At 62.4% G+C, this 57,042-nt stretch carries 52 protein-coding genes and 2 pseudogenes (1 of these 54 only partly in view); 26 read left to right on the forward strand and 28 right to left on the reverse strand.

All coding sequences use genetic code 11. The features are described 5' to 3' along the window. Window positions 1-190: 190 nt before the first annotated feature. A complete protein-coding gene (locus tag LGN19_RS33715) occupies window positions 191-622 on the reverse strand; it encodes a transcriptional regulator (protein WP_043184776.1) in 432 nt (143 codons plus the stop codon). A 336-nt stretch (window positions 623-958) separates the two neighbouring features. Here LGN19_RS33715 and mnmE point away from each other — a divergent pair, with 336 nt between their 5' ends. The 3 genes from mnmE to LGN19_RS33730 all read left to right on the forward strand — a co-directional run bounded on the left by mnmE (window position 959) and on the right by LGN19_RS33730 (window position 4,190). Continuing rightward, window positions 959-2,353 (forward strand): tRNA uridine-5-carboxymethylaminomethyl(34) synthesis GTPase MnmE, encoded by a 1,395-nt coding sequence (gene mnmE / locus LGN19_RS33720; protein WP_226219589.1) that lies wholly within the window; start codon window positions 959-961, stop codon window positions 2,351-2,353. 171 nt (window positions 2,354-2,524) lie between these two features. Then, complete coding sequence (locus tag LGN19_RS33725; protein WP_226219591.1) at window positions 2,525-3,226, forward strand: hypothetical protein; 702 nt, start codon at window positions 2,525-2,527, stop codon at window positions 3,224-3,226. Window positions 3,227-3,413: 187 nt separating this feature from the next. Beyond that, a complete protein-coding gene (locus LGN19_RS33730; RefSeq protein WP_226219592.1) occupies window positions 3,414-4,190 on the forward strand; it encodes a hypothetical protein in 777 nt (258 codons plus the stop codon). Window positions 4,191-4,311: 121 nt separating this feature from the next. Here LGN19_RS33730 and LGN19_RS39685 read toward each other — a convergent pair whose 3' ends face one another. The 4 genes from LGN19_RS39685 to LGN19_RS33745 form a co-directional block, all read right to left on the reverse strand. Then, complete coding sequence (locus LGN19_RS39685; RefSeq protein WP_264173302.1) at window positions 4,312-4,440, reverse strand: hypothetical protein; 129 nt, start codon at window positions 4,438-4,440, stop codon at window positions 4,312-4,314. 150 nt (window positions 4,441-4,590) lie between these two features. Next, window positions 4,591-5,949 carry a sensor domain-containing diguanylate cyclase gene (locus LGN19_RS33735; protein WP_226219594.1) on the reverse strand — a complete coding sequence of 453 codons (1,359 nt, stop codon included), beginning with the start codon at window positions 5,947-5,949 and terminating at the stop codon, window positions 4,591-4,593. Window positions 5,950-6,058: 109 nt separating this feature from the next. Further along, entirely contained in the window at window positions 6,059-6,307 is a 249-nt protein-coding gene (locus LGN19_RS33740) for a DUF2795 domain-containing protein (protein ID WP_043184773.1), read from the reverse strand. A 168-nt stretch (window positions 6,308-6,475) separates the two neighbouring features. Next, a complete protein-coding gene (locus tag LGN19_RS33745) occupies window positions 6,476-6,646 on the reverse strand; it encodes a hypothetical protein (protein WP_014895655.1) in 171 nt (56 codons plus the stop codon). Between the two features lie 138 nt (window positions 6,647-6,784). On the opposite strand from LGN19_RS33745, the gene speG reads away from it, so the two are divergent. The 3 genes from speG (at window position 6,785) to LGN19_RS33760 (ending at window position 8,922) form a co-directional block, all read left to right on the forward strand. Continuing rightward, window positions 6,785-7,342, forward strand: coding sequence for a spermidine N1-acetyltransferase (speG, locus tag LGN19_RS33750; protein ID WP_226219596.1), 558 nt, complete (start codon window positions 6,785-6,787; stop codon window positions 7,340-7,342). Window positions 7,343-7,830: 488 nt separating this feature from the next. Then, window positions 7,831-8,178, forward strand: a complete 348-nt coding sequence (sap1, locus tag LGN19_RS33755; RefSeq protein WP_027788811.1) for a surface attachment protein Sap1 — start codon at window positions 7,831-7,833, stop codon at window positions 8,176-8,178. Between the two features lie 189 nt (window positions 8,179-8,367). After that, window positions 8,368-8,922: a YaeQ family protein gene (locus LGN19_RS33760; protein WP_174960767.1), complete on the forward strand. Its 555-nt coding sequence runs from the start codon at window positions 8,368-8,370 to the stop codon at window positions 8,920-8,922. Window positions 8,923-8,947: 25 nt separating this feature from the next. Here the strand turns inward: LGN19_RS33760 and LGN19_RS33765 are convergent, their stop codons facing one another. Then, window positions 8,948-9,361, reverse strand: coding sequence for a VOC family protein (locus tag LGN19_RS33765; protein WP_122946562.1), 414 nt, complete (start codon window positions 9,359-9,361; stop codon window positions 8,948-8,950). Between the two features lie 431 nt (window positions 9,362-9,792). On the opposite strand from LGN19_RS33765, the gene ada reads away from it, so the two are divergent. The 3 genes from ada (at window position 9,793) to gshA (ending at window position 14,028) form a co-directional block, all read left to right on the forward strand. Next, a complete protein-coding gene (ada, locus tag LGN19_RS33770) occupies window positions 9,793-10,884 on the forward strand; it encodes a bifunctional DNA-binding transcriptional regulator/O6-methylguanine-DNA methyltransferase Ada (RefSeq protein WP_226219598.1) in 1,092 nt (363 codons plus the stop codon). Then, the gene (locus tag LGN19_RS33775) at window positions 10,881-11,840 is read left to right on the forward strand and encodes a DNA-3-methyladenine glycosylase family protein (protein ID WP_174960771.1); all 960 of its coding nucleotides are present in this window, start codon (window positions 10,881-10,883) and stop codon (window positions 11,838-11,840) included. The genes ada and LGN19_RS33775 overlap by 4 nt, the downstream gene beginning before the upstream one ends. Window positions 11,841-12,414: 574 nt before the next feature. Continuing rightward, window positions 12,415-14,028: a glutamate--cysteine ligase gene (gshA, locus tag LGN19_RS33780; RefSeq protein WP_226219600.1), complete on the forward strand. Its 1,614-nt coding sequence runs from the start codon at window positions 12,415-12,417 to the stop codon at window positions 14,026-14,028. A gap of 108 nt (window positions 14,029-14,136) precedes the next feature. Here the strand turns inward: gshA and LGN19_RS33785 are convergent, their stop codons facing one another. Continuing rightward, window positions 14,137-14,448: a DUF4148 domain-containing protein gene (locus LGN19_RS33785; RefSeq protein WP_174960789.1), complete on the reverse strand. Its 312-nt coding sequence runs from the start codon at window positions 14,446-14,448 to the stop codon at window positions 14,137-14,139. 535 nt (window positions 14,449-14,983) lie between these two features. On the opposite strand from LGN19_RS33785, the gene LGN19_RS33790 reads away from it, so the two are divergent. Continuing rightward, entirely contained in the window at window positions 14,984-16,624 is a 1,641-nt protein-coding gene (locus tag LGN19_RS33790; protein WP_226219602.1) for an L-lactate permease, read from the forward strand. A gap of 95 nt (window positions 16,625-16,719) precedes the next feature. On the opposite strand, the gene LGN19_RS33795 is transcribed toward LGN19_RS33790, so the two are convergent. Then, on the reverse strand, window positions 16,720-17,637 hold the full coding sequence (locus tag LGN19_RS33795; protein WP_226219603.1) for a LysR family transcriptional regulator: 918 nt from the start codon (window positions 17,635-17,637) through the stop codon (window positions 16,720-16,722). 228 nt (window positions 17,638-17,865) lie between these two features. Between LGN19_RS33795 and LGN19_RS33800 the strand changes: the two genes are divergently transcribed. Both LGN19_RS33800 and LGN19_RS33805 read left to right on the forward strand, forming a co-directional pair. Next, a complete protein-coding gene (locus LGN19_RS33800) occupies window positions 17,866-20,040 on the forward strand; it encodes a phosphocholine-specific phospholipase C (RefSeq protein ID WP_226219605.1) in 2,175 nt (724 codons plus the stop codon). A 206-nt stretch (window positions 20,041-20,246) separates the two neighbouring features. Further along, window positions 20,247-20,975, forward strand: coding sequence for a phosphonate utilization associated transcriptional regulator (locus tag LGN19_RS33805; RefSeq protein WP_122946552.1), 729 nt, complete (start codon window positions 20,247-20,249; stop codon window positions 20,973-20,975). Between the two features lie 115 nt (window positions 20,976-21,090). Here LGN19_RS33805 and LGN19_RS33810 read toward each other — a convergent pair whose 3' ends face one another. The 5 genes from LGN19_RS33810 to LGN19_RS33830 form a co-directional block, all read right to left on the reverse strand. Then, window positions 21,091-22,479 (reverse strand): FAD-dependent oxidoreductase, encoded by a 1,389-nt coding sequence (locus LGN19_RS33810; protein ID WP_226219607.1) that lies wholly within the window; start codon window positions 22,477-22,479, stop codon window positions 21,091-21,093. A 104-nt stretch (window positions 22,480-22,583) separates the two neighbouring features. Beyond that, window positions 22,584-23,714 carry a 2-aminoethylphosphonate--pyruvate transaminase gene (locus LGN19_RS33815; RefSeq protein WP_226219609.1) on the reverse strand — a complete coding sequence of 377 codons (1,131 nt, stop codon included), beginning with the start codon at window positions 23,712-23,714 and terminating at the stop codon, window positions 22,584-22,586. 48 nt (window positions 23,715-23,762) lie between these two features. After that, complete coding sequence (locus tag LGN19_RS33820; protein ID WP_122946550.1) at window positions 23,763-25,490, reverse strand: putative 2-aminoethylphosphonate ABC transporter permease subunit; 1,728 nt, start codon at window positions 25,488-25,490, stop codon at window positions 23,763-23,765. Beyond that, on the reverse strand, window positions 25,487-26,578 hold the full coding sequence (locus LGN19_RS33825) for a putative 2-aminoethylphosphonate ABC transporter ATP-binding protein (protein WP_122946800.1): 1,092 nt from the start codon (window positions 26,576-26,578) through the stop codon (window positions 25,487-25,489). Before LGN19_RS33825 ends, LGN19_RS33820 begins: the two co-directional genes overlap by 4 nt. Before the next feature lie 97 nt (window positions 26,579-26,675). Continuing rightward, window positions 26,676-27,731, reverse strand: coding sequence for a putative 2-aminoethylphosphonate ABC transporter substrate-binding protein (locus tag LGN19_RS33830; protein ID WP_174962986.1), 1,056 nt, complete (start codon window positions 27,729-27,731; stop codon window positions 26,676-26,678). Between the two features lie 208 nt (window positions 27,732-27,939). Between LGN19_RS33830 and phnA the strand changes: the two genes are divergently transcribed. The 5 genes from phnA (at window position 27,940) to LGN19_RS33855 (ending at window position 33,074) form a co-directional block, all read left to right on the forward strand. After that, window positions 27,940-29,178: a phosphonoacetate hydrolase gene (gene phnA, locus LGN19_RS33835; protein ID WP_122946799.1), complete on the forward strand. Its 1,239-nt coding sequence runs from the start codon at window positions 27,940-27,942 to the stop codon at window positions 29,176-29,178. Window positions 29,179-29,207: 29 nt separating this feature from the next. Further along, window positions 29,208-30,662 carry a phosphonoacetaldehyde dehydrogenase gene (gene phnY / locus LGN19_RS33840; RefSeq protein WP_226219611.1) on the forward strand — a complete coding sequence of 485 codons (1,455 nt, stop codon included), beginning with the start codon at window positions 29,208-29,210 and terminating at the stop codon, window positions 30,660-30,662. 179 nt (window positions 30,663-30,841) lie between these two features. Then, complete coding sequence (locus tag LGN19_RS33845; protein WP_043185191.1) at window positions 30,842-31,624, forward strand: amino acid ABC transporter substrate-binding protein; 783 nt, start codon at window positions 30,842-30,844, stop codon at window positions 31,622-31,624. A 14-nt stretch (window positions 31,625-31,638) separates the two neighbouring features. After that, window positions 31,639-32,319 (forward strand): amino acid ABC transporter permease, encoded by a 681-nt coding sequence (locus tag LGN19_RS33850; protein ID WP_069249162.1) that lies wholly within the window; start codon window positions 31,639-31,641, stop codon window positions 32,317-32,319. Beyond that, the gene (locus LGN19_RS33855) at window positions 32,316-33,074 is read left to right on the forward strand and encodes an amino acid ABC transporter ATP-binding protein (protein ID WP_226219613.1); all 759 of its coding nucleotides are present in this window, start codon (window positions 32,316-32,318) and stop codon (window positions 33,072-33,074) included. Before LGN19_RS33850 ends, LGN19_RS33855 begins: the two co-directional genes overlap by 4 nt. Window positions 33,075-33,111: 37 nt before the next feature. On the opposite strand, the gene LGN19_RS33860 is transcribed toward LGN19_RS33855, so the two are convergent. Then, entirely contained in the window at window positions 33,112-33,927 is an 816-nt protein-coding gene (locus LGN19_RS33860; protein WP_226219615.1) for an alpha/beta fold hydrolase, read from the reverse strand. Window positions 33,928-34,008: 81 nt separating this feature from the next. Here LGN19_RS33860 and LGN19_RS33865 point away from each other — a divergent pair, with 81 nt between their 5' ends. After that, window positions 34,009-34,626 carry a CGNR zinc finger domain-containing protein gene (locus LGN19_RS33865; RefSeq protein WP_226219617.1) on the forward strand — a complete coding sequence of 206 codons (618 nt, stop codon included), beginning with the start codon at window positions 34,009-34,011 and terminating at the stop codon, window positions 34,624-34,626. A 54-nt stretch (window positions 34,627-34,680) separates the two neighbouring features. Here the strand turns inward: LGN19_RS33865 and LGN19_RS33870 are convergent, their stop codons facing one another. The 6 genes from LGN19_RS33870 to LGN19_RS33895 all read right to left on the reverse strand — a co-directional run bounded on the left by LGN19_RS33870 (window position 34,681) and on the right by LGN19_RS33895 (window position 40,381). Further along, window positions 34,681-35,730, reverse strand: coding sequence for a DUF3592 domain-containing protein (locus LGN19_RS33870; protein ID WP_226219619.1), 1,050 nt, complete (start codon window positions 35,728-35,730; stop codon window positions 34,681-34,683). Window positions 35,731-35,952: 222 nt separating this feature from the next. Next, a complete protein-coding gene (locus LGN19_RS33875) occupies window positions 35,953-36,534 on the reverse strand; it encodes a PIN domain-containing protein (RefSeq protein WP_226219621.1) in 582 nt (193 codons plus the stop codon). A gap of 1 nt (window position 36,535) precedes the next feature. Continuing rightward, the gene (locus LGN19_RS33880; protein WP_226219623.1) at window positions 36,536-37,006 is read right to left on the reverse strand and encodes a helix-turn-helix domain-containing protein; all 471 of its coding nucleotides are present in this window, start codon (window positions 37,004-37,006) and stop codon (window positions 36,536-36,538) included. 501 nt (window positions 37,007-37,507) lie between these two features. Continuing rightward, window positions 37,508-38,530 (reverse strand): RES family NAD+ phosphorylase, encoded by a 1,023-nt coding sequence (locus LGN19_RS33885; protein WP_226219625.1) that lies wholly within the window; start codon window positions 38,528-38,530, stop codon window positions 37,508-37,510. An 8-nt stretch (window positions 38,531-38,538) separates the two neighbouring features. Continuing rightward, window positions 38,539-39,480: a sce7725 family protein gene (locus LGN19_RS33890; RefSeq protein ID WP_226219627.1), complete on the reverse strand. Its 942-nt coding sequence runs from the start codon at window positions 39,478-39,480 to the stop codon at window positions 38,539-38,541. A gap of 7 nt (window positions 39,481-39,487) precedes the next feature. Further along, window positions 39,488-40,381: a sce7726 family protein gene (locus tag LGN19_RS33895; RefSeq protein WP_226219629.1), complete on the reverse strand. Its 894-nt coding sequence runs from the start codon at window positions 40,379-40,381 to the stop codon at window positions 39,488-39,490. A 965-nt stretch (window positions 40,382-41,346) separates the two neighbouring features. Between LGN19_RS33895 and LGN19_RS33900 the strand changes: the two genes are divergently transcribed. The 3 genes from LGN19_RS33900 to LGN19_RS33910 are packed head-to-tail and all read left to right on the forward strand — an operon-like array spanning window position 41,347 to window position 44,689. Continuing rightward, window positions 41,347-42,912 carry a recombinase family protein gene (locus tag LGN19_RS33900; RefSeq protein ID WP_226219689.1) on the forward strand — a complete coding sequence of 522 codons (1,566 nt, stop codon included), beginning with the start codon at window positions 41,347-41,349 and terminating at the stop codon, window positions 42,910-42,912. Further along, entirely contained in the window at window positions 42,909-43,811 is a 903-nt protein-coding gene (locus LGN19_RS33905) for a plasmid partitioning protein RepB C-terminal domain-containing protein (RefSeq protein ID WP_226219631.1), read from the forward strand. Before LGN19_RS33900 ends, LGN19_RS33905 begins: the two co-directional genes overlap by 4 nt. Beyond that, window positions 43,808-44,689 (forward strand): plasmid partitioning protein RepB C-terminal domain-containing protein, encoded by an 882-nt coding sequence (locus tag LGN19_RS33910; protein WP_226219633.1) that lies wholly within the window; start codon window positions 43,808-43,810, stop codon window positions 44,687-44,689. The genes LGN19_RS33905 and LGN19_RS33910 overlap by 4 nt, the downstream gene beginning before the upstream one ends. A gap of 167 nt (window positions 44,690-44,856) precedes the next feature. Here LGN19_RS33910 and LGN19_RS33915 read toward each other — a convergent pair whose 3' ends face one another. After that, a complete protein-coding gene (locus tag LGN19_RS33915) occupies window positions 44,857-46,122 on the reverse strand; it encodes a hypothetical protein (protein WP_226219635.1) in 1,266 nt (421 codons plus the stop codon). 575 nt (window positions 46,123-46,697) lie between these two features. Between LGN19_RS33915 and LGN19_RS33920 the strand changes: the two genes are divergently transcribed. From LGN19_RS33920 to LGN19_RS33935, 5 genes and pseudogenes are all read left to right on the forward strand, one after another. Further along, the gene (locus LGN19_RS33920; RefSeq protein WP_226219637.1) at window positions 46,698-47,303 is read left to right on the forward strand and encodes a helix-turn-helix domain-containing protein; all 606 of its coding nucleotides are present in this window, start codon (window positions 46,698-46,700) and stop codon (window positions 47,301-47,303) included. 85 nt (window positions 47,304-47,388) lie between these two features. After that, window positions 47,389-47,763: a conjugal transfer protein TraN gene (gene traN, locus LGN19_RS33925; protein ID WP_226219639.1), complete on the forward strand. Its 375-nt coding sequence runs from the start codon at window positions 47,389-47,391 to the stop codon at window positions 47,761-47,763. Between the two features lie 376 nt (window positions 47,764-48,139). Beyond that, window positions 48,140-48,262, forward strand: a complete 123-nt coding sequence (locus LGN19_RS39690; RefSeq protein ID WP_264173304.1) for a hypothetical protein — start codon at window positions 48,140-48,142, stop codon at window positions 48,260-48,262. Between the two features lie 215 nt (window positions 48,263-48,477). After that, window positions 48,478-48,690: pseudogene (locus LGN19_RS33930) on the forward strand (Presumed portal vertex protein); the annotation flags it as partial. Between the two features lie 501 nt (window positions 48,691-49,191). Beyond that, window positions 49,192-49,932, forward strand: a complete 741-nt coding sequence (locus LGN19_RS33935; RefSeq protein ID WP_226219641.1) for a DUF5677 domain-containing protein — start codon at window positions 49,192-49,194, stop codon at window positions 49,930-49,932. A gap of 425 nt (window positions 49,933-50,357) precedes the next feature. Here LGN19_RS33935 and LGN19_RS33940 read toward each other — a convergent pair whose 3' ends face one another. The 7 genes and pseudogenes from LGN19_RS33940 to LGN19_RS33970 all read right to left on the reverse strand — a co-directional run. After that, a complete protein-coding gene (locus LGN19_RS33940) occupies window positions 50,358-51,926 on the reverse strand; it encodes an HNH endonuclease family protein (RefSeq protein WP_226219643.1) in 1,569 nt (522 codons plus the stop codon). 171 nt (window positions 51,927-52,097) lie between these two features. After that, window positions 52,098-53,342: a type II restriction endonuclease gene (locus LGN19_RS33945; RefSeq protein WP_226219645.1), complete on the reverse strand. Its 1,245-nt coding sequence runs from the start codon at window positions 53,340-53,342 to the stop codon at window positions 52,098-52,100. Further along, a complete protein-coding gene (locus tag LGN19_RS33950; protein WP_226219646.1) occupies window positions 53,339-53,785 on the reverse strand; it encodes a very short patch repair endonuclease in 447 nt (148 codons plus the stop codon). The genes LGN19_RS33945 and LGN19_RS33950 overlap by 4 nt, the downstream gene beginning before the upstream one ends. After that, window positions 53,785-55,053, reverse strand: coding sequence for a DNA (cytosine-5-)-methyltransferase (dcm, locus tag LGN19_RS33955; protein WP_226219648.1), 1,269 nt, complete (start codon window positions 55,051-55,053; stop codon window positions 53,785-53,787). The genes LGN19_RS33950 and dcm overlap by 1 nt, the downstream gene beginning before the upstream one ends. Window positions 55,054-55,177: 124 nt before the next feature. Further along, window positions 55,178-55,513, reverse strand: a pseudogene (locus tag LGN19_RS33960) (type IIL restriction-modification enzyme MmeI); the annotation flags it as partial. A 478-nt stretch (window positions 55,514-55,991) separates the two neighbouring features. Then, entirely contained in the window at window positions 55,992-56,189 is a 198-nt protein-coding gene (locus tag LGN19_RS33965) for a hypothetical protein (RefSeq protein ID WP_226219650.1), read from the reverse strand. Between the two features lie 607 nt (window positions 56,190-56,796). After that, window positions 56,797-57,042, reverse strand: partial view of a hypothetical protein gene (locus tag LGN19_RS33970; RefSeq protein WP_226219652.1) — the 3' portion only. 414 nt of this gene lie beyond the right edge of the window; the window shows 246 of its 660 coding nt (coding positions 415-660); its start codon lies beyond the right edge, outside the window; its stop codon occupies window positions 56,797-56,799.

Genomic DNA, 57,042 nt, shown 5'->3' on the forward strand with positions numbered 1-57,042 from the left:
ACTTGCACCACCACCGACAGCTTAAAAGCCAGGCTGTAGTCCCGCTGCGTCCGCTTGATCCCTTGCTCCATCTGGCACCTCCTCGCCTCGGCGAAAAAGTGTCAACCTATTTCAGGATGGGTCATGCACGCAAAAAAAGCCGCATGGTTCACCCATGCGGCTTTTTGCTTTTGGCGGATCCGGTGCGGGGTCAGCCCTTCTTCGCTTCGCCCGAGTCGCCGTAGAACTGCTCGACCAGTTCCTGCACGAGATAGCGATGATGCGGCGACAACGCTTCGATCTTCGACGCGAGTTCGATCGTCTCGGGTGTCGGCGGATAGCGCTCGTCGCGCGGCAGCGGTTGCGGCGTCGGGTGTTCGATCACGCTCGGCGACGGGCCGTAGTGCAGCCAGTGGAGTTCGACGCGCAGCCATTCTGCGAGCGTGGCGAGTTTGTCCGACGTCGGAATCGTGCGGCCCGTCAGCCATTTATGCGCGGTTTGCGGCGACACGGGCTGCGCTCCGCGGTGGCGCAGATTGAATCGGTTCGCCAGCTCAGTCGCACCGGTGACCTTCTCCGGGCTGCGCCGCAGGGCGAATTTCAGGCGTTCCGAGAACGCGGCTTTTTCTTCGGATGTCGGCATGGGGGAGATTGTGCAATTCCGCCGCCGCGTTTCAGACAACCATTCGGGATAAACGTATCTCGTTCAGACGAATCCCGGTCTTGATCAGAATGGGGTACGAAATTGAGGGCCGCAGCGTTGGGCCGCTCCAGCCGGCATACTCGTCCGAAACGGTGGCGGTGACATCACGTCGGGCTGATACTTGCCTTATCCCCATCGGGATAAATTCGGGCGTGTCCGAATCCCGCGCGGCGGCCGGTGGCGTGCTTGCCGGCACGCTACAATGCCGGCGTTCCGATGCCCAAACTGTTGCGCGGGCGCACCATATTCACTGATCACCCGATTCATCCGATTCCCATGCTCGCTACCGATTCCGATCCGATCGTCGCCATTGCCACTGCTGCCGGCCGGGGTGGCATCGGGGTCGTCCGCGTGTCGTTCGGGCGCGGCGGCGAGGCGGCCGCGTTGCCGCTGATCGACGCGTTGTGCGGGCAGAAGCTCGCGCCGCGCCACGCGAGCTACGTGCCGTTCCTCGACGAGCACGGCGCGCCGCTCGACCGCGGGATCGCGCTGTACTTCCCGGCGCCGCATTCGTACACCGGCGAGCACGTGCTCGAGCTGCAGGGGCACGGCGGGCCGATCGTGATGCAACTGCTGCTGCAGCGCTGCCTCGATGCGGGGCGCGGTTTCGGGCTGCGGCTCGCGGAGCCGGGCGAATTCACGCGGCGCGCGTTCCTGAACGACAAGCTCGATCTCGCGCAGGCCGAGGCCGTGGCCGATTTGATCGAGGCGAGCACCGAAGCCGCCGCGCGTTCGGCGGGGCGTTCGCTCGACGGCGCGTTCTCGCGGCAGATCCATGCGCTCGTCGAAGACGTGATCACGCTGCGGATGCTGGTCGAGGCGACGCTCGATTTTCCGGAAGAAGAGATCGATTTCCTGGAAGCGGCCGACGCGCGCGGCAAGCTTGCGAAGATTCGCGCGCAGCTCGCGCACGTGCTGGGCGACGCGCGGCAGGGGGCGTTGCTGCGTGAAGGGCTGTCGGTCGTGCTTGCGGGGCAGCCGAACGTCGGCAAGTCGTCGCTGCTGAATGCGCTGGCCGGCGCCGAGCTGGCGATCGTGACGCCGATTGCGGGCACGACGCGCGACAAGGTTGCGCAGACGATCCAGGTTGAAGGGATTCCGCTGCACATCATCGATACGGCCGGGTTGCGCGAGACCGAGGACGAGGTCGAGCGGATCGGTATCGCGCGTACGTGGAACGAGATCGAGCGCGCGGATGTCGTGCTGCATCTGCTGGATTCGCGCAACGGGATGACGGCGGACGACGAGACGATCGCGGCGCGCTTTCCGGGCGGTGTGCCGGTGGTGCGCGTGCTGAACAAGACGGATCTGACCGGCGTGGCGGCATGCGTTGAGCATCCGGCGGCGGAAGGCGATCTGACCGAGGTGCATCTGTCCGCGAAGCGCGGCGACGGGATCGACATGCTGCGTGCGGAACTGCTGCGGATCGCGGGGTGGCAGGCCGGGGCGGAAGGGGTGTATCTCGCGCGCGAGCGGCATCTGATCGCGCTGCGGGCCGCGCAGGAGCATCTGGCGCAGGCGGCGGATCATGCGGAGCAGCGCGCGCAGTCGCTCGATCTGTTTGCCGAGGAACTGCGGCTCGCGCAGGAGCAGCTTAATTCGATTACCGGGGAATTCACTTCGGATGATCTGCTGGGGGTGATTTTCAGCAGGTTCTGTATCGGGAAGTAATGCCGGCGCATTTGAAGTTCGACGCATCCTGCATGGCTCGTCATTCGTCTTTAATCGAAACACCCGATCACGATCGCTCTCCCGTTCGCCTCACCCGGCCTGCCGTAAAATCGTCCGGCCGGGCAATCTCGACATAACAAATCCCGGCGTCAAAACAAAGAGAGGGCATGTATGGGATTCGGATTCGGAAAGCGCCGCGAGTCATCCGGCAACTCGACCGTCGACCTGACGAAAAACCAGCACTCGCGAGCGAATGACCGCATCGCGCTGGATCTTGCGTTACGCCGGGCTTTGGCGGTCCTCGAGTGTTGCGCATCACACGGCGCTTATATCGAGCTCAACGATGCCAAAGTCGGGTGGGACTATCTGAAGGAAAAAGGCCTGATTTCGATCGATCTGGATGCCGAGTGGAACGAATCGGAACGCATCCTGCTGGCCTATTACAACGCAGGCATTCTCATCGCATCGGATAAGGAGCGCGCCCGGCACCTGGTGGACGTGATCGAGGTGCAACTCCGGGCCGCACGTGGCGAGGTGGTGGGCGTCGTGGATGCCGTTTCCGCGCTCAATCTCGCGCGGCTCAAATATCCTTCGAAGAGCTGGATCGGCGATGGCATCTTCGCTGCCGTGTTCGGCGTGATGGGCGGCGCGATCATCGGTACCGTGGCTGGCAGGTTCGCAGACGATACGACGGCCGTGACCAATGTCGTCTTCGTTCTCGTGACCCTCGGTTCGATTCTCTTCGCGCGCTACAGCCACCAGAAGAGCATTGTCGCGGCCGACGCGAAAATCGCGGCGGCTCAAGCCGAGGTCGATCGCCTCGTCGTCCGGAATCTGTCTCCTTCGGCGGAAGTCTCGTCCGTCGCCGCCTGACAGTCTTGCCAGATGGTTCGTCGTCGCACCGGATGCTACATTGCGTCGGGCCGAACGAGCTGACCCCCCGACGCGGTCCGGCTTGTCTGACGAGCGCATCCGCGCCGCGCGATCGCCATCGGGCAACGTGCGGTGCCGAGCGTCGTAGCAAGCTGACCGATCCTGCTTTCTCGCACGACAGCCAACCATGTCCCTGTCCCGCCGTCACTTCCTTGCCACCCTTCCCGTGCTCCCGGTGCTGGCCGCCCGCGCGGCATCGGGTGCGCCCACCGCGTCGCAATCGATCGACCGCAACGCGATCATCCGCGCCGTCTTCGCCGACGGCGCTGCACGTCCCGACCTGGCCGCGCGCCACGTCGAGCTGATGAACCGGCTTCGCGTGATGTGGGTGCCGGTCGAATCCGGTGCGCCCGGTATCGATCAGTCGCAGCCGCTGATCGGCGACGGGCCGCCGATCGCGCTGGCCAAGGCGGCACTCAAAACCGACGACGATGCGCTCGCCATTCGCACGCTGGCCGAACTCGGTCGGCTCGTGCCGCAGTTCGTGGCGGGGGCCGGCACGCTTGCGCCGGGGCAATACACGATCCCGCCAGCGCTGCGCAAACTGTTCGCGTTCAAGGAAAGCGGCGTCGACGCGTCGGGCCGTTTCCAGTTTCGCGCCGCGCATCTCGCCGTGCTGAGGGGCGCCAACTGGAGGACGGTCGATTCGGATGCGATCGAGGACGTGCTGGGTGAAGGGGATTTCTGGCCGATGCCCTACATCGACGGCAAGCGGCCGTATGGCGACCGTACCTACTATCAGTTCGACATGGCTGAACTGCTGGGCGAGCCATACAAGCGGGATGGGCGAGGCAATCTGATCGCGGAAGCGAAAAAGGATGCGCGGCTCGAGCGCCTTCACTACGAAACGCTCGCTGCGCTGCAGGTATTTCTGACGCATGCCAAGCTGACCCGCCCGGCCTGATCATGGTGCGGTTCGGCGCGTCGGCCTGCATCGGGGGGCACGGCCGTCGATGCAGGCAAATCGCCCGCTCGCAACGACGCTTCAGCCATCCGCCTGCCGAAGCGTGCCGCACTTCACGACATCAATCCCAGTCCCGATGATGATGGTGGTAGTAGCCGCCACCACCGTAGTAGCCACCGCCATCCGGCACAACGATACAGCCGCTCAGCAACACAGCGACGCTGGCAATCAGCAAAAGGGTTTTCTTCATGGCGCTCACCTGCTCGGGTTCAATATGAAACCCAGCATAGCGAGCACCCGCAACACCGGCTGTAAGCGATCGTTTCCCTGTTCTGCAATCCGTAACGGCGGATTATTTCGGTCACAATGACCGTAACAAATCCCCAAACAGCAGACGTTTTCAGGCGGTGACGACCCTGTTTCGCCCCGTATCCTTCGCGCGATACAGCGCGGCATCGGCGGCTTCGATCAACGCATCGGGTGTCGAGAGATCGTCGGCCGACACGGTCGCGCAGCCGACACTCACGCTCACGCGCCCGGCCGGTGACGCCGGCATCGCAAGATCGAGCCGCAGCACCGCTTCACGCGCTTCCTCGGCAACCACCCGCGCGCCGCGCGCCCCCGTGTTCGGCAGCACGATCGCGAACTCCTCGCCACCGTAACGCGCGACGATGTCTGCGGGCCGCCGCACCGCGCCGGCCAGCGCATTCGCGACCGCGATCAGGCATGCGTCGCCCTTCACGTGACCGAACGCGTCGTTGTACGCCTTGAAGCGATCGACGTCGACCATCAGCAGCGACAGCGGTTCGCCTTGCCGTCGCGCCTGCAGGAACAGCGTGTGGAAATGATCGTTGAAGTGCATGCGGTTGAACGCGCCCGTCAGCCCGTCGCGCGCGGACGAGCGGATCAGCGTCGCGTGCGCCTCGAACAGCCGCTGGTACAGCATCGTCACTTCCCACGCGAGTACGCACACGAGCACGCCCGGCGAGAACATGCTGAATACGCGCGCGAGATACCAGCCGACCGTGAAGCGATTGGTGCTCATCAGGTTCAGCGTCGTGTCGGTGAGGCACGCGAGCACCGCGATCGCAAGCCACAGGTCGAGTGTCGTGCGCAGCCGGCCGGTGGCCAGCACGGCAACGAGCGCCAGCGCATTGAGCAGCCACACGACCAGCGCGACGCCGTTGACGGGCAGCACGGCCGCGTCGCCTGGTGGATGAAACGCGGGTGGCAGCGACACGTTCAGCGTGACCAGGCACAGCAGCCCGGCGACGGCAGCCGGCCCGCCGATCAGGGCGAGCGTCCACCGGCGTGTCTGTTGCGCGCCGATCGGTGAGCGCGTCAGCCGCTCGCGCGCGAGCAGCGCGACCATCACAAAACCCGGGAAGCCGGCGTGCCAGAAGATCCACATCCACGCGGCGCTTTGCGGTTGCGCGCCTAGCAGCCCGTGCGGCGCGAATACGCCGGGAAAGGTGAGCAGTTGCAGCGCGACGGCGAGCGCGGTGAACGCGTAGGCGCCGCCGAGTGCGCCGAGCACCGGCTGGCGCGTCACGGTGAACTGCGCGCCGAGAAAGGACGCCGCGATGCTCGCGGTGGTGAACACGGTGAGCGCACACATCGGCATGAACGGCTCGATGGCCGGCAGCGCAACGTTCGCGTGCGGCGCGGCGATCCCGAGCGCGAGCACGATGACGAGCGCCGCCAGTGCGCCGAACCAGAGCTGACGGCGTGTCGTGTGCTGGATCAGGATGCCTTCCATGGAGTTCCCCGGGCACGTAGGCGGACACGCCCGGTCTTGCGCCGGGCGACAGGCAGCCGGCCGCTGCGCGACCGGTGCGGCCTGATGCTATCGCGTTATGGGTGCGGGCTCAAACCCCGAGGCCGGGGCCGAAGTTGCCGGCGACCCAGTGCGTGACGGCGTTGACGTCCGCGTAGTCCTGTTCGGGCAGGCCGTCGAGCATCGACAGCACTTCATTGCTGGCACCGGCGTCGCGCGCGGCATCGACGATCGCATCCTTGTTGGCCGGGTAGCGGACAGCCGCCAGCACGTCGGCGATCTGCAGGTCGATCGTTTCGTTGGGAATGTCGTGCGGAGGCTGGGCGGGCTGGTCGTTCACGGCGGCGTCTCGCGGGGTGAGCGGGTTGAGTGGCTTGCGTGGTATTCGGATCGAGGCGGAATTCGGGTGCTTGATGGGACACCTCATGGGGCACGTCACGGGGTGCATCACGCGTTCACATTCCAGGGCGGCCAGGCCGGCATACCCCGCGAATGGACGGCGATCGACTCAATGCTCGCGTCGCACGCGGCGCCACGGATGCTTCCAGTCGATGTGCGGTGCGTTTTCGTCGCGCGGATGCTGGCGCCGATGTTCCTGCCAAAGTTCGTCGGAAAACAGCGCCGCTACGATCACGAGCGGCAGCACGAGGAAAATTCCGAGTATGACTTGCTCGATCACGATAGCCTCCTTGCGGTGGCAGGAACCCTTGCTCCCATTCTAGGCTCTGAACTTCGCCCGCGTTCAATTTCTTACAGTGCGGAACAGGCCCGGATGCGGCCTTGCCGGACGGGCGCCGGCATCAAAAAGGACATGAACATGCAACTCCAGAACGATACCAACACGCTCGCGCTGCGGCCGCTGGAGCGCCAGGACCTGCGCTTCGTCCACGAGCTGAACAACGACGCAAAGATCATGCGCTACTGGTTCGAGGAGCCGTACGAAACCTTCTCGGAACTGTCACAACTGTACGACCGCCACGTGCACGACCAGCGCGAGCGCCGTTTCGTCGCGGTTGACGCACAAGGTGAACTGGTCGGCCTCGTCGAGCTGATCGAGCTCGACTACATCCATCGCCGCGGCGAGTTCCAGATCATCATCGCGCCGCAATGCCAGGGGCGCGGCTATGCGGGCCAGGCGACGCGTCTCGCGATCGAGTACGCATTCAAGGTGCTGAACATGCGCAAGCTGTACCTGATCGTCGATACGTCGAATGCGGCGGCGATTCACGTGTACGAGAAATGCGGATTCCAGCACGAGGCCGAATTGAAGGAAGAATTTTTCGGAAACGGCGCGTATCACAACGCTTATCGCATGTGCATTTTTCAGCGCGATTATTTCGAGCGTCAGCAACCCGGCCTGAATACAGCAGGGTAAACACGCTGGCGAAAGGCGCTTGTGGCGGGGCTTCCGCGGGCGCTGAAACCATGCGGAGAAGTACGGATAAATACGGATTCGCTTATACCTGGCATTTTTCTTGTATCAGGTAAATGCGATTCCGCGTTGCGGTAAAGTCGAATCGTTTCGGATGACTTTATGTGCGGCGCATCAAAATGATCCGGATAGCGAAATGGATTATCCAAACCGTTCAATCGCCGCGCTGTAACTTTCCTGAAAGTCTTGCTGCGCAACGCTTTCCGCCCGGCGTCGCGGGCCTGCCCGTCGGGCGGCACGCGTCGTCACGGCTGCGCGCGGCGCGAAAGACGGGCTGCGCACGGGGTGCGACAATCCGCCGCTATTGCGATCGCACAACAAATGTGCTTGCTATCGCTTGCCGGTCTTCTAAAGTGAAAAACGCGGGTTCACGATCACCTTTAAACACATAGCTAACCCAAGCCTGGTGCCCGCAAGCCTGGAGACAGAACATGATGAAGCGTACCGGTATCCTTTTTGCCCTCGTCGGCGCATTTTGCGCGGTGTCGATTGCCCAGGCGGGCGGCGATTCGGCCGTCAAGCCGACGCAGGAAATCCAGTTGACGAAGAACGCATGGGGCTGCCTGTCGAAAGACAATCTGGACTCCGTACTGAGTCACGAGCGTGACGGCAAGTCGCAGGCGAAGCAGCAATACTTCGACGACTACCGTTGCCTGTCGGTGCCGGAAGGCCAGCGTTTCCGCGTGGTGTCGGTCGATCAGGGCGACGTGCAGTTCGTCAGCGCCGACAACAGCGACCAGCAGGGGCTCTGGACCGATTCGCGCTTCGTCAAGCAATAACCGTCCCATCACCGCGCCGTCGCACGACGCGCGAGCGCGCCGGCCCGATCGGCCGGCGGCGCGAACCGAACACGGCCCGGCCCATGCCGGGCCGTTGCGCTGTGGGTGGCACATGACACGCGCCGGACGCCGCGCATTCGGTATCATCACGGCCCGACCGAACCGAATGCCCGCCCGGGCCGCATCCGCATGGCGCTGAAATCCACGATCTACAAAGCCGAACTGCAAATCGCCGACATGGATCGGCATTACTACGCCGATCACGCGCTGACGGTGGCGCGCCATCCGTCGGAAACCGACGACCGGATGATGGTGCGCATCGTCGCGTTCGCGCTGTTCGCGCACGAGCGGCTCGAATTCTGCAAGGGGCTGTCGGACGTCGACGAGCCCGATCTGTGGCAGAAGGACCTGACGGGCGCGATCGACGTCTGGATCGAAGCCGGCCAGCCGGACGAACGGCGCATCTCCAAGGCGGCCGGCCGCGCCGGGCAGGTCACGGTGATCGCATACGGCGGCAAGACGTCGGATATCTGGTGGCAGGGCGTGCGCAGCAAGGTCGAACGGCTGCGCAACGTGCAGGTGCTGTCGCTGGATGACGGTGTCGCAGCCGCGCTCGGGAAACTCGCGGAGCGCACGATGCGCCTGCAATGTACGGTGCAGGACGGCGCCGCGTGGATCTCGAGCGCCGACCACGATCCGGTCGCGGTCGAGTGGACGGTGCTGAAGGCGCGCGCGGACGCGTGACGGCCCGCGCGCCGGCTGGCCGCGTTCAGCCGATCGCGGCCGGCGGCCCCTTGAATTCCAGCATGTTGCCTTCCGGGTCGAACAGGTAGATCGACGGCCCGTAGCCGCCGGCGCCGTAGCGTTCAGCGGGGGCGCCCGGCCGTGCGCCATGCGCGGCGAAATGGGCGGTCAAGGCTTCCGGATCGAACGGCTCGACGCGCAGGCACACGTGATCGAGATTGCGTCCCGTGCCGGGCGGGCCGCTGTCGGCGCGGTCGATCGGGCCGCCGACCGACAGCAGGTCGATCAGCGCGTCGCCCGCGCGCAATTGCACAAGGCCCAGATCGGGCTGTTCCTTCTCCACATGGCAGCCGACGGCGTCGCAGTAAAAGCGCGTCATCGCGGCCATGTCGGTCACGCGCAGCACGATGTGATCGATTGCGCGGATAGTCGGTTTCATGGGCAGGCACTCCTTCGCGGTCCACGAGCATCGAGTGTAGACGTATCGCGCCTGCGCCGCCGGCCGGAACGCGGCACAATCGACGGACGAAAAAAAGCCCGTTCACGCGGAGCGGAACGGGCTTAATCCATATCAGGAGGAGACATGGAGGAGACAGTTCCAACTATACACACGGCGATGGTGCGACGCAATATTTCGAATGCAAAAAATCGTCAGGACGGCGATTTGTCGCATCCGCAGTGCAGCAAAATGGTGACGGTACGATGACGAAAACCGCGCTGAAACAGCCGGCGCGCGCGTTTTGTCGGATTTATCTTTAATCGATCCGCCCCCGGTTCTCCGGGGCGAATCACAGAGCAAGATTCAGGGCGCGACGGCGTGTGCCGATGTCTAGAGTAGGTCCCATCTACACTAGAGAGTGCGAGGTTCAGATGAAAACCGCCTATCCGACCGATGATGCCCGCTGGGGCGCCGTCACCGAGCGCGATCCGCATGCGGACGGCGCGTTCTTCTACGCCGTGAGCACGACCGGCGTGTTCTGCCGCCCAACTTGCGCGTCGCGGCTGCCGCGCCGTGAAAATGTGTCCTTCTTCGTCGATACGGCCGCCGCGCGTGCGGCCGGCTTCCGGCCCTGCAAGCGCTGCCAGCCGGAAGGGTTGCCGCGCGAGCTCGAGATCGTCAATCGCGCGTGCGCGGTGCTCGACGCGCACGCGGAACGGCTCACGCTGCAGCAGCTGAGCGATGCCGTGCACGTGAGCCCGTTTCACCTTCAACGGCTCTTCAAGCGCGTGGTCGGCGTGTCGCCGCGGCAGTACCAGGCCGCGCAGCGCGGCGCCGCGCTGAGGCAGGCGCTGCAAAGCGGGCAGCCGGTCACGCAGGCGGCCGTCGACGCAGGCTTCAACTCGCCGTCGCGGCTTTATGCGTCGGTGCCGCGCGAGCTCGGGATGGCGCCGTCGGCGTTCCGCCGCCAGGGCGCGGGCCTGCGGATCGACTATGCGACCGCATCGACGTCGCTCGGCACGGTGCTCGTCGCCGCGACCGAACAGGGCATCTGCCGGATCGCGTTCGGCGACGAACCGGTAGCGCTCGCCGGCGAGCTGAAAGACGCGTTCGCGCGCGCCGAGCTGGTCGAAGCGCCCGCCCGGCTCGCCCCGTTCATTGCGCAGATCCGCGCGTACCTGGACGGCACGCGGCATGCCTTCGACCTGCCGCTCGACATCGCGCCGACCGCATTCCAGCAGCGCGTGTGGGAAGCGCTGACGCATATTCCGTACGGCGAAACGCGCAGCTACTCGGAGATCGCCGAGGCGCTGGGTTCGCCGCGCGCGGTGCGGGCGGTCGCGTCCGCGTGCGCGTCGAACCCGGTCGCGCTCGCGATCCCGTGCCACCGCGTCGTCCAGAAGGGCGGCGCGCTTTCCGGGTATCGTTGGGGCGTGCGCCGCAAGGCGACGTTGCTGGCGTCCGAGGCGCGGCATGTGCATGACGATGAAGCCGAAACCGTTGCGGAGGGCAGCGCAGTTTGAGCATCGCAAAAACAACCATCACATCCATCGTGAACGGCGGCCCTGTGCCGCCGTCCGCGCAAATGGAACTGCGCTTCAATGCGCCTTACGACTGGGCGCGCGTGCTGCGCTTCTTCAGCGGGCGCGCGATTCCGGGCGTCGAGCAGGTGGCGGACGGCGTGTATCGCCGCATCGTCGACCTGCACGGCGATGCCGGCCGGCTCACGGTCGCGAAGCATCCGCGCAAGCATTGCCTGGTCGCGACGGTCGAAGGCGCGGTCGCGCGTCATGTCGACGACGCGTTCGCCCTGCGCGTCGCGACGATGTTCGACCTCGGCGCCGATCCGGCCGCCATCGGCAGCGGGCTGGCGCGCGATCCGTGGTTCGCGCCGCTCGTCGAGGCCGCGCCGGGGCTGCGCGTGCCGGGCGCATGGTCGGGGTTCGAGTTGGCCGTGCGCGCGATCGTCGGCCAGCAGGTGAGCGTGAAGGCTGCGACGACGATCGTCGGCCGGCTCGTCGAGCGTGCCGGAGAGCGTGTGGTTCATGAAGACGACGGCGCGCCCGCATGGCGTTTCCCGACGCCCGACGCGCTGGCCGCCTGCGATCTCGACAAGATCGGAATGCCCGGCAAGCGGGTGGCGGCACTGACGGGCGTGGCGCGCGCGGTGGCGGCTGGCGACGTCCCGGTCGATCGCGAGCACGCCGATCTCGCGACGCTGCGCAGTGCGTGGCTCGATCTGCCCGGCATCGGCCCGTGGACCGTCGAATACATCGCGATGCGCGCATGGCGCGATCCGGACGCATGGCCGGCCTCCGATCTCGTGCTGATGCAATCGATCGCTGCCCGCGATCCGGCGCTCGACCGGCTGGCAACCCAGAAGCGCCGCACCGAAGGCTGGCGGCCGTGGCGCGCGTACGCGGCGCTGCATTTGTGGAACGAAGTGGCCGACCGGGCGGGCGGCGCGCGCGGCGGGTGAGGGCGGCTGCAATCGCGGCCGCCCGCGGCCGGGTGCGACCTGGCGAGGCTGCGATGCAACCCATTGCGCAGGTTGTGTCGGCATGCGTAGCCTGACTACCGGACACCGGACACCGGACACCGGACACCGGACACCGGACACCGGACACCGGACACCGGACACCGGACACCGGACACCGGACACCGGACACCGGACACCGGACACCGGCCGTCACGGCAATTCCGCGTATCCGTCGTCGGCAGGATGCCGGGCGCGCAATGCGCACTTACCCCTCTTCCCGCGGTCGATTCCGCGGCAGGGTTGCACCTGCCGCCACCCGTCCGCGCGTCAGGTTCCATCGGACAAATTCGTATAACCGACTTGCCCGTTGCCGCCGCCTGGAACCGGTGGCACATGCGGCGACCGCCGCGACCGGCCCGTCCGGCGGCCCGCTCCGGCCCGCGCACGGCGCCCGGGGCCACCTCAAGCGCGTGTTTCGGCGAGATGTTAAAGTGCCCGCTACCAACGAAGCGACCAACAATCCAGCCGGCCGCGCGCGGCGTTCTGCGCGCGGCCGTCACGCACTTGCGTCTCCATGTCGAACACCATGACTCACCGCCAGTCCGAACTGCTGCTGAAGCGCCTCGACGCGCTGAGCTCGGGCCCGACGCGGCAGCATCTGCCCGACGGCCTGCGCGGCATCGAAAAGGAAAGCCTGCGCGTGACGCGCGACGGGATGATCGCGTTCACGCCGCATCCGCGCGCGCTCGGTTCGGCGCTCACGCATCCGTCGCTGACGACCGACTATTCCGAAGCGCTGATCGAGCTGATCACGCCCGCGGAAGGCGACGCCGCGATCACGCTCGAACGTCTCGACGATCTGCATCGCTACGTGTATGCATCGCTCGGCGACGAGATGCTGTGGAACGACTCGATGCCCGGCCTGCTGCCGGCCGACGACCAGATTCCGATCGCCGACTACGGCACGTCGAACATCGGCCGCCTGAAGACGGTGTACCGGCGTGGCCTCGCGTATCGCTACGGCCGCACGATGCAGTGCATCGCCGGCATCCATTACAACTACTCGCTGCACGAAGAGGTGTGGCGGCGCCTGCATGCGGAAGAGGGCTCGACGGCCACGCTCGTCGATTACCAGTCGGAGCGCTATCTCGCGCAGATCCGCAACTTCCGCCGCCGCAGCTGGCTGCTGATGTACCTGTTCGGCGCGTCGCCGGCGCTCGATACGAAGTTCCTGCGCGGCAAGCCGCACAAGCTCGACACGTTCGATGCCGATACGCTGTACCTGCCGCATGCGACGAGCCTGCGGATGAGCGATCTCGGCTACTCGAACACGACTGCCCAGGCTGCGCTGCACGTCGACTACAACACGCTGCCCGGCTATCTCGACGCGCTGTCGAAGGCCGTGAGCGAGCCGTATCCGGCCTACGAGGCGATCGGCACGCATCGCGACGGCGAGTGGATCCAGATCAACACGAACGTGCTGCAGATCGAGAACGAGTTCTACTCGACGATCCGGCCGAAGCGCGTCACGTATTCGGGCGAGCGGCCGCTGCATGCGCTCGCTTCGCGCGGCGTGCAGTACATCGAGGTGCGCTGTCTCGACATCGATCCGTTCGAGCCGACTGGCATCGCACTGGAAACCGCGCGCTTCATCGACGCGTTCCTGCTCGCGTGCGCGCTCGACGAGAGCCCGGCGCTCGACTGCCCCGCGTACCAGGAAGCGAACGCGAACTTCGGCAGCGTGACGATGGAAGGGCGCAAGCCGGGGCTCACGCTGCAGCGCGACGGCGAGTCGATCACGCTGCAGGCATGGGCAGACGATCTGATGGCCGATATCGAAACCGTCGGCCGCCGTCTCGACGAGATCCGCGGCGGCGACGAGCATGCGCGCGCGATCGCCGCGCAACGCGAGAAGCTCGCCGATCCGGAGCGCACGGCGTCCGCGCGCGTGCTGCGCACGATGCGCGAACGCGGTCAGTCGTTCCTCGGGTTCGCGCTGGCGCAGAGCGAAGCGCATGCCGCGCATTTCCGCGCGCATCCGCCGTCGGCGGAGATGCTGCGCGTCGAGCAGGCGCTTGCCGCGAAGTCGCTGGCCGAACAGGCCGAGCTCGAAACGAAGGAAGCCGGATCGTTCGATGCATTCGTCGCGGCCTATCGCGCGTATACGCTGAACCGCTTCAGCGTGTGATCTTGCGCACGTGCACCGCGTCGATCGGCGCGGTGCGCGATGTGCCTCTCCGTCGCCGGTCGGTGCGCACCGTTCATCGTTGCGCGCGCGATCCGGTTCAATCAGCCGTCAGTGATGCGCGTACGTGCCGCGATCGATCGCAGGCGGTACCGCCGGCTTGCCCGATTCCACGTTTGCCCCGCCGTCGCTGCCGTAGCCGGCGTTCTCGCCGCGCGCCTGCGCGGCACGGCGCATGATCGCCTGCATGTTGTCCGGAAAGTCGGGACTACTCGCGAGGCTCGTCCGGTAGCCGGCGGCCTGCAGTTCCACGAGTTCCTGGCGGACCTCGGCACGTGTCAGTGTCGATGCGGCCTGCGCGTGGGCGGCGAAGGCCGCGCCGATCAGCACGCATGCGCATGCCGCCTGTTTCATCGTCTTCATCATGTTCACTCCGTGAGGTTCCGGTGCCGCGCCTGCCTTGGCCGGCGCGGGCGGAATCGATGCGACCAGTCTAGGCTTCGGACGCCAAACGAAACATCCCGCCCGCCGTCAGGCACCTTTGCCGCACATGCAACATTGCGCGGCGGGCGGCGTTGCGCTGCGCCGGCGGGCCGCTCGTGACGGACTGCCTGTCGGCTGCGACAGCGGGCCGCCCGCTGCGGGTCAGCGGGCGGCCGGTGGTTCGTATCGGGTCGGTACGCATCGGGCTTGTCCCCCTTGTACAAGCGCTGCGCGCCTCCTAACCTCTTTTAAGCGACTGATCGGTTGGCCGCGCGACGTCGTTGCGTGCGCAAGCGCCTGATCGTCGTCGCGACTGCAGAACGATCGCTTTGCACCGAATTCGGGGGGCACCGCCGCGCCACCCTGGGTCGACCGCCGTGGGGGTGGAGTAAGCGCTGAAGCGCTAACTCCGCCCAACCACGCCATGGGATCCGAGTAGGCGCTAAAGCGCCAACTCGGATCGACAGGAGACACGATGAACCCCACCGACGCCCTACCGCCCGGCATCGTCTTCGCGCAGCCTTTGACGCCGGTCGCCAATTCGCTGCTGCTGTCCTTCCTCGTCGCCGCGATTCCGATTGCGGTCGCGCTGATCGCACTCGGCGTACTGCGCCGCCCCGCGTGGCAGGCATCGCTCGCCGGGCTCGTCGCCGGCCTCGCGGTCGCGATCGGCGCGTGGGGGATGCCAGCCGGGCTCGCGTTCAACGCGGTCGGCGCCGGCATGGCGCTCGCGGTCGTGCCGGTGATGTGGATCGTCTTCAACGCATTGCTGCTGTACAACATCGCGGTGAAGTCGGGCCGCTTCGACCAGTTCCGGCAATGGATGCTCGACAACCTGCCCGACGACCGCCGTCTCGTACTGCTCGTCGTCGCGTTCTCGTTCGGCTGTCTGCTCGAAGGGATCTCGGGCTTCGGCACGCCGGTCGCGATCACGAGCGCGCTGCTGATCGCGCTCGGCTTCCCCGCGCTCGAAGCGCTCACCTATACGCTGCTGTTCAACACGGCACCGGTCGCGTTCGGCGCGCTCGGCGTGCCGATCACCGTGCTCGGCGCGGTGACGTCGCTGCCGCCCGCGACGCTCGCGCAAATGGTCGGCCGCCAGCTGCCATTCTTCGCGCTGCTGCTGCCGTTCTACGTGGTCGGTGCGTATGGCGGGCTGCGTTCGATCTCGAAGCTGTGGCCCGCGCTGCTCGTGTCGGGCGGCAGCTTCGCGATCGCGCAGTTCGTCACGTCGAACTTCCTCGGCTACCAGCTCACCGACGTGCTGTCGTCGCTCACGTCGCTGATCGTCACGATCGGCTTCCTGCAGGTGTGGAAGCCGCAGCCCGATCCGCAATACGCGCTCGCCCGCAGCGTGCCTGCGACGGCCGGCGCCGCGCGCGCGGGCTTCGGCGGCTGGCTGCCGTGGCTCGTCGTGTCGGTGGTCGTGATCGTCTGGGTGCACGCGAACATCGCGGCGATCGGCGACGTGAAGATCAAGTGGCCGGGCCTGCACAACGCGGTGTTCGTGTCGCTGTACCACAAGCCGTATGCGGCGATCTGGGACTTCCAGCCGCTCGGCACGGGCACCGCGATCCTCTTGTCGGCGATCATCACGGCCGCGTTGACGCGCACCGGCGTCGGCGATTTCTTCGAATGCGTGGCGAAGACCTGGCGGCAGACATGGATCGCGATCGTCACGGTGATGATGATCGTCGGGCTCGCGTACCTGTTGAACTACTCGGGGATCAGCTACACGCTCGGCACCGGCGTTGCGTCGACGGGCGCGCTGTTTCCGCTGGTGTCCGCGTCGCTCGGCTGGATCGCCGTGTTCCTGTCCGGCAGCGACACGTCGGGCAACGCGCTGTTCGGCAACCTGCAGGTCGTCGCCGCCCGGCAGCTCGGCCTCGATCCGGTGCTGATGGCCGCGACCAACTCGTCGGGCGGCGTGATGGGCAAGATGATCTCGCCGCAGAACATCGCGACGGGCGTGTCGACGACGGACCTGAAAGGGCAGGAGGGTGTCGTGTTCGCGCGCACGTTCTGGCACAGCGTGATCCTCACGCTGCTGCTCGGCGTGCTCGTGTTCCTGCAGCAGCACGTGCTGACGTGGATGATTCCGGCACTGCCGAAGTGATGTGAGCGCAACGACAGAAGGAAGGCACGAGGAAAAACGAGGGAAGGCGCGAGAAAAGCGCCAGTCAAGTGCGGAACCGGCGAACGCGCGGCAGTTCAGCGCGCGTTCACCCGCCGCGCCGTTCGTCCTGCTTCATCCGTCCCGGCCGCGTCGCCGCCGGCCGGCAGGATGCACGCGAGGAACGCGTCGATTGCAGGGCTCTGGCGGCGCGCCTTCAGGTAGTACACGTATTCGTCGATCGTCGTGTCGACGCCGCGCAGCGCGATCACGCGCAAATCCGGATGACGTTCGGCCTCGCCGAGCGGAAACAGGCTGCCACCCACGCCATGCAGGATCGCCTCGCGGATCGCTTCGCGGCTGCCGATCTCGGCAACCGATACAGCCGCGATGCCAGCCGCTTCAAGGATCGTCTCCGTGCAGCGGCGCGTGACCGAGCCTTCCTCGCGAATCAGCAATCGCACGTCGGCAAGCTGCGCCGGATCGATCGCGTCGAAACGCGCGAGCGGATGGTTGCGATGCACGACGAGCACGAGCGGGTCGGTCGAGATCACCTTGCGTTCGAGGCCGTCGGCATCGTTGCGCTGCGACGAGACGGCGAGATCGATGCGGAATTCCTGCAGCGCCTGCAGGATTTCCTCGGAGTTGCCGATCCGGCACGTGAGCGCGATCGACGGATGCGCGTTCGAGAAGCGGCCGACCGCGTCCATGATGTAGTACGGCCCCGTCGCACCGATCCGCAGGTGGCCTTCGAACAGGCCGCCGACGTTGCGCAGCATGATGTCGGCCTGCGCCTCGAGCGCGATCATCTTCTCGACGAGCGGCAGCAGCTCGATGCCCGTCTCGGTGACCTCGAGCTTGCGGCCGCTGCGGTGGAACAGCTCGACGCCATACACCTGCTCGACCTGCCGGATCTGCGCGGCAATCGTCGGCTGGCTCACGCCCAGATGGCGCGCGGCGCGCGTGATGCTGCCCTGCCGGACGGTCGCGTGGAACGCCTTCAGCTGATCGAACACGACTCGGCTTCTCCCCTCTGTATCGCGCGTCAGCGTAGCGCATGCGTATGTCGGCCGGATGAAAGGCGCGTCGTGCGCCGCTTCGAAAAAATTCTTGTGGGTAACCCAAAGAAACCTGCGGTAACCGGTCACGGCCGGGACACGCCGATGCGGGGTAATAACGGCGACGCAAACCGCCGGCCCCGCTCGACTGGCGCCCCCACTCCTACCGACAACAGGGTTCTCTTCATGTCCTCGAACAACCGACGCGATTTCCTGCGCCTCGCCGCGCAGTCGGCCGGCGCGATGGCCGCCTACGCGGGCTTCCCGCCCGCGATCCGCAATGCGCTGGCGATGCCGGCCGCCTATCGCACGGGCACGATCCGCGACGTCGAACACGTCGTGATCTTCATGCAGGAAAACCGTTCGTTCGACCATTACTTCGGCGGGCTGCGCGGCGTGCGCGGCTTCAACGACCCGCGCCCGCACCTGCTGCCGAGCGGCGCACCGGTGTGGCAGCAGCCGCCGGCGTCGGTGTTCACGAAGAACTACCACTCGCGCGGCCTCGATCCGTCGGCGCCGTACGTGCTGCCGTTCTACCTCGATCCGAAGCAGACGACCGAATTCCAGCCGGGCACGAACCACGGCTGGAGCAGCGGCCACCTGTCCTGGAACAACGGCCAGTGGGACCAGTGGGTGAACCAGAAGCAGGACGTACTGACGATGGGCTACCTGAAGCGCCAGGATCTCACGTACCACTACGCATTGGCCGACGCATTCACGATCTGCGATTCGTACTTCTGCTCCGCGCACGCCGACACGGCGCCGAACCGCATCTACCTGTGGACCGGCACGGTCGACCCGCGCAACATCTACGGCACCCCGCCGAACGGCCCGGGCATCGGCGAGCGCGACGACGTGAACGGCTACACGTGGACGACCTACGCGGAACGCCTCGAGAACGCGAAGGTCAGCTGGAAGGTGTACCAGGGCGGCACGGGCATCCCGGGCGACCCGACCGACAACTACACCGACAACTCGCTGATGTTCTTCAAGCGCTTCCAGGTGAAGGAAGGCGCGAGCGGCCCGCTGGTCGACAAGGGCGCGTCGGACCACACGCTCGCCGAGCTGAAGGCCGACGTGCAGGCGAACCGGCTGCCGCAGGTGTCGTGGATCGTGTCGCCGTACAAGTACAGCGAGCACCCGCAGGCATCGCCGACCGACGGCGCGTTCTACATCAACATGGTGCTCGAGGCGCTCACGTCGAACCCCGAGGTGTGGGCGAAGACGGTGTTCATCCTCAACTACGACGAGAATGACGGACTGTTCGACCACGTCGTGCCGCCGGTGCCGCCGGTCACGAGCGGCGTGGGCGGCCAGGGCATCGTGTCGTCGAACCTGCTGTCGAACCTCGGCGACGAACTGCTCGACCTGAACAAGTACCCGGGCGAAATGAGCCCGCTCGTGCCGGGCGCCGACCCGGGCGGCATCCAGCCGATCGGCCTCGGGCCGCGCGTGCCGCTGATCATCATCTCGCCGTGGACGAAGGGCGGCTGGGTCTGCTCGGAGACGTTCGACCATACGTCGGTGCTGCGTTTCCTCGAAGCGCGGTTCGGCGTGAAGGAGCCGAACATCAGCGCATGGCGCCGCTCGATCTGCGGCGACCTCACGTCGGCATTCGACTTCTCGGCGCGCCCCGACACGCGCACGGTGAGCTTCACGGTGCCGCAGCACATCGCGACGGCCGGCCAGGCGTATCAGGTGCCCGCGCAGCAGTCGATGCCGGCGCAGGAGTCCGGCACGCGTCCGGCGCGTGCGTTGCCGTACGAGCTGTTCGTGCACAGCCGCGTGAGCGGGCACGACGACAGCGTGTCGCTCGACTTCGCGAACACCGGTGACGCTGGCGCGGCGTTTTACGTGTACGACCGCCGCAACCCGACGACGCCGCCGCGCCGCTACGCGGTGTCCGCGCATGACCGCTTCGTCGATACGTGGAGCACGTCGGCCGCGCGCGGCGATTACCATCTCGCGGCCTACGGCCCGAACGGCTATCTGTGCGAGTTCCAGGGCAACACGCGGCTCGCGGCGGACAGCCGCCACGCGAACCCCGAAGCACGGATCGGCTACGACGTGCGCAACCGCCACGTGTACCTGCAACTGCGCAACAGCGGGCGCGCGACGTGCCGCGTGACGGTCGACAACGCATACAGCCACAAGCATGCGCGGACCTACACGCTGGAGCCGGGCGAGCGCATCGAGGATCACTTCGAGCTGTCGTCGAGCCACGGCTGGTACGATCTGACGATCACCGCGACGACGCTGCGCGGCGGCGACGACAAGGTCGTGCGCCGCTTCGCGGGCCACGTCGAGACGGGCCGGCCGAGCCACAGCGATCCGGGGCCGGTGAAGCACACGACGGCCTGACGGCCGGCATGCGTCGCGCGATACGGGCGAGGTCGGCCCGCCGCGCGACCGCCGCCTGCCGGCTGCGTTTCGGTTGCGTTCCGGCAGGCGGAATTGGTTTTTGGAAACTGAAGACTGTTGACAATGTGTCGGGCCGAGGGTATATAAGGATCATTCGCCGATATGGCGCCCTCGTTTTCTACCGCAGCGTCGCTGCCTGCCCGACCATGACTGCCCCGAACGCGCTCAGCGCCATCGAACTCCTGCAAAGCCAGTCGCTCGCGATGATCGTCCAGGACATGCTCGAGCGCGCGATCGTCTCAGGCGAATACGCGCCCGGCGAGAAGCTCAACGAAGTCGACATCGCGACCAAGCTGAACGTGTCGCGCGGCCCCGTGCGAGAAGCGTTCCGCGCGCTCGAACAGGCGGGCCTGCTGCGCAACGAGAAGAACCGCGGCGTAACGGTGCGCGTCGTGCCGCTGCGTGAGGCGGAGGAGATCTACGAAGTGCGCGCGATGCTCGACGAATCGGTCGCGCGCGCGCTCGCGAAGCGCATCTCGCCCGACACGCTGAAGGTGCTGAAGGGCATCATCCAGTCAATGAAGGACGCCGCGAAGACGCACGACGTCACGCGCTATACCGAGCTGAACGTGCAGTTCCACGACGCGATGGTCGTCGGCGTCGGCAATACGCACCTCACCGATACCTACCGCCGGCTCGTGCGCCAGCTCGGCCTGCTGCGCCAGGCTGCGATCGAGGCCGAAGAGGATGCGATCGCCGTGTCCGCCGCCGAGCACGACAAGATCGTGCAGGCGCTCGCGGGCGGCGACGAGGAACAGGCCGTGGCACTCGTGCGCGAGCACGTCTCGCACGGCCTTGCGCGCATGCGCCGCACGCATGAGCAGGGGCTGCCGGCGGCGGGGAAGGCGGCGCGGGAGAAGACCGTACGCGCGTAAGTGCCTGGCCCACCCGCGCGGGTGGCCGCACGCAGCACAAAGCAAAGGGACGCTTCGCAGCGTCCCTTTTTCATTGCGTCTTCAGGTCATGTAGGCCCCGCGAGTCGACGCATCGTCACGCCTTGTCGGCTTTCCCCGCCGCGCTCGCGAATTTCGCGAGCCACGTGTCGACAACTGCCGGCTGCCGGCTCTCGTCCTCCGCGCGCTCCTTGCGGCGGATTGCATTGCGCACGACGTGCGCGCCGACATAGCGGATCGGCTCCGGCGGGAACGCCCCAAGCGGGCCGCGCACGATCGGGCTGCGCGTCCACGCGTTGTCGAGGCCGAGCACGAGCGACGACAGGATCTGCCCGCCCATGTAGGTTGGCCCCACGCCATTGCCCGAGTAGCCGAAGCCGTAGAACACGTTCGGTGCGTCGTCGTGGCGGCCGAAGAAGGGGAAGCCCGTGACCGAGCGATCCGACGGGCCGTTCCAGCTCGCCGTGACCGGCACGCCCGCGAGTGACGGAAAGAATTCGCGCAGGCTTTGCGTGAGCTGCGCTTCATACGGCGAGCGCCGGTCGAACACGGGCGCGATGCGGCTGCGCCACGAGAACGTGTTGCCGCCCTTGCCGAGCATCAGCCGCCCGTCGGCGGTGGTGCGGTAGTAGTAGACGAAGATCCGCGAATCGAGCACCGACACGCCGTCCACGAGCCCGGTCTGCGCGAGCAGTTCCGGGCATTTCTCGGTGATGACCATGTCGCTCGACACGACCGCGATCGTGCGCTCGAACTGCGGGAAGCGGCTCGCCATCCACGCGTTGATCGCGAACACGAGCTTGCCCGCGCTCACGCTGCCGGACGGTGTGCGCACGACAGCCGGCTGCCCGGGCGTGAAGTCGAGCATCGGCGTGCGTTCGTAGATCCGGATGCCCATCGAGAGCGCGACGCGGCGCAGCCCGCGCACGAGCTTGCCGGGATGCACGGTCGCGGCGATCGGCGAGTAGACGCCGTCGAGATTGCGTGCGGAACCCGAGCGGCGCGCGACTTCCGCGGGCGGCAGCGGCTCGTAGCTGTGGATGCCGCACGCGGCGAGCGCGTCGAGTACCGGCGCGAGCGTGCCGACCTGCGCACGCGACGTCGCGGTGTACAGCGTGCCGTCGAGCCGCAGCTCGGCATCGATGTCGTGCGCGCGGCAGAAATCGGCGATGTGCTGTACGGCCGCTTCGGATGCCTTCACGAGCCGGATCGCCTCGGCTTCACCGAACAGGCGCCGCAGCGTCAGGAATTTTGCGGACCACGTGAGCAGGCAGCCGCCGTTGCGACCGCTCGCGCCGGCGCCGCACAGGTCGGCCTCGACGATCGCGATGTCGAGCGCGGGGTTCTGCTGCTTGGCCTGGATCGCGGTCCAGAGCCCGGTGAAGCCGCCGCCGACGATGCACACGTCGGCTTGCGTCGCGCCTTGCAGTGCGGGGGCGAGATCGCCGTCGTTGAACAGCGCTTGTTCGATCCAGAAGGGTCGCATCGGAGGGTTCGTCGTCAAGGGGCAGGGCCGTACACGGCCCGGAAAACCTGGCCGCCGCGTGCGAACGCGGCGGCGTACCTCACTTCAGGCCGTATCGCGTCACGTCAGGCGGCCGCTTCGGCCGACACGCGGCGCACGCCCATCGCCCGCAGCGTGTCGGCGATCGCGGCGACGGCGCCCGGGATGCCGGCTTCGCCGAAGTGGCCGATGCAGCCGACCCGGAACGTCTCGACTTCGGTCAGCTTGCCCGGATACAGGATGTAGCCGCGCTTCTTGACCTCCTGATAGAACCGCTTGAAGTCGTAGTTCGGATCATCCGGCGCATGGAACGTGACGATGATCGGCGCCTGGATCGCCGGGTCGAGGAACGGCCGGAAGCCGAGTGCGAGCATCCCGTCGATCAGCGCGCGATAGTTGCGCTGGTAGCGGCCGCCGCGCGCGGCGAGCCCGCCTTCGTCGACGTATTGCGCGACGGCTGCGTCGAGGGCCGCGACCACGTGCGTCGGCGGCGTGAAGCGCCACTGCGTCGTGCGCTGCATGTAGACCCACTGGTCGTACAGGTCCATCGCGAGCGAGTGGCTGTTGCCTTCGCAGCGTTCGAGCGCGCTGCGCTTCGCGATCACGAAGCCGAGCCCCGGCACGCCTTCGAGGCATTTGCCGGATGCGGCGATCACCGCGTCGAACGGCGTCGTGCGTGCGTCGATGTCGATCGCACCGAACGAGCTCATCGCGTCGACGATCAGCGCGCGGCCGTGCTTCGCGACGACCTGTGCGATGTCGTGCAACGGGTTCAGCACGCCGGCGCCCGTTTCGCAGTGCACGAGCGCGACGTGGGTGATGGTCGGATCGGCGGCGAGCGCGCGCTCGACGTCGGCCGGATCGACGCGGCGATCCTCGCGGTAGTCGATCGTCGTCAGCTTGCGGCCGAGCACGCGGCAGATCTTCGCGATGCGCTGGCAGTACGCGCCATTGTTCGGCACGAGCACGTGGCCGTCGCGCGGCACGAGCGTGCCGATGGCCGCTTCGACCGAGAACGTGCCGCTGCCTTGCAGCGGCACGCATTCGTGCGTGCCTTCGCCGTGCACGATCTGCAGCAGGCGTTCGCGCAGCCGCGCGGTGATCGCGTTGAAGTCGCTGTCCCACGATCCCCAGTCGCGCAGCATCGCGTCGCGCGTGGTGTCGGAGGTCGTCAGGGGGCCTGGGGTGAGCAGGATGGGCAGGGCGGCGAGCGTCATGGTGTCTCCTTGATGAAGTCGGGACGTCACGTGAATACGGTCAAAGAATCAATGGCGATGCGGGTTGCGCCAGGCCTGCGTACGGCGCAACAGTCGATGCGAGATGCAGGCGAACAGCACGCACGCGAACGACGACGTCGCGAGCACGAGCGTGGCCATCGCGGCGGCCGGGCCCATCTGGCCCGCGTCGTCGAGGTTCAGGATCGCGACTGACGCGGGCTGCGTGTCGGGCGAGTAGAGGAACGCGACGGCCGAGACCGTCGTCATTCCGTTGACGAACAGGTAGCGCGCGATCAGCAGGATCGCGGGCAGGCACACGGGCACGGTTACGCGCAGGAAGGTCTTGTAGAACGGCACCTTCAGCGACGCGGACACGGCCTCGAACTCGCTGTCGATCTGCCGGAGCGCGGTGACGGCGGTCAGGTGGCTCGATGCGTAGTAGTGCACCACCGTGACGATCGCGAGCAGCCACAGCGACCCGTACAGCCCGTTCAGCGGATTGCCGGGCGCGTTGAACAGGAAGATGTAGCTGATGCCGAGCACGAGCCCCGGCACACCCATCGGCAGGATCGCGCACAGGGCGATGAAGCCGCGCAGCCAGCGCGCGCCGCGCGTCTTCTCGATCAGGTATGCGCCGCCGAACACGACGATCGTGCCGCCGAGCGCCACCGTCGCGGCCATCCGCAGGCTGTTCTTGTACGCGTCGAAGATGCCGGCGCCGATCAGCCCCATCTTGTAGTGCTGCAGCCCGAGGCTCATCTGGTACGGCCAGAACTTCACGAACGACGCGAACACCGAGATGCCGACCACCGCGATGAAAAACGCGCATACGACGCCGCAGTAAGCGAGCATCGCGGCGTCGAAGCCGCGCGACGGCTTCGGCTGGTAGGGCGTCGAGCGTGCGCCGAGCTGCGATTGCTGGCGGCGGCGAATGAAGAAGTCGACGCCGAACGCGACGAGGGCCGGGCACAGCAGCATCAGGCTCACGACCGCGCTGCGGTTGAAGTCCTGCAGGCCGATGATCAGCTTGTAGATGTCGGTCGACAGTACGTTATACGAACCGCCGATCACGACCGGCACGCCGAAGTCGTTGATGCACATCGTGAACGCCACCATCGTCGCGCTGATCAGCCCGTACTTCGCGCCGGGCAGCGTGATCGTGAAGAACTTGCGCGTGCGGCTCGTGCCCATCGCGTCGGCGGCCTCGTAGAGCCGGCCGTCGGCAAGCGACAGCGCGGTGACGAGGATCATCAGCACGTGCGGGAACGACGCGTACACCATGCTCAGCACGATGCCCGGCAGCCCGTAGATCGAATGGCCGTGCAGCAGCGGCTTCAGCAGCCCCGCGTTGCCGAACCAGTAGATGAACGACACCGCGGACAACAGCGTCGGCGCGAGCAGCGGCAGCAGCGCGACGGTACGCGCGGCGTTCTTGAACGGCATGCACGAGCGGGTCAGCGCATACGCGAACGTGAACGCCATCGGCACGACGATCGACGTGACGAGCGCGCCGACCGTCAGCGAATGCAGCATCGAGCGCAGTACGCCGCTGTCCTCGAGATACTCGATGAAGTTGTGCGCGCCGACGAAACGCCCGTCCGCATCGACGAAGCATTTCTGCACGACGAGCGCGAGCGGCAGCAGCAGGAACATCGACATCAGCGCGGCCATCGCGACGAGCGCGAGCTGCGCGATGCGGTCGTGCCAGTGCGTGATCTGCCGCACGTCGGCGGGGGCGGAGGCGCCGCGGCGGCGCTCGGTCAGGACGGTGCTCATTGCAGTCGCTCCTTCGCGCTCGGGAACACGCGCACATGCTCGCGATCGAGCGCGAGGTCGATCCGCGCGCCGGCCTGCACGCCGGTGCGGTCGACGTCGTGATACGACAGGTCGGCAACGATCTCCTGGCCGTCGAGCCCGTCGATCCGGAAGCTCACGCGGCAGAACGCGCCGAGGAACTCGAGCTTCTCGACGCGGCCGGCCAGCACGTTGTCGGCCGTTTGGCCCGGCACGCAGATGCGCAGGTCTTCAGGCCGCACGTACACCGACACCGCCGCGCCCTGTGCGGGACGGGTCGTGCCATGGCGGCAGTCGAGACCGACCGCGCCCGCGCGCAGCGTGCCGTCCTGCGCGACTTCGGCGGGAATCGTGTTGACGCGGCCGATGAAGTCCGCGACGAACGGCGACGCGGGCTGCCGGTAGATTTCGAGCGGCGTGCCGATCTGCTCGATCACGCCGTGGTTCATCACGACGATGCGGTCGGCCATCGACAGCGCTTCTTCCTGGTCGTGCGTGACCATGATCGTCGTCACGCCGAGCCCCTGCTGCAGCGCGCGGATTTCCTGGCGCAGCCGCACGCGCACCCGTGCGTCGAGTGCCGACAGCGGCTCGTCGAGCAGCAGCAGGCCGGGGGAGGTCGCGAGCGCGCGGGCCAGCGCGATGCGCTGCTGCTGGCCGCCGGACAGCTGGCCCGGATGCTTGCGATGGCTGTCGGGCAGGCCGACGAGTGCGAGCAGCGTGTGCACGCGTTCGTGGATCGCGTCGCGCTTCATCTTGCGGTTCACGAGCCCGTACGCGACGTTGTCGTACACCGTGAGGTTCGGGAACAGCGCGTACGACTGGAACACGATCCCGTAGTCGCGCAGTTGCGGCGGCAGCCGCGAGATGTCGCGGCCGTCCTGCATGATGTGGCCGGCGTTCTGCGTCTCGAGCCCCGCGATGATCCGCAGCAGCGTGGTTTTCCCGCAGCCGGACGGCCCCAGGAAGCAGATCATTTCGCCCTTCATCACGCTCAGGTTGATGTCGGTCAGGACCTGCGTGTCGTTGTACCGCTTCTCGATGCGTTCTACGCTCAGATAAGGTGCCATGCGCGCCTCCATGCTGGGGCGGCCCGGGGGCCGGATTCGACGACGGAAAGGGTGGCGCGGGGCGGCGCGCGGCGCGGCCCCGCTGCCGGTCGCGGCATTACTGCTGCGTTTTCGAGCCGTAGCGCTTCTGCCACGTGTCGAGGATCGACTGGCGGTTCTTCGCTGACCACACGAAGTCGTTCTTCACGAGCAGGTCCGAGTAGTTGTCGGGAATGCCGGCCAGCTTCCGGGCGACGCCCGGATACGCGACGATCGCCCACCAGCGCGCGGTGATCTGGTTCGCATCCTTGCTCGCCATGAAGTCGGCCAGCTTCTTCGCGGCATCGGGCTGCTTCGTCGTCTTCATGATCGCCGTGCCTTCCATGTCCCAGCCGAGCCCTTCCTTCGGGAACACGAGATCGATCGGCGCGCCCTGCGACTGCAGTTCGTGGCCGCGGAACTCGAACGAGATGCCGATCGGGAATTCGCCGGTGCCGGCGAGCGTGCACGGCTTCGAGCCCGAGTGCACGTATTGCGCGACGTTCTTGTCGAGCGCGTCCATGAATTTCCAGCCGCGGTCGTCGCCGAAGGTCTGCAGCCACGCGGTCACGTCGAGGTAGCCGGTGCCGGATGAAACCGGGCTCGGCATCACGATCGCGCCTTTATAGACGGGCTTCGTCAGGTCTTCCCACGACGTCGGCTTCGGAATGCCCTTCGCCTGCGCGGCGACGCGGTTGTAGCAGATCGTCGCGCCCCACACGTCCATGCCGACCCAGTGCGGCGGCGTGTTTGCGTCGCTGTACTTGCGCGTGAGCTGGTCGAAGTCCTTCGGCGTGTACGGCATCAGCATGCCCTGCAGGTCGAGCAGGGTGAGGCTCGACGCGGCGAGGCCGAGCACGACGTCCGCGCGCGGGTTGTTCTTCTCCGCGAGCAGCTTCGCGGTGACCGAGCCGGTCGAGTCGCGCACCCAGCGGATCTCGATATCGGGGTTCGCTTTCTCGAACGCGTCCTTGTAGGGCTTCATCGCCTCGTCTTCCAGCGCGGTATAGACGAGCAGCGACGTCTTCGCGTGCGCCGCCTGCACCGCGCCGAGCGCGACCGCCGCGGCCAGTGCGAAGCGGGCCGCACCCGCCGCCCATGCGTTCAAACGCTTGTTTACCGGCACTTCGTTCATCTTCAGACCCCTTGACTGTGGCGCCGCGGCACGCGGCGGATGAGTGGAGACCAGCCCTCTTGCTGCTACGTTGTTTTGCTTTCTGTTCTCTGCATGTTGTTGACAATCTACAAATCATCAATTTTAATGTCAAGCATGGAAAACACCTCCCTTCGGCGCGACGCGGGCGCCGACGGCTCTACCCTTCGACCTGAAAGGAATGAACGTCATGAATGAAACGCCTGTATCCGTGGAAGTGAACGGCCGCCGCTACAACTGGATGAGCCGGCCCGTGGTGGTCGTCTGCGTCGATGGCTGCGCATACGAATATCTGGAAGAGGCTGCCGAGGCCGGCGTCGCGCCGTTCCTGCGCACGCTGCTGAAGCCGGGCACGGCGCTCAAGGGCGAGTGCGTGGTGCCGAGCTTCACGAACCCGAACAACCTGTCGATCGTGACGGGCGTGCCGCCGGCGGTGCATGGGATAAGCGGCAACTACTTCTACGATCGCGACACCGGCGCCGAGGTGCTGATGAACGATCCGAAGTACCTGGTCGCGCCCACCGTGCTCGCGACCTTCGCGGAGCAGGGCGCGAAGGTCGCGGTCGTCACCGCGAAGGACAAGCTGCGCCGCCTGCTCGGCAAGGGGCTGAAGGGCATCTGCTTCTCGTCGGAAAAGGCCGACGAGGCGAGCATCGAGGAAAACGGCATCGACAACGTGCTCGAGCTGGTCGGCAAGCCGGTGCCGAGCGTGTACAGCGCGGATCTGTCCGAATTCGTGTTCGCGGCCGGCGTGCGCCTGCTCGAGACGCGCCCGATCGACCTGATGTACCTGTCGACGACCGACTACGTGCAGCACAAGTGCGCACCCGGCACGGAAGGCGCGAACGCGTTCTACGCGATGATGGACAAGTACCTGCAGCGCCTCGACGAGCTCGGCGCGATCGTCGCGATCACGGCAGATCACGGGATGAACGCGAAGCACGACGACGAAACCGGCGAGCCGAACGTGATCTACCTGCAGGAGCTGTTCGACGAGTGGCTCGGCGAGGATGCGGCGCGCGTGATCCTGCCGATCACCGATCCGTACGTCGTGCACCACGGCGCGCTCGGTTCGTTCGCGACCGTCTACGTGCCGGCGACAGCCGATGCCGAGGCGCTGCGCGCGCGGCTCGCCGCGGTCGACGGCATCGAGGTCGTGCTGACGGGGGCCGAAGGCTGCGCGCGCTTCGAGCTGCCGCCGGCGCGCATGGGCGACCTGATCGTGATCTCGAAGCAGGACGTCGTGCTCGGCACGCGCCGCATCAAGCACGACCTGTCGGGTCTCGACGTGCCGCTGCGCTCGCACGGCGGGATCTCCGAGCAGATCGTGCCGCTGATCTTCAGCAAGCCGGTCGCGGGCGACGTCACGGGCCGCGCGCGGCTGCGCAACTTCGACATCATCGACATCGCGCTCAACCATCTGCAGTGATGCGCACGCATCCGTAAGGGGACACACTCATGAACGCCATTGCAGCATCGACGGACGTCCGCGAGATTCGTCGCGAAGCACTGCGAATCGACGGCGAACGGATTCATCGGGACGCGGTAATCGAAGTGCGCAACCCGTACGACGGCTCGCTGGTCGGCACCGTGCCGAAGGCGACGCTGGACGATGTGAAGCGCGCCTTTGCGGCGGCCCGTGCCTACCGGCCGACGCTTACGCGCCACGATCGCGCGGCGATCCTGCGCCGCGCAGCCGACATCGTGCGCTCGCGCACCGCCGAGATTGCAGCGCTGATCACGGCCGAGGCAGGGTTGTGCATCAAGGATTCGACGTATGAAGCGGGACGTGTTGCCGACGTGCTGACGTTCGGCGCCGGCGAAGTGCTGAAGGACGACGGGCAGATCTTCTCGTGCGACCTGACACCGCACGGCAAGAAGCGCCGCGTGTACACGCAGCGTGATCCGCTGCTCGGCGTGATCTCCGCAATCACGCCGTTCAACCACCCGATGAACCAGGTCGCGCACAAGATCGTGCCGTCGGTCGCGACCAACAACCGGATCGTCGTGAAGCCGTCGGAGAAGGTACCGCTGTCGTGCTACCTGTTCGCGGACATCCTGTACGAAGCGGGCCTGCCGCCGCAGATGCTGCAAGTGCTCACCGGCGATCCGAAGGAGATCGCCGACGAACTGATCACGAACCCGGCGATCGACCTCATCACGTTCACCGGCGGCGTATCGATCGGCAAGTCGATCGCGTCGCGGATGGGCTACCGGCGCGCGGTGCTCGAACTCGGCGGCAACGATCCGATCATCGTGATGGAAGACGCCGATCTCGACGAAGCGAGCACGCTCGCGGTGTCGGGTTCGTACAAGAACTCGGGCCAGCGTTGCACCGCGATCAAGCGGATGCTCGTGCACGAGTCGGTAGCCGATCGCTTCACGGAACTCGTGGTCGAGAAGACGCGTGCGTGGTCGTACGGCAATCCGGCCGATCCGTCGGTCGACATGGGCACGGTGATCGACGAAGCGGCCGCGAAGTTCTGCGAGCAGCAGGTGAATGACGCGATCGCGCGCGGTGCGCGGCTGCTGGTCGGCAACGTTCGCGACGGCGCGCTGTATTCGCCGACGGTGATCGATCGCGTGACGCCTGACATGCCGCTCGTGAAGTACGAAACCTTCGGCCCCGTGTCGCCGATCATGCGCTTCCGCGACATCGACGAAGCGATCCGGATGTCGAACAGCACCGACTATGCGTTGTCGTCGTCGGTCTGCACGAACCGCTTCGACAGCATCACGCGCTTCATCACCGAGCTGGAAGTCGGCAGCGTGAACGTGCGCGAAGTGCCGGGCTACCGGCTCGAACTGACACCGTTCGGCGGCGTGAAGGATTCGGGGCTCGGCTACAAGGAAGGCGTGCAGGAAGCGATGAAGAGCTTCACGAATACGAAGACGTATTCGCTGCCGTGGTAAGTGGCGTGTAAGGCGCGCGCACCGGTTTCGTGGCCGGTGCGCGCGTTATTCGATCGGCTCATATCGATAGCCGATTTGCGTTTTTGCCGCGCTTCGACGCGTCGGTAGAATTCGCGGACCTCTCGAACGGCATGCACGTGCCGCGGGATCATTCCCTCCAATCATTCGGGGTCCGCACCATGAAATTCCTTCGCTCCATCCTGGTCGTCGCCATGCTTCAGGCCGTTTCGGTCACGAGCGCACTGGCTGCCGACGACCTGTCGCAGATCAAGTCGTCCGGCGTGTTCCGGGTCGGCACCGAAGGGACCTACGCGCCGTTCACGTACCACGACGAAACCGGCAAGCTGACGGGCTTCGACGTCGACATCGCGACCGCGATCGCGCAGCGTCTCGGCGTGAAGCCGCAGTTCGTCGAAGGCAAGTGGGACGGGCTGATCGCGGGCCTCGACGTGAACCGCTACGACGCGGTCGTCAACGAGGTGTCGATTACCGACGCGCGCAAGGCGAAATACGATTTCTCGACGCCGTACATCACGTCGCGCGCGGTGCTGATCGTGCGCGCGGACAACACGACGATCCGCTCGTTCGACGACCTCAAGGGCAAGAAATCCGCGAACACGCTGACCAGCAATTTCGGCAAGCTCGCGGCCGCGCACGGCGCGGACGTCGTGCCCGTGCAGGGCTTCAACGAATCGATCGACCTGCTGAGCTCGGGGCGCGTCGACGCGACGATCAACGATTCGCTGTCGTACCTCGATTTCCGCAAGCACAAGCCGGACGCGAAACTGAAGATCGCGGCGACCGACACGGGCGGCGCCAGCGACGCATCGGGCGTGCTGCTGCGCAAGGGCAGCCCCGCGCTGGTGGCCGCGATCGACAAGGCGCTCGCGGACATCAAGGCCGACGGCACCTACGCGAAGATCTCGCAGAAGTATTTCGGCCGCGACGTGTCGCAGCCGTGACGCGAGGTTGAACGATGCCGGCCTGGCTTCACCTGATGGCGGAATCGCTGCGCCCCCTGCTCGTCGCGGGGCTCGTGTTCACGGTGCCGCTCACGCTCGCGTCGTTCGCGATCGGCCTGCTGCTCGCATTCGGCGCGGCGCTCACGCGGCTGTTCGGGCCGCGCTGGGCGCAGGCCGCCGTGCGTTTCTACATCTGGCTGTTTCGCGGTTCGCCGCTGCTCGTGCAGCTGTTCGTGATCTTCTACGGCTTGCCGAGCGTCGGCATCGTGCTCGATCCGCTGACGGCCGCCGTGATCGGCTTCTCGCTGAACGTCGGTGCGTACAACGCCGAGGTGATCCGCGGCGTGATCGAATCGATTCCGAAGGGGCAGTGGGAAGCCGCGTACTCGATGGCGATGACGCGCCCGCAGGCGCTGCGCCGCGCGATCCTGCCGCAGGCTGCGCGCGTCGCGCTGCCGGCGCTGTCGAATTCGTTCATTTCGCTCGTGAAGGACACGTCGCTCGCGGCCGTGCTGACCGTGCCTGAGATCTTCCAGGCCGCGCAGCGGATCGCGGCCGTGACCTACGAGCCGATGATTCTCTATACGGAAGCCGCGCTGATCTATCTGTTGCTCAGTTCGGTGCTGTCCACGCTGCAGCGTCGCCTCGAAATCCGCTTCGGCCGTCACGCGCTGTTCCAGGCGGAGTGGCGATGATCCGGCTCGAACGCATCAACAAGTCGTTCGGCACACATCGCGTGTTGCACGGGATCGACCTCGCATTGCAGCCTGGCAGCGTGACGGCGCTGATCGGGCCGTCCGGCAGCGGCAAGAGCACGCTGCTGCGTTGCGTGAACCTGCTCGAAGTGCCCGAGGCGGGCGCGCTGACGGTCGGCGATGTACGCATCGACTTCTCGCCGGCGCACCGGCCGGCGCGCGACGCGGTGTTCGCCGTGCGCCGCCAGACCGGCATGGTGTTCCAGAATTTCCAGCTGTTTCCACACCTGAGCGTCGTGCAGAACGTGATGGAAGGGCTCGTCACCGTGCAGCGCTGGCCGCGCGAACGGGCCCGCGAACGCGCGCTCGCACTGCTTGAGAAGGTCGGCATCGCGGACAAGGCCGACGCGTGGCCCGGCACGCTGTCGGGCGGCCAGCAGCAACGCGTCGCGATTGCCCGTGCGCTCGCACCGTCGCCGCAGGTGCTGCTGTGCGACGAGCCGACGTCGGCGCTCGATCCGGAGCTGTCCGTCGAAGTGGTCGAGGTGCTGCGCCAGCTCGCGCGCGAAGGCACGACGATGCTGATGGCGACGCACGACCTGCGGCTGGCCGCGTCGATCGCGCACGACGCGGTGTTTCTCGCGGAGGGCCGCGTGGTCGAGGCCGGTGCATCGCGCGACCTGTTCGGCGACCCGCGCGATCCGCGCACCGCGAAGTTCATCTCGACGCTCGCGCAGGGCGTGCCGGTGTTCTGACGCGACACGCGACACGCGACAAGCGGCGCCGGTGGCGTCAACCGTGCGCTGATCCGTCGAGCACCGCCGCGACGATCGCTTCCGGCGCATCTTCCTGCACCAGGTGGCCCGCGCGCGGCACCCTGATCAGCTGGCCGTTCGCGATGCGATCGGCCAGCGCCTGCCCCTGTTCGAGCGGAATCCACGCGTCGTCCTCGCCCCACACGATGCGCACCGGAAAATCCGGCGGCGCGTAACGGGCCTCGGCTTCCTCGATGTAGCGCTGGCGCATCTGCGCGATCTGTCGATAGAACGCGGCCTGACCGTCGGGTGTGAGCCACGGCGCGCGGTAGATCGACAGCGCGTCGTCGCTCAGCGGCCGGGCGACCGCATTGCCGAGATAAGCCGTCACGAGTGCGTGATGCGCATACGCGGGCAATCCGGTGAAGGCGGCTTCGTGCTGGGCGACGTGGCGCACGAACGGCGAACCCTGCGGCGCGATCGCGACCGGATTCACGAGCGTGAGGTCCGCATAGGCGACGCCGTCGAGGAAGTGCGCGCGCAGCACGGTTGCGCCGCCGTAGTCGTGCGCGAGCACGCGCGGGCGTGAAATGTTCCACTCGTCGAGCATCGCGCCGAACAGCACGTTCTGGCGGCCGAGCGATACGTCCGCGTCCGGCATGTCGGATTGACCGTAGCCGAGCAGGTCGTAGAAGAACACGCGATGACGCCGCGCGAGCCACGGCGCGATCCGGCGCCACACCTGCGACGAAAACGGCGTGCCGTGCACGAGCACGAGCGGCGGGCCTTCGCCGAGCGTGCCCCAGGCAATCCGGTGGCCTTCGAACATGAAGCGGTTGGGGAGTTCGAGCATCGGCGTCTCCGTGCTAACCTGTTTTAGCTGTTAACAGGTTACTCCGGATTGTCCGGGCATGAAACCGATAGGTGAAATTAAATGGTTACTCGATACGAGCCCGCGCGAGCCGCGCATGAATGGAGCGCGGCCGATTTCGTCGGCGGCCATCCGGCGCTCGACTTCCTCAATACGGTGGCCGACACGGGCAAGACGCGCGATGCGGACAAGCTCGTCGACTGGCCGGCCGTGCATGCGTGGGCGGAGCAATCAGGGCTGCTGGCACCGGCCGATCTGGCGCGGCTTCTGCGTCATGCGCGGCAGGACGGCGCGGACGCATTGGCGGCGCTGCATCGCTTTCGCGAGGATGCGTACGTCGCGGTCGCGCACCTGACGGCCGGAAGCGGCGGCGGCACGGCCGGCGCGCGTGCGGCGGACCGGCTCGCCGTCGCGATCCGCGAGGCGATCGGGCGCAGCGCATTCGATGCGGTCGACGGCCGGTTCGCATGGCGGCCCGACGCGCGCGCCGCGTCGCGCTGGGTCGATGCGGCCGCACTCGGCTTCGAGCAACTGCTGCGCAGCGACGATTTCGCGCGGGTGCGGCAGTGCGGCCGATGCACGTGGTTCTTCGTCGATCGCGGCCGCGGCGTCGGGCGCCGCTGGTGCGACATGCGCACGTGCGGGAATCGCGCGAAGGTGGAGGCGTTCAGGGAGCGGTGACGCGTGCGCCGAGCCGGTTGCCATCCCACGCGGAGCGCGGCCGGCGCGCGAGCGTCATTGCGCGGCTTCGTGCGGCGGGTGTTCCGGCCATAGCGTTGCGGCGATGAACAGCCCGGCCGCGAGGAACGGCGCGCCGATCACGAACAGGATGGCCGTGAGGCCCCAGCGATCCCAGAAGCGGTCGACGATCGCGCGCTCGGGGGTGACGGGGTCGTACAGCACGTTGACCGTTTCGCCTTCGTGCAGGCCCGGATGCGACGACGCCGAGCCCTGGGCGAACGTGATCTGGCGTCCGCTGTCGGTCGTGAACGCGACGATCGCCGAATACAGCGACGTGCGCGCGCGGGGCGCGCGCGCGTTTTTCGCGATCTCGACGACATGGCCGGTCGAACGCGCATAGTGGTGGACGATCTGCCACTGACGCAGGCCGGCCGCGCCGGCACCGGCGACGAAGCCCGTGCCGATCGCGATCGGAATCAGCACGATCGCGATATCCCAGCGGCTCCGTGCGTGCTTGCGGGCGGCACGGGTCGGCGGTGGCACGGAGGCCCGGCGACGACGCTCGCCGGCGATCAGGAGGCGGCCGATCGCGAGCGACGCGAGGGCGAGCAGCACCGACACGGCCGCCGGAAACCAGCGTTGCGTGAAATCGTCGATCAGGGCGGGGCGGTCGGGGTGGGTGGGGTCGAGCCATACCTCGACGTTCTCGCCGATGTCGTAGGCGGGGACGGTCGATGCGGTATTGCCGGCGATTTCGCGGCGCTGGCCGTCGTTCGCGAGGTACGCGACGATCGGCCGATACGCGCGCATCGCGTCGCTGTCCTGCACGATGCGCACGACGGTGCCCGGCGTGCGGACCAGGTGGCTGGTCGCCTGGCCGGTCGTGACGGCGAGCACGCCAGCCAGTACGAGCAGCACGGCGCCGAGCGCGATTGCGACGAGCGCGTCCTTACCCGGCATGACCGGATCCGGTTCGTGCGTCGCACTGTGGATTCCGGCGTGATCGGGGGAGTGGCGTGTCTCGATGGACTCGCCGATATCGGCGCAACCAGGCTCTCTGAATGGTCGCGTCTCGGTTACATGCTTCCATGTCTGACGTCCCATGTTCTCTCAGTGCCGGCGGGCAAACGGCAGTGCCTGCGCCGGTCGTGTGATATTTGTCGGACGATTCTAGCGGAAACGATGCGGAACGGGCGTGCGGTGGCGTACCGCGACAGGGGGGGGGGCGCGTCGCGCGTGCGGTGCAAAAGGAAAAAGCCCGGCTAGCTTTCGCTAACCGGGCTTTGAAATTCTTGGTGGGCGTGAGTGACTCAACGCTCGACCTAACTAGATCAGGTCGGCTGCTTCCCTTATCCGCTGCGCGGTTGCCGGTAAGCCATTGCGCTCAAGTGCCTGGGCGAAATCTTCGGGTGTTGCTTGCGGCTTTTTCCAGCGGGCGCGCATGCGCTTGAATGCGGACATTGCCCCAATGGGATCGAGATCCCACTGATTGATGATGAATCGGTCTGGATGGATGATTCCTATGCCATACGGGCTGACTGCCTCTGCAGGGAAATCACGCAAATTGGCAGTCACGATACAGTCAGCATGCCCCGCAAGGGCCGCTGCTAAAACGTGTTGATCGTCCGGATCGGGCAGCGTCACATTCCCGGCAAGTGGTATCCAAGCGGATTCGGCAACCTCCCAGTCGGGTACGGCTTCCCGCATGCTATCTCGCCGTACGTTAAGTTTTCCCGTCAGTTGTGGGCGAAATTCTTCGAGGTTGCTTATCCACTCCAGTTCGATGCGCTGTGTCCATTTCGCAGCGAAAAGCCCCGCAGTAGCGAGGCTCATCAATGAGTCGGCAACGGCGATTGGAAATAGAACGCACGCGTCGAGCAGCGCGGTGTAGCGTGCATAGCCGGCCATATCAATAGTCCAGCCCGAGTTCCTGTGCGTTCTCTGCCATTTTGTCCAGCGCGGCTTCCTGCTTTTCACGCATTTGGCGCGCGTACTTCACGAGGTCATCAAATGCGATTCGCCGATGGGTTCCTACCATCCGATGGTTGAGTCGGCCAGCCTCGATTTCCTTGATGACAAACGGGCGCGACACATTAAGGAAATGAGCAGCTTCCACGGTCGTGAATTCGTGGTTCGCTGGCATGAGAGTGACTTTTCGCCCCTCGCTCATTGCACCGAGCAGTTGCCCAATGAGTTTTAGGGATGCGGGGGGGACGGCGATTGACGGATGTTCACCAGTGTCCGTCGTCAGGGTGATTTGCGCCGCGCGTGAATGATCCAAAGCTTCCATGATGCAGCGCTGTGCAACACGGGCCATTTCCAGATCATTCTCCGTCATCGGCGGAGACGTCATCTCTCGAATCCGATCTACGGTACGCATACGTTTTCCTCTCTCAAAAGTTCAAAGCAAGATGGCGCTACGCTTACTACAGCGTGCGCTGTAGTAAGCGTAGCGCCTATCTGCATCAAATGCAATAAGTGCAACAAATGAACGGTGAGATCTGGACGCGCTGGGGAGCTGCGACGGGGCAAAGCGTTCGCGGCCGTGCCGCAGCAGCGTATAGAAAAGGAAAAAGCCCGATTAGCTTGCGCTAACCGGGCTTCGGAATTCCTGGTGGGGCGTGAGTGACTCGAACACTCGACCTACGGATTAAGAGCCAAAAATTTGTATCGCAGCCAATCTGTTTCAAGATACAAGATCGCATCTATGGCTTTGATTCTATGCAGGAAACGGCGTCTTGGTCAACAATTATCTTCCGTGAACTTCGCTTCGCTTCGTTGACCTGCTGTGGCAAATCTATGGCAGACCGGCGAGGCAAGCTACTTTGCTCAGACGTCGTACCATCGTTACAGATGTAAGCTTGCGGCACGGGATGGTCATCTATTTTTGCGCCACCTCTACAGAAACGCGGTTAATGTCGTATTGGGTCACGCCACCCCCCTCGGCCATTGCTGGATTAAAAAGTGCCAGATTCATTCCCGTGCTGACGGAGCTGCGATATACGACACCACCGTACCCACTCTTTTTAATGAACTCGCAAAGGTACTGGCTCGGGATGTAGTCGAGCGCGGCACTTCGAGGCAGTACCGGGCGGGTAAGTTCGTCGCCGAGCCTTTCGAGGAAAGGGATGTCCGCGCGCATCTGACCAATCGCACTGGCATCTGCAAGAACGAATGGCGAAACCAGTTTCCGCGGATCACGCAAATCAACTGCGGTCAACGGCTCACGGAGCGCAAATTCTGCCACACAGGCCACCTCACCGGTGTGCGGACGAACTTCCGCAATGGCCGTATCAGGACGAGAACCCAAATAGAGATAAGGAATACCGGTTGGATTCGCCCGGCCATGGGTTGCTAGCCGTTTCGGGGGGGCCCCCATTCTATCGATAGTGTACGGCGCATCCTCCGTCAAAATTCGGGCTCGATACCAAAGCCCCGGCAAATTATCGGCGATCAGGTGATCTAGAAGCTCATTTAATCGGTCCGTATCAAGATATACGTCGAGAAAATATCTATTGTTGTACATAAGCTCGTCCCGCAATGTCTCCCAGCGAGCGAGCCCTTCGCTTTTGTATGTTTCAGATGGAGAGAATTTCTTTCGAACAATCTCCCCATTATCCAGAATCTCTCCGAGCAACTCCTTCGCGTGGGCATTATCCATGCTCGTATGTGAAAAGAGTCGCCAATCCTCCTTCATCCACTCGACAAGTGATTTTCCTTTTTCATCTTGCTCGTAGACGCCGATGAGCATTTCGAACACATCGGCGAGCTTCCCCGGCTCAACCAAATCGACATTCGTAGAACCGCAGAAGCTGCAAGTGCCTCGACTTGGATCCAGCGAGGGAATAATGTTCTTACGCAGGCCTCGATCCCCAAAGCATTCCGGGCAGCACATTGCTGGCATAAGTTGAGTCAGGCAAGGGAAAAGAAATTGGCCAGCGTCTCAATATGATGCTTCATCGAGAGCTTCTTCACGTGACCCAACCCCGGAAAATGCTTCTTGATATGAAGCTCCCGAAGCTCCTTTATTGCGCTGCTCTCGAATAGATTGGATTTTCCAGAGTCAAGTTTTTCTATCAACTTATCAAGAGCTTGGCTAAATTTCCCTGCTGGGTCGGTCGGTGTGCTGTTAGTTGTTGAGACGAAGTGGTAAATATACATAACATCGTCCTGATCAGGGTCGATGAATGTCAAGTGAATTGCAACTGCATAGGCCGGACCTCCCCCCTCACTAAAATCATCTCCGACGATGAGAAAATCGCCGAAGCCATTCATCCCGTCATCTTCGTAAATTATATGGAGATCGGAAAATTTCTCAACCGGTGGGTAGTCCGCATTGCGCATCCGATTGAATCCATCATAAAGGAGAATGCGTTGTCCTTCTTTAAAATGCTTGCGATACGGTTTGCTGCAATATTTCTCGAAAAAAACATGCCGCGTACTTGCCAAATCATCGCCCAGCTTCTCTGCTAAAGCGCGTCCCTCGGAAAACCCGGCGTGTACGAATGTGGGATTGTGCTGCTTGTGCTTTTCGTGAAAATCAACGATTTTCCCAATCGTCATGTCGCTCGTTAAGAGAATGCCCGCTGTAATGCCGCTTTGATCCTTGAATTCATCGCTGAGTAATGCTGATATGCCATCCCCGTTTTCGGCATGATCGCCGTAGCTCGGATTAACGATCACGATGGCTTTGCCCTTTGCGTCGCAGACAGACTTTAATGTGCGATCGAGTCCGCTCAATGAATCTTTCACTGGCTCGATGATAGGTACGAAATCTGACTGCGCTAGCAATTCAGCAGTTTCGCGAATCGTAATCAATTCGAACTGCTTGCCTCGAAAGTACGGGTGGTACATATTGTATTTATACCCAAGTCAGTGCTTCATCAAGTGGCGTTTGCACCGCCTTGACCAAGCGTTCGTGATCCGCACGTCGCACCTGGATTGCGAGGACTGCAGGTTTTAGGGACTGCGGCATTTGGTCAACTAAGCTTCCGAGCGACGCAAGCTTACGAGTTTGCTTCAGAGTATGCACCATCTGCTGATGCGCGTCTTCCGGAGTCAGGCGAGCAAAGCATTCGCGCATCACTCCATGCAACATGGTGTTCGGAACATCCGGCACAGAAATACCTAGGTTCTGCAGAATTGTGCGGGCCTCAGCTGATCGCAGCGATTCGAAGATCGTGACGGGGCACACGAGATCAGGGCGTTCCGAAGCGTCCCGTTCGGTACGAATTCGATTCCGTCGCCCGAGGCTCATCACACCAATATCACTTGATGTGCTATCCAGCACTTCCTGAACATGCGCTTCGCCGGCGATAACGTAGATTTTCGCAAACAGTTTGCGGTAGTTTGCAAGCTGATTTGCTAGGCGAGTCAACGAGTCCCGATCAGATTTGATTTCGTAAACTGTACTAGTCCCGTTGAGAATAACCACATCCGCCTTTGAGGTGCCGACCCTAAATTCGGTTAGCATGCTCGCTGTATTGAGCGAATGAATTCCCAGAAGGATTTTGTGCGTGAGCGCAGCACGATACACGTATTCATCCCGCGCGCCTGCTTGATCCAAATCAGCAAACGCAGCCTCGAAGGCAGCACTTACAGTTCGCATCGTTGGCTTTGCTCGGCGAGCCTGGAGACCCGTTTCGACAAGCAACCGCGCGAACAAGGGCGAGCGACCCTTCTTCGCCATCTCGCGGAGCACACTCGCCGAAAACAGACGAGACAGCGCCGAAAGCTGGGTTGCATTCAGTACCATGTTTCTCCTGAGCCCGTGACATAGCGCCCGGTGGTTAGAAAATAACGATCAAAATACGGGCGATGATATCTGTTTGATTATACAGAAATTCTTGCTTCGTCAGGTTGTCGGTCCGTCCTCGCGATGCCCGATCGCCCAAGATATCCGATCTGTTGTGAATCAGGCCATGCCTCGCTCGGTGCCCTTACGCCCGGCGGCCAATCTAACGTCGAGCACATGTCGGTTCCCGCACAATGAACGTGTTGAGTATCGGCGGGCGCTCCGGATGCTCATCAGCATAGGCACTGGTGAAGGCCAGTCAAGCTTACAAACCAAAGCGTGGAGAGGCGATCAATTTTCGCGGGAGACGCGGATGGAACTCAAGTCATGTATCTGCTGTGGCCAACTATTCGAAACGCGTCCGCAAACTCCACATCAGGCCTACTGCTCGTCGCCAACATGCCAGCGCGCTCGAAAGCGCCTTTGGCAGCGAGAAAAACTCAAAAGCGATTCCGACTACCGCGACAACCAACGTGACGCACAGCGCGCATGGCAAAAACGTCACCCGGACTACTGGCGCCAGTACCGGAATGCCCATCCTGACTATGTGGTGCGCAGTCGGAGCCGGCAACGGGGCCAGTCTCACAGCTCGTTCATCGATCTTGCAAAGATGGACGTGTCACCGATTGTGACCGGGCTGTACTGGATTCGGCTCGCTGACGCGCCCGGCCATGCTGCTCAGCCTTTCCGGCTTGTCACAATCGAACCTGCCTGCGTCGACTGCCCTTGCAAAACGGACGCGTGCAAAGAGAGGACGTGATCGACATAGAAAGGGCTGGAACTTACCGTCTTTCCCACACCATCTCTCGAGCATCCTGCAAGGGCGGAGATTCGGCGGCACCACGGGCGTCCAGCTCTCGGAACGCAGCCATCGGGCAACGGGGATCCGAGAGCGTTCAATATTTTCAATCACGCGTTCGGTTGCCATGTTGCGAGAAGAACACTCCAGCGACGCCTCGCCCCTGCCGGTCATTTACCGGGCGGCAGAATATGTCCGGATGTCGACCGAACATCAGCAGTACTCGACGGAGAACCAAGCAGACAAGATTCGGGAGTATGCCGGGCGTCGCGGCATCCAGATCGTCCGGACCTATGCCGATGAAGGCAAGAGTGGCCTGAGTATCGATGGGCGACAGGCGCTACAGCAGTTGATCCGGGATGTGGAATCCGGTCACGCTGATTTCGAGATGATCCTAGTCTACGACGTCAGCCGTTGGGGACGTTTCCAAGATGCTGATGAAAGCGCCTATTACGAATATATCTGCAGGCGGGCCGGCATTCACGTCACATACTGCGCAGAACAGTTCGAGAACGATGGCTCGCCGGTTTCCACCATCGTAAAAGGCGTCAAGCGCGCGATGGCCGGCGAGTACAGCCGTGAGCTTTCGGCAAAGGTTTTCGCGGGCCAGTGCCGGCTGATCGAGTTGGGGTACCGTCAGGGTGGTCCCGCCGGTTACGGGCTGCGACGTGTCCTCATTGACCAAAACGGCACGTTCAAGGGCGAACTGGCTGCCGGTGAGCACAAGAGCCTGCAGACCGACCGCGTGATCCTGATGCCGGGCCCCGAGCCAGAGGTTGCGACCGTCCAACAAATCTACCGTTGGTTCGTCAACGACGGGTTGACCGAGTCGGAAATCGCCTCGCGGCTCAATGCCCAGTGCATCAGCACAGATTTGGGGCGAGACTGGACCCGTGCGACCGTACGCCAGGTACTCAGCAACGAGAAATACATTGGCAACAACGTCTATAACCGAATCTCATACAAGCTCAAGAAGCATCGGGTGGTCAATCGGCCCGAGATGTGGATCCGGAAGGATGGCGCGTTCGAGCCCATTGTGGCGGCCGAGGTTTTTTATACGGCTCAGGGAATCCTGCGGGCGCGGGCACACCGATTCAGCAACGAGGAGCTGCTCGACAAGCTTCGCAACTTGTACCGACAGCGTGGCTTCCTGTCCGGGCTGATCATCGACGAGGCTGAAGGCATGCCTTCGACGGCGGCGTACATTCACCGCTTCGGTAGCTTGCTGCGCGCCTATCAGGCCGTAGGCTTCACGCCGGATCGCGATTACCGCTTTCTGGAGACCAACCAGTTCTTGCGTCGCCTGCATCCCGAGATCGTCGGCCACACCGAACACATGATTGCCGACCTTGGCGGCTCCGTTGTCCGAGATCCAGCCACCGACCTGCTCGACGTGAACCGAGAATTCAGTGTGTCCATGGTGCTGTCGCGCTGCCACGTTCTTGAAAATGGCCGGCGACGTTGGAAGATCCGGTTCGATGCCAGCCTGCTGCCCGATATTACGGTCGCCGTCCGGCTTGATGAAACCAACCAGGCTCCTCTCGATTACTACCTGTTGCCGCGTCTCGATTTCGGGCAGCCGCGCATCTGTCTTGCAGATCATAACCGAATCGAGTTTGAGAGCTATCGCTTCGACAACCTGGACTACTTGTACGGCATGGCGAAACGCAGTCGACTCCGGAGGGCCGCATGACCAAGGAACATCTCTCGATCGAATTACAGATGATCCCGGTCGACATGATCGATGTGCTGAATCCCAGAGAACGGAATAGCCAAGTGTTCAACGAAATCGTGGCGAACATCAAGGCCGTTGGTCTGAAAAAGCCCATCCGAGTCACCCCACGAAATGGGAGCGGTGGCTCGAAACGCTATCTGCTAATTTGTGGCGAGGGGCGGCTCAAAGCGTTTCGGGCACTCGGCGAAACGCATATCCCGGCCCTCGTCGATTACGTCAACGACGAACAGGCATTCATCATGAGCCTGTCCGAGAACATTGCCCGACGCCAGTATCAACCGCTCGAGTTGCTTTCCGGCATCGTTCGCCTGCGCGATCTGGGATATGACAGAAAGGTCATCGCTGAGAAAACCGGGCTGAGCACCGAATACATACAGGGCATTCTGTATCTGCTCAAGAACGGCGAGGAGCGCTTGTTGGCGGCGGTTCAGTGTGGGCGCATTCCGCTCAATGCTGCCATGACTATTGCCGGCGCTGGCAACGACGACAAAGCCGTCCAGGCTGCGTTACAAGATGCGTACGAGTCTGGTGCGCTGCGCGGCAATCAACTGATCCAAGCGCGTCGCGTCATTGAACGGCGACGAACGCAAGGCAGGTCGCTTGCGCGCGGCGCTTCGCGGAAAAAGCCAGAGGTGACGTCATCCAGCCTTGTTCGGAACTACCAGCAAGAAGTCGAACGTCAGCGACTGATGATCAAGAAAGCTGAGATGACTCAACAGCGGCTGCTATTCATCATCGAGGCATTGCGTCAACTGCTCTCGAATGAAAATTTCACTAACCTGCTGCGCGCAGAAGGCCTGGAAACGCTGCCGAAATACCTGGCTGAGCGGGTCTGGGAAGGGAGTCATGTCGTATGAGCCAGCCGCCCCTTGGGTTCATCCCCGAGCCAATCACCGTCCTGCTCGACAGGATCTTGCCGTCACGCAAACCACCCAATGGAATCCTGGAGTCGAAGAAATTCAAGACTATCCTCTCGTCGATCGAGGAGGTCGGCCTGATCGAGCCGCTGACCCTCAGTAAGGCAGATGCGAAAACGGCCCAGCATGTCCTGCTCGACGGACATATCCGGGTGCTTGCACTCCGGCAACTCGAATTTGTCGACGCACCGTGTTTCGTCGCCCTCGATGATGAAAGCTATACCTATAACAATCGGATCAATCGCCTGTCTACGATCCAGGAACACTTCATGATTCGGCGCGCAGTCGATCGTGGGGTGTCCCCCGAGCGACTGGCCAAGGCCTTGTGCGTCGATGTCAGCCACATCGTAAAGAAAATGAATTTGCTTGAGGGGCTTTGCCAGGAAGTCACCGAGTTGCTGAAGGATCAGCAGTTTTCACCAAATCTCGGGGCTGTCTTGCGCAAGATGAAACCGACCAGGCAGATAGAGTGCGTGGAACTTATGCTGGCTGCGAACAACATCACAGTCGCGTATGGGCAGGCACTGCTAGTGGCAACACCGCCCGAGATGCTAGTCGGAGAAGTCAAGCCGAAGAAGATGGCCGGCGTCACGTCCGAGCAGATGGCGCGCATGGAGCGCGAGATGGGCAACGTGCACGGCCAGTTCAAGCTGATCGAGCAGTCGTATGGGCAGGACGTGCTCAACCTTGTGCTCGCCAAGGGCTATATTGCCAAGCTGCTCGATAACGACGCCGTCATGCGCTTTCTAGCGAAGAATAGGCCCGATATGCTCGCCGAGTTCGAAGACATCGCGCAGACCGTTTCCCTCGACAAATAAATGAGATGCCGGTTACCGACAGCTCGCGGCGGATCATCACGCACAACGGATATCGCCCAGCGAATCTGATGATCGCCGAAGGGCCAAAAATTGTATCGCGGTCCATCTATTGCGAGATACAGAACTGCGTCTACAGCCTTGGTGCTATGTGGAAAATAGAGTTTTGGTCAATATTTTTCTTCGGTGGTCTTCGTTCCGCTTCGCTGATCTTCGATGGCAAAACTATGGCAGGATGCAAGGGTAAATTCCTCCGCCCAGATCTGTTTCCAGCGGTCCGCCGCGTCGTCGTTGCTCTTATATGCGGACTTCAGTGATACGAGCAACTGGCGGTCGAAGTTGCGTCGGGCCAGTTCTTCGGGGAGTGGCGGTTCCTTACGAAGCTCATCGTACCGTCGTGGCCAGCCTTGCTCCCAGCCTCCCATTAGATGTTCCAGCTGTGTTACGACTAATCTCGACGGCAGCGATGGAGCAGCGTGATGGCTGTCGCGTACGGCGTGCCATGCCATTAGCTCGAACTCTCGTGCGTGCTCCGTTGCATCCTCTTCGGCCCTTCTGTTAGCAACGAACTGTTCAACGTCGGGGTCACTAGACAATGCAGGAAGGGGACCTTCTTCTCCTAAGAATTCCCGGTTATCAAGGTCATGTGCATCGAGGAATTTTTGTGCCGCCTGCTTGATCTTGAGGCTTTCCGCAGGCAAGCCAACGGTTGTTTCCGCGAAATGGATGCTGTCCAGTATCTCGGTGAGCATGGCTCCATCGTTAGCGAATGTCACCAGGCCGTCGAGCAAGTCATCCAACCAATCGTCGACATATTCGATCTGTCGATCCTCAAAGAATGTGCTGTCAGGTGCATGGTTGAGGAGGTAGTCGGCAGATGTCGGATCCGTGTACTGCTCTAGCCACTGGGTTACTTCTCTGATGGCAGCCAAGGTTTTGTCTACCTGCGCTTTTGCATTTGCGCGCTTGCGTTCAAAGTCCTTGATTGCTTGTTTGTCTTGCTCGATGTGAGGCATATCTTCCAAGAGCCGCCACGGCTCGCTCTTTTTGGAATTTTTGAGCTTGAGGTATTGAGACTCCGCCGCCCCCATGGCAATTGCTCTCTCCCAGAGGCTGACATCTACACCCGGCGGACAGGCGTAACTCTTGAGCCAGCCTTCCTTGAGCGCAATCTGCGCAACTTTCCAACGCACCGGCTGCGTCATGCGTCGGGAGTAGCCATATTTATTCTTTTCGATGTATGTGATGACGTTTTCCGGCAGGCGGAACGTCTCGTCGACCTCATTCCCAGTGTACGAACCGTGCAACTCATTAATAAGCTGCGTTTTTTTTGTTCCCTTGTGTAATCGGGCACCCGAGATTATTGAGTCGACGAGCAGGCGCGTTGCGCTGAGCTCCTGATCATTGAACCACCGAGGTCTGGATGACTTGGACATTTTGGGTTCCCCAACATCGCATCGGTTTCATCACGTCTTCTGGATCATAGTTGGGGTTATTTGTGCCGGTCAAGAGGAAATAAGATAGGCATATCTAAGAAACTATTGGACGTGTGTGCAATGAAGAATCGCGAAGACACAGCTGCAATCTTTGCTCGACTGCAAACCGCACATGATGATCAGGTCATCAACTCACATGAGCTTGGCGTGTTGCTCAACATGACCCGCGGCTGGATTCATCAGGTGAGGCACTTTGATCCGCAAAAGCTACCTCCTCCACTTCAACTCCACAGCCGACGCCTTGTATGGCGACTGGGAACGGTGCGCGCATGGGTACGTTCACTGCCTACCGACTCAAGCCTCGAACTGGTAGACAAAGGCGGTGCAGACGTTTCGCCGGCCGCTACCCGTCGACCCGGGCGTCGTCGGAACGAAGTGAAAGGCCCTTTCACATCTGGCGTCGTCGTTGATGGCGCGACAGTCCACGCTCCTAGCACGAGTGGGGGAACCTGCGACACCGTGACAGTGAAAGGACCTTGCACACATGACCGCGCTAGTCAGACGACGGAGCTGTCATGAGCGATCTATTTCGGGCAGAGACCACATGGTTTCACATCTTCCGGTCGATGATCGAGACGGGCGATATTGCCCGTATGGGACCGTTTGCATTGACGGTGTACGTGGTTGTCAAAGCTCACACGAATTTCAATACAGGTCGGTCCTTTCCTGCGATAGATACGATTGCAGCGGAATCTGGCATCAGCCGCAGCCAGGTCATTCGCGAACTAAAAACCCTTGAGGGATTTGGATATATCACGAAATCTAGAGAAGGGCGTCGCAATGAGTATCGACTGCGAGAAAAGATCTGCATTCAAGATGGCGAGGGGCAGGCGACTGCAGTGGCAACGTGGGACTACCTCCCCGCGACGGTCCAGGCAGCAACCGCTGATTTGAAAAACGTATTGGTGACTGGCCAGTTCTGTGATTCAAGGATCGTTCACATAGAGCGACTGCAAGTCAATGTAACCCATGCGTGCGGAAACGCGGTTGTATTCAATGCGCAGGATTTCGCCTGCTTGCCTGAGGATATGCGCGACCTCTTACTGTCGCTGCGCAGCAAGATTGAACAACGCCAGCAAGAGCAAGTTATACACAGCTCAGTCGGACACGTATCTGCCTGACACCTATGCAGACCGAATCGGTTTCTACGGGACATCGATTGGCATCGGTTAGGTGTCTGCCTGACACCCTAACAAGAAGATATCTTTGTTAACAAGAAGGGCGGCCATGTGTGTATTCAATTCGCGACTCGCGAAGCTCATCAACATCCAGGGCAGCAAGTCGCAGCTCGGCATCAGCTGGGGTTTGCCGCAAGCTCCGAACTGCTCGGGTTTTACGCAGGTGCAGATTGCCCAGCTCGACTTCTCGAAGATGGATTTCGGGGAGATCATCGCGGACGTCATGCCGAAGACCATCAACCAAGCCTCAGGGCTGATGGGTGCGAACTTGAATTCGCAATTGCAGCTGTCGACCGCCGTGATGCGGTACTCCGATTCGTTGAAGGACCGGCAGCGGCCCGGCACAGGCGACCCGGTGCCAGCGCCGACGACCAACAATCCGTATCTGGGGGGGCCACGGTAGTAGCAATTTCTCCTGGGAAAACTTGTCCAGCCGCCCGCGACGCGGGCGGAAGGGCGCTCGGCGCGCGCCGTTCTTGCCTTTCCCGCCGTGACGTGAACCGCCGTCTTCCCTGAGTCCGCCACCCTTACTCGAAACCATAGCCGACCAGGTCCCGGTGGCAAGGGTTCGCTTCGCCGCGTCCTCACCCGGTCCCGCTTGCGCGGGCTGCGGCTTCCGGGCGCGCCCTTGCCACCGCGACCTAGCCGTCTCCCGTGGTTGCAGGGCGACGAACTCAGGAAAGACGGCGGCAGTGGTGGTAGCCCCGGCCGGTCACGCAAAAACAACCCCTACACGGGGCTCTGAATCTTGGAATCCGGTCATCCATAGGAGAAAGCGCGTGGAACCGAAATTGACTTCCGTCACCTTCGACGATATCGCGGCTGTCGTCGGCACCGAAATGACAGCGACGGTGGAACTCGTGGGCACCGACTGGACAGCCCGTCTTTTGATTCTCCAATGATCCGGTACTTGGGGCGTGACGTGCCCGCCGGCGCCGCGGAAATCCACGAGCGTTCGCGCTCGGACGGCCGGTTTCGCCTCGAAATTCGTCATCCTCAGGACTCCAGCGCGTCACGCAGCAGCGTCCGCAACAACCTGGATGATGCGGCTGGCGCTGCAGAGACTTTCCGCTGGGAGACACGCGCGCACGCGGGGTTGATCCGGTATGTGGTGGGGACGGTCGAGGATCAGCTCGCGGCGCATCGCGTGCCGCCGCAGCTCATGGGCATCATCCCGTCGAATGCCGGCGGATTCGGTGACGTGCACAAGGCGGCCGAGGTGTTCAACGCGCTCGAGATCGAGCTACTGAAGGCACGGCTGCGCGAGCTCAACGACTGGCTCGGGATCGACGTCGTGCGCTTCAAGGACTTCGAGACGCCGAAGGGCTGACGCCCGACCGCCCAACCGGCAAAGCAAAGCCGCCGGGCACTTCGGTGCCGGCGGCTTTTTTTACGTCTGTCGCCGGGGCACGGCAGCGCCGGAATAGGGCGCCTTAGAGCGGCCGCCGCTGGGTTACCCCCCCCAAATCGGACCGGCACGCAGCAGGGGCGTGGCGGGTCGCCTGACGCGCCGGAGGGGCATTCAACGGGCCGGACCCCGCCAGAGGATGCTGATTGCGACCCGGCGCGCGCAGTTGTACCCCCGCCCCACCTGCCCGCAAAAATGAACGGTTTTTATGCACGCGTGCAGGGGCCGTTCCGGACCGCCCGGCGCGGGCCGCGCGGCGATCGACGGGCCGATCCTTCTTTGCACTTTTACGCGCCTTGGTTATGCAGTCTGGGCGTTTCTTCGCCTGTGTCGCACTAGTTGACAGAACTGTGAGCGCCGGAAAACGTGGCGGGGTATCGTTCGCAGACGCACCCGGGGTGACGCGCATTACAGGAGATACATATGCAGATCCATTACAGACTGGTGCTGGCGGGCACCGAGGCGAACGAACTGTTCGAGGCGATCCTCTCCCGGATGGAGATGGAGGACACGACGCAGATCCGCGCGGCCGGGATGCTTGTTGCGTCGATTGCGGAGATGGCGAACGCGACAATGCTTCTCATGGGCACGCCGTTGCAATCACACGCTCCGGTGTTGCTGCGTTCAATGCTGGAGGCGCTCGTCGATTTGAAATGTGTGTTAGCGGACGATGGGTATCTGGATCAGCTCGAGTTCAATGACGCGCTGCAGCTCGTCAGGGTGTTTCGCGACTTCGCTGACTCGCCGGGCTTCATGGACAGCGAAGAGCGCGGCCAGCAGCTCGCGGAAATGAGGGCGCAAACCGAAGCGCGATATGAAGCGTTGCGCCCAGGACGCGCCGAGGTCAGCGCACGAGACTTGTTCGCCAGAGCGGGTATGCCTGCCGACTACGTTGCATACAGAACGTATTGCTCTTGGACGCACAACAAGCTGTTCGCGTTGCGAGGGCGACACGGGGCGCACGGTATGGTCAGAATGGGTCAGCCGATGCCTGACGACATGCAGCGAAGTGTCGTCACGAACTCCGTGAGCATCTATGCGCGCGCGATGCAAACGGTTCCTGAGTTCACTACGAATGTCACTGCGGAAGAAGTGCGCGAGGTGATCGACGCGGTCGACGAGGTCGTAACTCGAGCGCTGCCACCAGGTTGGGGGGCGAGATAGACGGGTTTCGCGCGCGGCGCCGTAGCGGCACTTTGGGGCTAGTGCGAATAGAACGGCGACGACGACTCGGCTCGCACGGGCTGGAGAAGTCGGGCGCCGTGAGGCGAGAGGTGCAGTGACGCTGTCTTGGGCGGTGCTGGGCATCCGGCGGGGTAGGGTACCCGGTGCAGCTCGGTCCCCTCCCCGCCTGCGGGCTTCGCTTGGCAGGGTGGTTTTAATGCACCCTGCCAACAGGCTCGGCGGCCCTTGTGGCGCGGAGTTCCGGGTGTTCTCCGGTGCGCGGAAATCATGCGTTTTGATGCGCGACGAAGCGAACCGATGCACTGATACGCGCGTGCCGATCCCACCCCATGGGCGGGCAATAACGAGCCCTCTTTATGTGCTTACGCACTGTGGCCGGAAAAGCCGCCGCCGCTGCGCGATTCCTATTGTTTAAAGGATTGATTGCAGTACGGATGGGTCAGTTGGCAATTATTGGGATGGCCCATTCCTCCTTCCCGCGCACGGACAATGTGATCGTAGGATACGGATTTCTCTGTGTCCAAGTATCCATTGCAAAGCGGACAGCGTATTGAAGAAGCGAGCGCGGTATATATAAAGCTTTCGCTTTTTACATCGTCTGAGAACTCTTTCGGCGCGTGATTGCTTGAGCCGGTAACTATTTTTCCATTAAGGTCGGCCAACTCAACAATTTCGGCTTCGTTTATTGATAAACCATCGTTAATGCGATCGATCAACCCATCCAGGAGGTCCGCGTATTTTCCGACGCGTCTGGAGCTCACGTGCTTTTGTGTTACCGTCGCAATTAGGTCTTTGTGAGTCACAAGAATTTCTTCTAGCTTGGATCGGGCTTTCGTAAATTTCTGAAAGAAAAGTTTATCGTTGTTCGAAATCTTTCGGCCAATCAGAGATACCGTCCCCATGAACATTGGTCCAGAATGACGTCCAGTAGGGCCATAAAAATACACGGCAGGATGCAAGCCTAGGCTGCCATCATCATTCCCCGTGATCCTTCGCGCCAGTGCAAGGGTTTTATTCAGTACTTTAACCGTTTCGCTTCCATCGAGATCATCATTCGTCGCAGTAAGGTCTTTGGGTTGCCCTGACTGATCGCGCGACGCGATTAGAGCCATATCGATAAGAACTTGCAGTGCGGTTCTGACGCCTTTTGGTCCGCCAAGCGGTAGATCAAGGGTCTTAATTGGGCGCTTTATCTCTGGATCAAATAAGGTTGAGTGAAGATTTTTTGCGATTCGTTCAATCTCATTTGCCTTATCTGGTTCAAACGACGACCAATATCGGTGGCCTTTGCCCGCGCGAATAATTGCTCGGGCGGCAATCGAGATTGGTTTTTTCCTGCTTTTAAGCAAAAGCTCTTCAATGTCGTCGAGAGGGGTTCCCTTTGTATTGATCTTAAAAAACGAGCTTTCTGCTTTGTCCGCATCGCCCTTGACCCATTGAATGGGAAGCCCTCGCGTGATGAGGGCATTTAGACGCTTTCGCTCCGCGGAATCGAGGTTCTCGTCGGCTGACTTCGCTTGATAATGCTTCCAGCTGCCAACCCTCTTATTTACCAGCGAGCGTACTTTATCCGCGATTTTTTTCTGCTCTTCTGATATCTGATATCCGAAAAATGCTTGTGACGTCGGGCCATCGCCATAATCGTCCTCAATCCAAGCCTTTAGCACACTCAGTCGATGTCCGCCGTCGATAACAAATAAATACGTCGGTGATTGCCAGAGGATTACCGAGGGAATCAAGTCCCCGTTTGCAAAGCACTCCAGCAAAGATACGACTTGCTCAGGAGCCCAGTGATTTGTCTCTCTTTGGAAATCTGGTTTTCGAAGATTTGGTCCAATGAGTCCACCCTGTGTAAAATCTCGCAGTGATATTGTGGAAACATTTTCAAAGCTGGAAGACTCCGCATCTGATGCGGCGAAGTCCTCTCTTTTAATCATAGCGTCAAGGTTGACCAGATTGGACCGCAAAGCCATAAGTTGTTTTCGCCAATGTCGTTGAACGGATCCACTTTGTAATAAACAAAGTGGTGCCACTATTTACCGATATGAACCATTCTAACCTTAGGTTTAACTAGGCAAGGCTGCGATAAGAGAAAAAAACTACCCAGCATCCACAAGCATTCGACAAACATCACGTAGATGAGGTCAGGCTTGTCGGGTCCTAACCAACTCCGTAAAACCGGCAATGTCCATCAACCACGCCCGCTGCGCCCCTGTGTAGGTTTCATGCAGCTTGCGCGGTAAGACGAGTTGCAGACGCTTCGCTCTCATTTCGTCGGTTTGATGCGCGGAGATCGCTGTTTCGAGCGTCAGCAGGTGCTTGTCGGTGATGCGATCTGCTTCGGCAAGTACTTGGCGCCACCGATCCTTACAGGTCGACTTCACACCCAGCATGGTCAGTTTCAACGGATCGAATGCCGGATTGTGATATTCCGCATCGCCGGGGAAGATAAAGTCGGGTTTCGCCTTGTTTTCGGTAACGGCTGTTCGCGCATACCGGATGCCACATTCCGCAAACAGCAGTTCAAGATGATTTTCTAAGGCTAGGCCAACGCGACTCTTACGGCGGTTTTGAACTGAGAGTGAGAACGATAGAAACCCGTCAACGTCAACGCCTGATTTCGCATTGTCGGCGAAACCTTGTGAAAGGCGGTCGGCGATCAGGTAACGTTCGAGTGTCCGGAACAGAATTTCCTCTCGCTCCATCCATGTCATTAGCACCAAGTCTGGTGCTTCCTTAGGGTTCAGGTCTTTCAGCGTCGAACGAGCGTAAGCTGAGAATTCGCGAGTAGTTGGGAAGCGGCCAGAGAAGCGCTTCAACATCTCTTCGAGATAGGTGTCTTCTGATGTCTCGACAGCAATGCCGATATTTTCGAGGATGAAGCGCGAGGCAAACTCGATACGATCTTGTTCAGTTTCCAGTTCGGATTTTACGGAAAACCCCGGATGAGCTAGATCGGCAAATCCAAACAGCCATTCAATCTGGCGGCCGATACTCGATCCGTTCTCGGCAATGATGACCAGCAAGCCGCCATCGCGCTTCTTGGCGATGAACAGCAAATCGCCCGCGCTTGCGTTTAGCGAGACGGTCGTGGTTGGAAAGTAGAACCGGAACTCAGGACTTCGTGGTTTCCCCTTTCGAAATTGTCCCTTTCGGCAGTTGTACAGCGTGAGAAAGGCATCCTCGACGATAGGATCAGGATCGTCATCGTTGAGGTAAACATACCGCGCAGGGAGGCGCGTATTTTCGTCGGGACGTCCCATGAATTCGAGCATTCGGGCGATAGCCTGATACTCATGCTGGTTTGAGCGTGTTTCGTCCGCTTCTACCGCGCTTAAGCGCTTCGCAGCGACCCCCTCAAAATACTCTGACAAATAACCCGGCTTCATCCCCGAAGCTCCGTTGTTGATGCGTCACTGTAAAGCCAGTGTGCGAGGCCTTTCGCAACGCTCTCGATGTTCTTGTTCGCACCACGTAAAGCGCATTCCCAAACAATACCGACTCGCCAGCCCTCCGTAAGTAGGGCGGTCAGTGCCTTATTGTCATTAGCACGATTTCGGTCAATTTTTTCGCGCCAGAAATCCGGACGCGTTCTGGGCAACTTAAAGAGCGAGCAGTCGTGCCCATGCCAGAAGCATCCGTGTACAAAAATGACCGCATGATAGCGCGGCAACACGATATCTGGTTTTCCGGGTAAGTCTCGGACATGGAGGCGAAATCGAAAACCCTGACGATGTAGCAGACTGCGAATGAGAATTTCGGGTTTGGTATTGCGCCCCCGTATGCCGGACATCATTCGGCTACGGGTGGCGCTGTCTACCACGTCAACCATTACGCGAAAAGTGGAAGGGTTGACGGAGTGCCGTCGCGCTCTTCGGCGACGAGCGTTTGGATGTGCGGAGCCATAATTCGAGCAACCTCTTTCATCACCGGCATCACGACGCTGTTACCAAATTGCCGGTACGCTTGCGTATCACTCACCGGGATTCGATACGTATCGGGAAAGCCCATAAGCCGCGCACATTCGCGAGGCGTCAGGCGACGCGGACGCTTACCTTTCCCTTGGTAGACGAGAATTTCCGAGCCGTCCTTGTGGTACCGAGCTGACAGTGTGCGGGTTACGCTGTCCGGATAGGCCATTCCAAAGCCAAAGCCGTTTCCCGCTGCGCGATGCTTCTCGGCATACGCTTGTAGATAGGTCCAGAGGTTCGGCGTCAGGGTGTACTTGGACTGAACCTTGCGCTTTTCATGATCGAAGAATCTCTCACCGTCCCAAGGAAGAACCGGCTCACTGCCGTCTGTTTTGTGCAGAATCGATGCAAGACGAGGCCCCTCCGCCGGCAAGCGCAGATCGTCCCATGAGAAGCCGATCTTCTTCCGGAATCCAACGATGACGATTCGCTCGCGATGCTGTGGAGTGAAGTGCTGGCCGTCGATGATTTTGTAATGCACGTCGTACTGGAGCTCGTCACGCAACGTTTGCAAGATAACGGCAAAAGTGTTGCCTTTATCGTGCGACAACAAATTCTTCACGTTTTCTAACACGAAGGCCGCAGGTCGCTTCTTTGCGATGATGCGGGCTACGTCGAAAAATAGAGTGCCCTGAGTGGTGCACTCGAAGCCATGCGGGCGTCCTAGCGAGTTCTTTTTGCTTACTCCCGCGATGCTAAACGGCTGGCAGGGGAAGCCGGCAAGCAAGACGTCATGGGTTGGCACACTTTCGGCTGCGAACGGCACGATGTCGCCGATGAAAGGATGATGGTCTCCGAAGTTATCGATGTACGTCTTCTTCGAAAAGTCGTTCCACTCGCTGGTGAACACGCATTCACCGCCGTGAGCCTCAAAACCGAGGCGAATGCCACCGATTCCGGCGAACAGATCGATGAAACGGAATCGGTTGTTGGTCGCACCCGCGCCACTCGGCTGCGCCGTCTCCAGCATATCGCGCAATGCGGGTTCCAACATGGCCGGGCAGGGCGTTTCGCCCTTTTCCCAGCGCCGAACCGTCTTTGCGTCCTTGCCGACGTGTTCGGCGATTTCGCGCTGCGTGAAGCGGCTGCGGGCCTGTTTCAATAGTTCGAGTGGCTGGGCCTGGGTCATATTTGTTCTCGCTGGGAATTTCAGCGGACATTTTGACCTTTAAACGTCCCCTCGTCTAGGGTTTTCTATCACCTATGGGGCTGTCTCGGAATTCCTTGGACAGTCCAGTCACACTGGTTCTATGCGTTTTCGTTATGTAACCCTCGAAGATTCCGGTGTCCTCGGCAAAGAAGCAGAAGATCAACCGCGCCATGAAGTGATTCATGTCGTGGCGGCGTTCTTCCTTGGCCCAGTCCGGGTTCTCGCGCAGCAGTTCCAGGTAGAGCTTGTTCAGGCGCCCGGTCGCGCGGACGTCGACCGCGCTGTCCTTGATTTCCTTGATCGTGGAAATGCCAGCCAGGGGCAGGAAGAAGCCGAAATGACCCGAGAACTTCGGGTAGCCGCAGGCTAGCGTTTCGCCGGTGACCAGTTCCTCGGCTTCCAGCGTAACGTCATCGGTAGCCAGGGTGAACTTGACCTTGTGCGCCATTATGCCAAGGCCAATTGGGATAGTTAGAAAAGCCGTCGCGACCGTGATTGGATCTGAGCAACTCGAGCCCCTATCGCGCAGCTGCCTTCGTGCCTTCCCGTTTGTTTTGCTTGTCGCACACCCTTCGATCGGTAGGTCTCGCAGCGGACTTGCACGACGTGAGCGTGATGTGGCCGCAGGTCTGGTTTGGCCGTCGTCAACGTCTGATTGTCGGGGACCGCCGGGTGCCACAGCGTCGACGGTGGGCTGCGGGTCGGTACATGGCGCCAAATACATAGTGCTCGGCACAATGATGTCGGAGAGCAGGTTTGCTCGTCGCGCCCGAATGGCGAGTGCCGGGCTTCCACGGATACTCCGTCAAGACCGCGCTACGCGCGCCCGTAGGGCTTGGTCTTGACGGCCGCCGAGGCAAATAATCACGCAATGGGTTGCGGGCGGCCTCACCGTCCCGCAACCCATTGCGAGCTCTTCACGCCTCGTCCTGCCATGAATAGAGGGCGGATTTGACCGACCACTGCCCGGGACGTTGAGGATCGGGATACGCGTCAGTAACAGCACGGAATAAAGTCCCGTCCTGATCGCCGTCCACCGTACGAAAGATATCGTTTCGCTTGATCAGTGGCAGATCACACGGAATCCAGACGTTGGTGGTTATCTTCTCGATCATTCAAATCCTCCTGCGATATGCAATTTGGCAATATCATATGTCAATTGGCATATGTGTGTTTTATATTGTCAAGTGTTAATTTGCTTTTTGCAATATAAATATGATCATTATCTGCGTTGGTGCCAATGCCTATGGTTTTCGTCTGTTTGTTTCGTGAGTGTTTTGAATTTTGTGAATTGACGGTGCGTTGCTTTAAAATTTCAATTTGCAATTTGAAATCGACATATTGCAAATTGCCTATTGCAATGGGCACGTTAGAGTGACGACGAGGCAACCGGTCCGGACGATATTCGTCCGGACCGTGCTCGTTATCGCAGACGTGGGCGGCGAGAGCCGCTCCTCACTTTCAGCATGAGACGCTGACGAGGAAAGGGGGGAGGCTGTTGACGCTTGGGAAAGCGGACTTGATAAGCCGCGACGCGTTGATCAAGTCGCGTCATTTTGAGTCGGTCGGCGGCAAACCGCCCATCGCTTCTTCGCAGGCGTCTGAAGAGCTTCTGCAGCGTACGTTTTGAAAGGCTCATGGATGATCCCTCCGGCAAAAAGATTCCCTACGTCTGCCGATGGCAGAACATCAGGGAATTTCCGGGACTCCATCCAACAGGCTTCAGAACGCTCCAAGAGCAGCCTTGACCGCCTTGACTCGTTCGATCTCGGCAAGCACTTGACCCAGCTCGACGCGCGCTTGCTCAATGTCCTCACAAAGGTCTTTGAGATCGGCCAGCGCCTCAAATTGTAGCTCTTCGTAGCGCGTCAATCGAGCTTCTGCTTCGTTGACGGCCGTATTAATTTCAGTCAGAGGCTTGGCTGCATCCTTGATCCGCTTTTTTTCGGCCGTAATTTCGTTCCGCAG

Source organism: Burkholderia sp. AU30198 (assembly GCF_020419825.1).
GTDB lineage: Bacteria > Pseudomonadota > Gammaproteobacteria > Burkholderiales > Burkholderiaceae > Burkholderia.

Coding starts and splice junctions, on each gene's coding strand:
- LGN19_RS33715 (WP_043184776.1), bottom strand. CDS start 622: ATGCCGACATCCGAAGAAAAAGCCGCGTTCTCGGAACGCCTGAAATTC.
- mnmE (WP_226219589.1), top strand. CDS start 959: ATGCTCGCTACCGATTCCGATCCGATCGTCGCCATTGCCACTGCTGCC.
- LGN19_RS33725 (WP_226219591.1), top strand. CDS start 2,525: ATGGGATTCGGATTCGGAAAGCGCCGCGAGTCATCCGGCAACTCGACC.
- LGN19_RS33730 (WP_226219592.1), top strand. CDS start 3,414: ATGTCCCTGTCCCGCCGTCACTTCCTTGCCACCCTTCCCGTGCTCCCG.
- LGN19_RS39685 (WP_264173302.1), bottom strand. CDS start 4,440: ATGAAGAAAACCCTTTTGCTGATTGCCAGCGTCGCTGTGTTGCTGAGC.
- LGN19_RS33735 (WP_226219594.1), bottom strand. CDS start 5,949: ATGGAAGGCATCCTGATCCAGCACACGACACGCCGTCAGCTCTGGTTC.
- speG (WP_226219596.1), top strand. CDS start 6,785: ATGCAACTCCAGAACGATACCAACACGCTCGCGCTGCGGCCGCTGGAG.
- sap1 (WP_027788811.1), top strand. CDS start 7,831: ATGATGAAGCGTACCGGTATCCTTTTTGCCCTCGTCGGCGCATTTTGC.
- LGN19_RS33760 (WP_174960767.1), top strand. CDS start 8,368: ATGGCGCTGAAATCCACGATCTACAAAGCCGAACTGCAAATCGCCGAC.
- LGN19_RS33765 (WP_122946562.1), bottom strand. CDS start 9,361: ATGAAACCGACTATCCGCGCAATCGATCACATCGTGCTGCGCGTGACC.
- ada (WP_226219598.1), top strand. CDS start 9,793: ATGAAAACCGCCTATCCGACCGATGATGCCCGCTGGGGCGCCGTCACC.
- gshA (WP_226219600.1), top strand. CDS start 12,415: ATGTCGAACACCATGACTCACCGCCAGTCCGAACTGCTGCTGAAGCGC.
- LGN19_RS33785 (WP_174960789.1), bottom strand. CDS start 14,448: ATGAAGACGATGAAACAGGCGGCATGCGCATGCGTGCTGATCGGCGCG.
- LGN19_RS33790 (WP_226219602.1), top strand. CDS start 14,984: ATGAACCCCACCGACGCCCTACCGCCCGGCATCGTCTTCGCGCAGCCT.
- LGN19_RS33800 (WP_226219605.1), top strand. CDS start 17,866: ATGTCCTCGAACAACCGACGCGATTTCCTGCGCCTCGCCGCGCAGTCG.
- LGN19_RS33805 (WP_122946552.1), top strand. CDS start 20,247: ATGACTGCCCCGAACGCGCTCAGCGCCATCGAACTCCTGCAAAGCCAG.
- LGN19_RS33810 (WP_226219607.1), bottom strand. CDS start 22,479: ATGCGACCCTTCTGGATCGAACAAGCGCTGTTCAACGACGGCGATCTC.
- LGN19_RS33815 (WP_226219609.1), bottom strand. CDS start 23,714: ATGACGCTCGCCGCCCTGCCCATCCTGCTCACCCCAGGCCCCCTGACG.
- LGN19_RS33820 (WP_122946550.1), bottom strand. CDS start 25,490: ATGAGCACCGTCCTGACCGAGCGCCGCCGCGGCGCCTCCGCCCCCGCC.
- LGN19_RS33825 (WP_122946800.1), bottom strand. CDS start 26,578: ATGGCACCTTATCTGAGCGTAGAACGCATCGAGAAGCGGTACAACGAC.
- LGN19_RS33830 (WP_174962986.1), bottom strand. CDS start 27,731: ATGAACGAAGTGCCGGTAAACAAGCGTTTGAACGCATGGGCGGCGGGT.
- phnA (WP_122946799.1), top strand. CDS start 27,940: ATGAATGAAACGCCTGTATCCGTGGAAGTGAACGGCCGCCGCTACAAC.
- phnY (WP_226219611.1), top strand. CDS start 29,208: ATGAACGCCATTGCAGCATCGACGGACGTCCGCGAGATTCGTCGCGAA.
- LGN19_RS33845 (WP_043185191.1), top strand. CDS start 30,842: ATGAAATTCCTTCGCTCCATCCTGGTCGTCGCCATGCTTCAGGCCGTT.
- LGN19_RS33850 (WP_069249162.1), top strand. CDS start 31,639: ATGCCGGCCTGGCTTCACCTGATGGCGGAATCGCTGCGCCCCCTGCTC.
- LGN19_RS33855 (WP_226219613.1), top strand. CDS start 32,316: ATGATCCGGCTCGAACGCATCAACAAGTCGTTCGGCACACATCGCGTG.
- LGN19_RS33860 (WP_226219615.1), bottom strand. CDS start 33,927: ATGCTCGAACTCCCCAACCGCTTCATGTTCGAAGGCCACCGGATTGCC.
- LGN19_RS33865 (WP_226219617.1), top strand. CDS start 34,009: ATGGTTACTCGATACGAGCCCGCGCGAGCCGCGCATGAATGGAGCGCG.
- LGN19_RS33870 (WP_226219619.1), bottom strand. CDS start 35,730: ATGGGACGTCAGACATGGAAGCATGTAACCGAGACGCGACCATTCAGA.
- LGN19_RS33875 (WP_226219621.1), bottom strand. CDS start 36,534: ATGGCCGGCTATGCACGCTACACCGCGCTGCTCGACGCGTGCGTTCTA.
- LGN19_RS33880 (WP_226219623.1), bottom strand. CDS start 37,006: ATGCGTACCGTAGATCGGATTCGAGAGATGACGTCTCCGCCGATGACG.
- LGN19_RS33885 (WP_226219625.1), bottom strand. CDS start 38,530: ATGCCAGCAATGTGCTGCCCGGAATGCTTTGGGGATCGAGGCCTGCGT.
- LGN19_RS33890 (WP_226219627.1), bottom strand. CDS start 39,480: ATGTACCACCCGTACTTTCGAGGCAAGCAGTTCGAATTGATTACGATT.
- LGN19_RS33895 (WP_226219629.1), bottom strand. CDS start 40,381: ATGGTACTGAATGCAACCCAGCTTTCGGCGCTGTCTCGTCTGTTTTCG.
- LGN19_RS33900 (WP_226219689.1), top strand. CDS start 41,347: ATGTTGCGAGAAGAACACTCCAGCGACGCCTCGCCCCTGCCGGTCATT.
- LGN19_RS33905 (WP_226219631.1), top strand. CDS start 42,909: ATGACCAAGGAACATCTCTCGATCGAATTACAGATGATCCCGGTCGAC.
- LGN19_RS33910 (WP_226219633.1), top strand. CDS start 43,808: ATGAGCCAGCCGCCCCTTGGGTTCATCCCCGAGCCAATCACCGTCCTG.
- LGN19_RS33915 (WP_226219635.1), bottom strand. CDS start 46,122: ATGTCCAAGTCATCCAGACCTCGGTGGTTCAATGATCAGGAGCTCAGC.
- LGN19_RS33920 (WP_226219637.1), top strand. CDS start 46,698: ATGAGCGATCTATTTCGGGCAGAGACCACATGGTTTCACATCTTCCGG.
- LGN19_RS33935 (WP_226219641.1), top strand. CDS start 49,192: ATGCAGATCCATTACAGACTGGTGCTGGCGGGCACCGAGGCGAACGAA.
- LGN19_RS33940 (WP_226219643.1), bottom strand. CDS start 51,926: ATGGCTTTGCGGTCCAATCTGGTCAACCTTGACGCTATGATTAAAAGA.
- LGN19_RS33945 (WP_226219645.1), bottom strand. CDS start 53,342: ATGAAGCCGGGTTATTTGTCAGAGTATTTTGAGGGGGTCGCTGCGAAG.
- LGN19_RS33950 (WP_226219646.1), bottom strand. CDS start 53,785: ATGGTTGACGTGGTAGACAGCGCCACCCGTAGCCGAATGATGTCCGGC.
- dcm (WP_226219648.1), bottom strand. CDS start 55,053: ATGACCCAGGCCCAGCCACTCGAACTATTGAAACAGGCCCGCAGCCGC.
- LGN19_RS33965 (WP_226219650.1), bottom strand. CDS start 56,189: ATGATCGAGAAGATAACCACCAACGTCTGGATTCCGTGTGATCTGCCA.